Below are 57,302 nucleotides of genomic sequence, written 5' to 3'. Positions count from 1 at the left end.
CAGCGTACCGGTTCCCCCCCTGTCCCGGGCAAAAGGTGGGGACTCCCGGTGAACGACCACGCTCCGTAAGATGCTGACCGGGGTTCGCAGTGGCGAACCAAGGGATGGGGAGAAGTGATGGACGCAGCGCAGCAGGAAGCCACGGCAAGAGCCAGAGAGCTTCAGCGCAGTTGGTACGGAGAGCCGCTGGGGGCGCTCTTCCGTCGGCTGATCGACGATCTCGGGCTCAACCAGGCCCGTCTGGCCGCCGTGCTCGGGCTCTCCGCGCCCATGCTGTCCCAGCTGATGAGCGGCCAGCGGGCCAAGATCGGCAACCCGGCCGTGGTCCAGCGCGTCCAGGCCCTCCAGGAGCTCGCCGTGCAGGTCGCCGACGGCAGCGTCAGCGCCGCCGAGGCCACCGACCGCATGGACGAGATCAAGAAGTCCCAGGGCGGCTCGGTCCTCACCGCCACCAGCGGCCAGTCCGCCAACGGCTCGGGCGCCCCCACCGTGCGCCGCGTGGTCCGCGAGATCCAGTCGCTGTTGCGCTCCGTGGCCGCGGCCGGGGACATCATCGACGCCGCCGACTCCCTCGCCCCGGCCCACCCGGAGCTGGCAGAGTTCCTCCGGGTGTACGGAGCCGGGCGCACCGCGGACGCGGTCGCCCACTACGAGTCGCACCAGAACTGACACGGCACACGCACGACTGACGACGGACGACGGACGGGGAGCGGCGCAGCGCGATGGGTGAGGTCTTCGCCGGCAGGTACGAGCTGATCGACCCGATCGGGCGGGGTGGGGCCGGCGCGGTCTGGCGCGCCTGGGACCACCGCCGCCGCCGCTACGTGGCGGCCAAGGTCCTCCAGCAGAGCGACGCGCACACCCTGCTGCGCTTCGTCCGCGAGCAGGCGCTGCGGATCGACCATCCGCACGTCCTCGCCCCGGCCAGCTGGGCCGCCGACGACGACAAGGTCCTCTTCACGATGGACCTGATCGCCGGCGGTTCGCTCGCCCACGTCATCGGCGACTACGGCCCGCTGCCGCCCCGCTTCGTGTGCACCCTCCTCGACCAGCTGCTCTCGGGCCTGGCGACGGTGCACGCGGAGGGCGTCGTCCACCGGGACATCAAGCCGGCCAACATCCTGATGGAGGTCACCGGCGCGGGCCGCCCGCACCTGCGCCTGTCGGACTTCGGCATCTCGATGCGCAAGGGCGAACCCCGGCTCACCGAGACCAACTACGTCGTGGGCACGCCCGGTTACTTCGCGCCCGAGCAACTCCTCGGCGCCGAGCCCGACTTCACCGCGGACCTGTACGCGGTCGGGCTCGTCGGGCTCTATCTGCTGCACGGCACCCGGCCGGACTCGCAGGCCCTCGTGGAGCACTTCCTGGCCCATGGCACCCCGCCGGCCCCGCAGAGCGTGCCGGAGCCGCTGTGGCAGGTCCTGGCCGGGCTGCTGCAGCCCGATCCGCAGGCCCGCTTCCGGACGGCCACGGGCGCGCGGAAGGCGCTGAGCGCCGCCGTGGAGATGCTGCCCGAGCCGGCGGCCGGCGAGGAGCCGGTGGAGATCTTCGACCAGCTCGGCCCGCTGCCGGCCGGCTTCGGGCCCGAGGGCCCGGTGGCCCGCCCGGTCCAGGACGCCCCGCCGCCGGTCCAGGACGCCGTGCGGACCCCGCCGGTCCCGGCCGCCGCGCCCGGCGCCGTGCCGCCCGGGGCCGTACCGCCCGCGCCGGTCCCGCAGCCCGCCCCGGGGACGTACGGGCAGCCGTACCCGCAGCCCCACCAGCCGGTGCCCGCGGCCTCCGTGACGGGCAGCTTCCACCTGCCCCCGCCGGCGCCCCACCCCGCCCCGCTCACCGCGCCGAACCCGTACACCGCCGCTCCGCCCGCCCAGGCGCCCACGCAGGCGCAGGCGGTCCCCGTACGGCGTCCGGGACCGCCCCCGAAGGTGGCGGTCCCGGTGCTGCTGCTCGCGCTGGTGTCGCTGGCGGTCGGCTTCTGGGCCCTGACCCAGGTGTAGGTCAGCGGGCCGCCCTGCGGGCCAGCAGCGTCCAGGCGCCGAGGCCGACGAGCAGGACGGTGCCGAGGCCGAGGCCGCCCGCCGCGACGACGGCCATCGTCGAGTCGCCGGCGGCCTCCGCGCCCGTCGCGCCGTTCGCCGCCGCCTCCCGGTCCCCGTCGGTCACCCGGAAGATGCCCGGGTCCCCGGCGTAGTCGGGGCCGGGCTGCTTCGTCCCGGTCACGTCGACCCGCAGGATCAGCGGCAGCGGCTGGTCCCCGTACTCCTCGGCGATCTCCGGGTGGAGCGTGGCGGTCAGGTAGTACCAGCCGGCGAACCGCATGCCGCTCGTGCCGGTCTCGTACGCGGAGCGGTTCTTGTGGTCGACCGGCCGCTGCGGGTCGAGGGCGGTCCTGGCCGGGTCGCCGCTGTAGCTCACCGTCTGGAGGTCGACGAAGCCGCGCGCCGGGTTGGCGAGGCCGAGCGCGAGCGCGTTGCCGACCGACTCGTCGCCCGCGTCGCTGCTGCCCAGCTCGGCGGTGGTGAAGAGCTGCTGGCCCCAGTCGACCGGCACCCGCCAGTAGAGGGTCTGGCCGGGCCTGATGTCCGCCCGCCACTCGCCCTTGTCCAGGGAGACGGCGTCGTGGAAGCCGTTCCCGCCCTGCCGCTTCTTCTGCTCGGCGGCGACCGGCGCGGGCGTCCCCGAGGGCCAGGACTCGGGCAGCTTGTCCGGCCCGTTCTTCGTCAGCAGCGGCTCGGTGACGTGCTGCAGCTCCAGCTCCCAGTCGTCCGGGGTGGAGGTGGTGTCCGACTCCCGCTCGACGACCACGTAGTACGTGCCGGCCTCCTGGCAGCCGGAGGCGTCCGGGTCGACGATCCGGCGCGCGTAGGCGGCCAGCGGCCGCACGTACTCGCCGGACCCGAAGTCGACGTCCTGGTAGCCGCACTCGATGCCGGTGCCGTCCTGGACGGAGATCCGGAAGCCGTCGCCGTACGCGGCCTTCCCGCCCGGCTTGGGCACGGCGACCGCGGAGACGTACGTGTTCTTCGACGTGTCCAGGTCGAGCCGGTAGTAGAGCTTGCCGTCCTTCTTCAGGGTGTCCCGGTAGGTCGCGCCCGGCGCCAGCGGCTTGGCGTCGGCGCTGGAGGCGGCGCCCGCGATGCGCTGCGCCGAGGGGTCGAAGGAGTACGCGGGCAGGGGGGCCGCCTCGGCCGCCCAGGCGGCCGGCGCGGCGACCGCACCGACCGCGGCCGCGGCCGTCAGGAGCGCCGCGGCCTTCCGCGTCCGGGCCGCGGCCCTCCCCCGACGCCCGGACCGGAGCCCGGCCCCGTTCCCGGTCGTGGCCCCCGCCTGCGTGCTCACGCGCTTCTCCTCGTCGTGTCCGTCACCGCGCCCTGCCCCGTCCCGGCCGGACGCCGAGGACGACCCCCGCGAGCAGGAGGAGCGCTCCGCCGCCGACCGCCAGGGCCGTCGTGCCGGACCATCCTGCCCCGCCGGCGGCTCCGGTGTCCGCACCGGGGCCGGATTCACCCCGCTGCGCGGCCTCCTCGGAGGTCAGCACGCGCGCGTGGTGCTCGGGTCCGGCCTTCGCCTCCCCCACGACCCGTACGCGCAGCACGAAGCCGATCTCGGGATCGCGGGCGATCCGGGCCGCGTCGGCGCCGAGGGTGACGGCGATGTAGTGGCTGCCCGGGAGGTGGACGGCGGTCACGTTCCGGTTCGGCTCGTAGCGGTTCGTCCAGGCGACCGGGACGGTGCCCATGCGCAGCCGGGCCGGCTTCCCGGTGTAGAGGGTCTGGGAGTCGAAGACGCCGGTGCCGCGGCCGACCGGCTCGCGGGCCGGGGTGTACACCTCGGTCCCGCCGTACGAGTGGACCGGGCCGACGAGGCCGGTGACGGTCGGCTCGTTGCCGAACTCGACGTCGTAGCGCAGCTGCTGGCCCCAGCCGACCGGCACCTTGTACCAGCGGGTCTGGGCGGGCAGCAGCCGGTCGCGGTAGATCCCGGTGCCGATTTCCCTCGCGTCGTTGAAGCCGGTGCCGCCCCGGACGTCCCGCGGCTCTCCCGCGGGCAGTACGGCCTTGGGCCCGCCGGCGCCGTACTCGGACTCGGACTGCGCCGGCACGGTCCCGGCCGGCAGCGGCTTCTCGACGGAGAGCAGCAGCTCGACGGGCCAGCGGGCGGCGTCCGAGCCGGGCTTGCTCGCGCGCTCGACGGTCAGCCAGTAGCGGCCGGGCCGGTCGCAGGCGGAGTACCGCTTCTGGGTGGGGATCCGGGCCACGGCCGAGGTGAGCGGCACGGCGCCCTCGTCCTGGTGGAAGATCTCGCTGCGGGTGTCGCAGGAGCCTTCGTCGCCGATCGAGGAGATCCAGACGACGGCGGTGGTCAGCTTGTCGACGGTGTCGACGGCGGCGCCGGGCTGGGGGACGGCCGTGGCCGCGAAGTGGGCGGTGGAGTCGGCGTCGAGCTCGGTCGCGTAGTAGCGGGTCTCGCCGGGGCCGATGGTGTCGAGGTACTGCCCCGGGGCGAGTCCGGGGGCGCCGGTCCGCGCGGGCGTGCCGCGCACGGGCGTGCCGCGGAGCCGGTAGCCGTCGGCGGAGAGCCGGGCGGCGCGCTGGAGCTGGCGGGCGAGCGCGTCGGCGTCGGGGGCATCGTAGTAGCGGCCGTTGCCGGCCTCCGCGACGCACTCCAGCTCCGCGCGGGCCCTGCCGGCCACCTGGAAGCCGACGGTGTCGATCCGCAGCCCGACGCCCTGGCGGGCGAGCTCGGCGGCGACCTCGCAGGGTTTCGGGGTGCCGCAGGTGTCCTCGCCGTCGGAGACCAGCAGGATCGTGCGGGTGGCCGGGGCGCCCGGGGAGGGCCGTGGCAGGTCCTCGGCGGCCTTGCGGAGGGAGAGCCCGATGGGCGTGTCCCCCTTGGGCGCGAGCGCCGCCACGGCGGCCTTCAGCCCGGCGCGGTCGAGCGGGGCGACCGGGCGGGCCAGGCGGGTGTCGTCGCAGCCGCTCGCCTTGTCGGCGCCGTAGACGCGCAGTCCGGTGGGGTGGCCGTCGGGAAGGCCGTCGACCACGGTCCCGATCGCGTCCCGGGCCGCCGCCATCCGCGTCCGTCCTCCGGTTCCGGCGCCGCCCACCGGGTCGGCCATGGAGCCGGAGGAGTCGAGCACCATCACCAGGGCCCCGCCGGGCGCGGTCCCGGTGCCTTCCTCGGCCGCCGCCCCCGGCGCCGGGCCGAGCAGCAGCGCGAGTACGCCGGCCAGCGCGCCTCCCGCCGCGGCCCTTCGTCGTCCTGTGGTCACGCCGTCCCCCGGTCGTCCTTGTTCGCGAGCACTCAACTTTGCCACTGCAAGCTAGTGATTTGCTCGGGTGAATTCAAGGACTTTGTGTCACGACCCGGGAACAGCAGGTAGGACCACGGGCCCGGGAGACGCGAAGATCCCGGCCGCGCGAGGCGCGGCCGGGATCTTCGGACTTCGGATGGGGTGGGTCTCAGACACCGGAGCCGGACGGGACCGAGTCGGTCGCCTCCGTCCACAGGTCCTGCTCGGCGCGATCCGCCTGGATCTGGCGGTACACGAGGAGCCCGCCGATGGCGGCCAGTGCGACCAGGAGCAGCTTCTTCACCGCGCGACCTCGTCTTTCGTTGACGTAGGAGACTTCTGACGCCCACTCTACACATCGACCGATACCGATCGGTGACCTGTGCGAGCGCCAAACCTCACACGCCGGGATCCCCCCGGACCGACGAATCGCCGGGGCACGGCGCGCCCCCGCGGCCCGGGCCACGGACCAGGACGGCGGAAGCCCCGCTACCGCTCGTGACGCCTGCGGTCGCGATGCCGCGGGATGGCGGAGATCCTGTCAGGGGAGCGCGGTCGGCCTCGCATGGACCGCGCGGAACAGGAAGGTGACGGCCATGGCGGCGATGCCGAACGGGACACGTCAAGGACACCGGGGGCCGGACAGCGGCGACAGACTCAGCGGCCCGACCGTGTTCGCCGGGGCCGTGATGCTGCTCAGCGGCCCGCTGAGCATCCTCATGGGGGCCGCCGGCATCGCCCGGGACAACATCTTCGTCGTGTCCCAGTACGTCTATCGCTTCGACCTGACCGCCTGGGGCTGGATCCACATCGTGGTCGGGCTGGTGCTCGTCGTCGCCGGCATGGGAGTCGTGAGCAACCAGAGCTGGGGTCGCGGAGCGGGCGTGGCGGCGGCGGGCATCAGCCTGATCACCCAGTTCATGTTCATCCCGTACTACCCGGCATGGGCGATCACCGTGATGGTGCTCGACCTCGCGATCATCTTCGCGCTGACGAGGTTCCACCTCGGAACCGACGGCGGCCACTGACCCGAAACCCACCGCCCGGACTCACCCGTCCGGCCGGCACAAGCCGTATACGCCGAAGACCCCCGACCGTGACGGTCGGGGGTCTTCGTGTTTGTGGGGCTAACAGGATTTGAACCTGTGGCCTCATCCTTATCAGGGATGCGCTCTAACCAACTGAGCTATAGCCCCGTCGCGCTTCGCGGTTTGTTTCCCCGCCGCGCTGACTCCTGAACATTAGCGCACGTGGGGGCCAGTCCCAAAATCGGTTCGTGGACCGGCCCCCTCGCGAACTACTCGTCCTCGGCCAGCGTCAGCTCGACGCCGCCGACGAAGCCGGCGGACAGGTTGTAGATGAACGCGCCGAGGGTCGCCAGGGCCGTCATCAGGACCACGTCGATCACCGCGATCACCGAGGTGAACATGAGGACCCGCGGCAGCGAGAGGAAGGACTGCAGGTCGAAGCCGTTGGACTCGTTCGAGCCCGTGGCCTCGCTGATCGTCCCGCCGACCGTCGAGAAGACGCCCATGGCGTCCATGACCATCCACAGCACCGCCGCCGCGACGACCGTGCAGATGCCCAGCGCGATGGAGAGCAGGAAGCTCACCTTCATCACCGACCACGGGTCGGCCTTCGCCACCCGCAGCCGCGCCTTGCGGGTCCGGGGCGTGGTCCGCGCCCCGGTCCGCGGCCGGCGCACGGCACCCGTGGTGCCGCCGCGCGCCTGACCGCCCTGCGTCGGGGCGCCGTAGGCCTGCGGCGGGTGGTACGGGCCCTGCTGCTGCCCGCCCTGCCGCTCGCCGGGCAGCGGCCCGCTGTAGGCCTCGTAGGGGGGCTGCTGCCCCCGTCCGTCCGTCACCGCACCCCCCTGGGAGTCCGTGGCCGAGCCACGGGCGCCGTACGCACCGGCACCTGCAGAAGCTCCGGCAGCCGCCGAACCGGCGCCCGTGGCTCCACTCACGCTCTACTCCTCGTGATCCCCGGTCGCAGGCTCCGTGCCCTCGACCGATCCCTCGGCCTCGACTGCCTCGACGGCACCCTCGGCGTCGACGACGTCCTCGCCGTCCTCGTCCTCGCTGCCGGCCTCGGCGTTGCGTGCGATGCCGACGACGGCATCGCGCTTGCCCAGGTTGATCAGCTGGACGCCCATGGTGTCACGGCCGGTCTCCCTGACTTCGTTGACTCGCGTACGAATCACACCGCCGGAGAGCGTGATGGCGAGGATCTCGTCGGTCTCCTCGACCACCAGCGCGCCCACGAGCGAACCGCGGTCCTCCACGATCTTGGCGGCCTTGATGCCGAGGCCGCCGCGGCCCTGGACGCGGTACTCGTCGACGGGGGTGCGCTTCGCGTACCCGCCGTCCGTCGCGGTGAAGACGAACGTACCGGGCCGGACGACATTCATCGAGAGCAGTTCGTCGTCCTCGCGGAAACTCATGCCCTTGACGCCCGAAGTGGCGCGTCCCATCGGACGCAGCGCGTCGTCCGTGGCGGTGAAGCGGATCGACTGCGCCTTCTTGGAGATCAGCAGCAGGTCGTCCTCGGAGGAGGCCAGCTCGGCGCCGATCAGCTCGTCGGCGACGCCTTCGGCGCCGTTGTCCCGCTCACGCAGATTGATCGCGATGACACCGCCGGAGCGCGGCGAGTCGTAGTCCTTCAGCGCGGTCTTCTTCACCAGGCCCGAGCGGGTGGCGAGGACCAGGTACGGCGCGGCCTCGTAGTCGCGGATCGCCAGGATCTGGGCGATCTGCTCGTCCGGCTGGAAGGCCAGCAGGTTGGCCACGTGCTGGCCGCGGGCGTCCCGGCCGGCGTCCGGCAGCTCGTACGCCTTGGCCCGGTAGACCCGGCCCTTGTTCGTGAAGAAGAGCAGCCAGTGGTGGGTGGTGGAGACGAAGAAGTGGTCGACGATGTCGTCCTGCTTCAGCTTCGTCCCGCGCACGCCCTTGCCGCCGCGCTTCTGCGAGCGGTAGTCCTCGGTCTTCGTCCGCTTGACGTAGCCGCCGCGCGAGATCGTGACGACGATGTCCTCCTCGGCGATGAGGTCCTCGATGGACATGTCACCGTCGAAGGGCACCAGCTTGGAGCGCCGGTCGTCGCCGAACTTCTCGACGATCGCGGTCAGCTCCTCGCTGACGATGCCCCGCTGCTTCTCGGGCGAGGCGAGGATCGCGTTGTACTCGTTGATCTTCGCCTGGAGCTCGTCGTGCTCGGCGATGATCTTCTGGCGCTCCAGGGCGGCGAGCCGGCGGAGCTGCATCTCCAGGATCGCGTTGGCCTGGATCTCGTCGATCTGGAGGAGGGTCATCAGGCCCTCGCGGGCGACCTCGACCGTGTCGCTGCGCCGGATGAGGGCGATGACCTCGTCGATCGCGTCGAGCGCCTTGAGGAGGCCGCGCAGGATGTGGGCCCGCTCCTCGGCCTTGCGCAGCCGGAACTTCGTCCGGCGGACGATGACCTCGATCTGGTGCGTCACCCAGTGGCGGATGAACGCGTCCAGCGAGAGGGTGCGCGGCACGCCGTCGACGAGCGCCAGCATGTTGGCGCCGAAGTTCGTCTGGAGGTCGGTGTGCTTGTACAGGTTGTTGAGGACGACCTTGGCGACCGCGTCCCGCTTGAGCACGATGACCAGGCGCTGGCCGGTCCGGGACGAGGTCTCGTCGCGGACGTCGGCGATGCCGCCGATCTTGCCGTCCTTCACCAGGTCGGCGATCTTCTGCGCGAGGTTGTCCGGGTTGACCTGGTAGGGCAGCTCGGTGACCACCAGGCACTGGCGGTTCTGGATCTCCTCGACCTCGACGACCGCGCGCATCGTGATGGAGCCGCGACCGGTGCGGTACGCCTCCTCGATGCCCTTGCGGCCGACGACGAGCGCGCCGGTGGGGAAGTCGGGGCCCTTGATCCGCTCGATGAGCGCGTCGAGGAGCTCCTCGTGGCCGGCCTCGGGGTGGGCCAGGTACCACAGGGCGCCCTCGGCGACCTCGCGGAGGTTGTGCGGCGGGATGTTGGTCGCCATGCCGACCGCGATGCCGGCGGAACCGTTGACCAGCAGGTTCGGGAAGCGCGCCGGGAGGACCGTCGGCTCCTGGTTGCGGCCGTCGTAGTTGTCCTGGAAGTCGACGGTCTCCTCGTCGATGTCCCGGACCATCTCCATCGACAGCGGCGCCATCTTGCACTCGGTGTAGCGCATGGCGGCGGCCGGGTCGTTGCCCGGGGAGCCGAAGTTGCCGTTGGAGTCGACGAGCGGCATCCGCATCGACCAGGGCTGGGCGAGGCGGACGAGCGCGTCGTAGATCGAGGTGTCGCCGTGCGGGTGGTACGTACCCATGACGTCGCCGACGACGCGGGCGCACTTGTAGAAGCCCTTCTCGGGCCGGTAGCCGCCGTCGTACATCGCGTACAGCACGCGCCGGTGGACGGGCTTGAGGCCGTCCCGTACGTCGGGCAGCGCGCGGGACACGATGACGGACATCGCGTAGTCGAGGTACGAGCGCTGCATCTCGGTCTCGAGCCCGACGGGCTCGATGCGCAGCACCGGCTCTTCTTCTTCGGTGGTCACGGGGGGGTTCTCGTCGGCCATTGCTGGTCGTCAGTCCTTTCGTACGGTCAGCTGAGACCGACTCAGATGTCGAGGAAGCGAACGTCCTTGGCGTTGCGCTGGATGAAGGAGCGCCGCGCCTCGACGTCCTCGCCCATCAGCACCGAGAACAGGTCGTCGGCCTGCGCGGCGTCGTCCAGGGTGACCTGGCCGAGGACCCGGTGCTCGACGTCCATGGTGGTGACGCGCAGCTCCTCGGCGTTCATCTCGCCGAGACCCTTGAAGCGCTGGATCGAGTCGTCCTTGATCCGCTTGCCGTTCTGCTTGCCCAGCTCGACCAGGGCGTCGCGCTCGCGGTCCGAGTACGCGTACTCGAAGTCCTCCCGGCCCCACTTGATCTTGTAGAGCGGCGGGCGGGAGAGGTACACGTGCCCGTGCTCGATCAGCGGCCGCATGAAGCGGAAGAGGAAGGTGAGCAGCAGGGTGTTGATGTGCTGGCCGTCGACGTCGGCGTCCGCCATCAGAATGATCTTGTGATAGCGGAGCTTCTCGATGTCGAAGTCCTCGTGCACACCGGTACCGAAGGCGGAGATCAGCGCCTGGACCTCGGTGTTCTGGAGGATCTTGTCGACGCGGGCCTTCTCGACGTTCAGGATCTTGCCGCGGATCGGCAGGATGGCCTGGTACATCGGGTTCCGGCCGGACTTGGCGGAGCCGCCGGCGGAGTCACCCTCGACGATGAAGATCTCGCACTTGGTGGGGTCGTTCGACTGGCAGTCGGAGAGCTTGCCCGGGAGGGAGGCCGACTCCAGGAGGCCCTTGCGGCGGGTGAGGTCGCGGGCCTTGCGGGCGGCCACGCGCGCGGTCGCGGCGTTGATGCCCTTGCGGACGATGTCCGCGGCCTCGTTCGGGTTGCGGTCGAACCAGTCCGTCAGGTGCTCGTGGACGACCTTCTGGACGAAGGTCTTCGCCTCGGTGTTGCCGAGCTTCGTCTTGGTCTGGCCTTCGAACTGCGGCTCGCCGATCTTGATCGAGATGATCGCGGTCAGACCCTCGCGGATGTCGTCGCCCGTGAGGTTGTCGTCCTTCTCGCGGAGCAGCTTCTTCTCGCGCGCGTACTTGTTGACGAGCGTCGTCAGCGCGGCGCGGAAGCCCTCCTCGTGGGTACCGCCCTCGTGGGTGTGGATCGTGTTCGCGAAGGAGTACACGCCCTCGCTGTACGAGGAGTTCCACTGCATCGCGATCTCGGCGGAGAGCAGGCGCTCCTTGTCCTCGGCCTCGATGTCGATGACGGTCGGGTTGATCAGCTCGCCCTTGCGCGAGTTGAGGTACTTCACGAAGTCGACGATGCCGCCCTCGTAGTGGTACGTCACCGTGCGGGCGGCCGGCTCGGCGGCGGCCTCGGCGTCCGGGTCGTCGGCGCCGACCGTGGCCTTGGCGGACTCGCGCTCGTCGGTGAGCGTGATCGTCAGGCCCTTGTTGAGGAAGGCCATCTCCTGGAAGCGGCGGGAGAGCGTCTCGAAGGAGTACTCGACCGTCTCGAAGATGTCCGGGTCGGACCAGAACGTGACCGAGGTGCCGGTCTCGGAGGTCTCCTCGTGCTGCGCGAGGGGCGCGGTCGGGGCACCCATCTTGTAGTCCTGCGTCCAGCGGTGGCCGTCGGTCTTGATCTCGACGGAGACCTTCGTGGACAGGGCGTTCACGACGGAGACGCCGACGCCGTGCAGACCGCCGGAGACGGCGTAGCCGCCGCCGCCGAACTTTCCGCCCGCGTGGAGGACCGTCAGCACGACCTCGACGGCCGGCTTGCCCTCGGACTCGACGATGCCGACGGGGATGCCGCGGCCGTTGTCGACGACGCGGACGCCGCCGTCGGCGAGGATCGTCACGTCGATGGTGTCCGCGTGACCGGCCAGCGCTTCGTCGACCGAGTTGTCGACGACCTCCTGCACCATGTGGTGCAGGCCGCGCTCTCCGGTCGAGCCGATGTACATGCCGGGGCGCTTGCGCACCGCATCCAGGCCTTCGAGGACCTGGATGTTGCTGGCGGTGTACTGAGTGTTCTCGTTGGGGTTGCCGGAATCGGCCACGAAGCGCCCTTTCTGGCACAGCACAGGCCGTGCTCCGGGCATAGGGGAGCCGGCTGCGTCGTTCGACAGTTCCGCAGTGTGGCGGGATTGTCTTCCAGTCTACCGGTACCGCCGACACTCATGGGGGTTTGCCGGTACCTGAATGCGCATGTGCCGCCCTCCGCGCCCCCGAGACGACTCCCCATATCCGGACAGGGGCTCCAGAGCCCTCTGACGGCCACCTAGCGCTTCGAGTGGTGACGGGTCGTGGCGCCCGGCCGTGGGCAGGTGTCCCGCCCCGTTGCGGGCATGCGTTCCGCCGGGGCCGGGGGTCCCCCCGGACGGAGTCCGGGGGAGGGTGGGCACGACGCCCCGCGCACGGCGCCCGACTGCTTGGACCCGCACCCCGAGGACCGTCCCCGTACTACCCGTACGTATCCCCGGGCCCCACGGAGCCAGGCGCCCGCAACGGCCCGTACCCCCGCCGCGGCCCGCTCCCAGGCCCCAGCACCTTGATCAGCCGCACGGTCCCGTGCCCGAGGTCCTCGTTGAGCCGGGCGACCAGCGTGGGCGCCAGCAGCCGCAGCTGCGTCGCCCACGCGGTGGAGTCGCACTGCACGGTCAGCACGCGCGCGTCCGGTTCCTCCTCGTACCGCACCGGTACGCAGTGCTTCGCGAGGTCCTCCCCGACGATCTGCGGCCACCGCCCCATCACGCCGCCGACGGCCGCCGGCGTCTCCCAGCCCCGCTCGGCGAGCAGCCGGTTGATCGCGGCGCCGAGCGCCATCGGGTCGCGCCCGTCGGCACGCGCACCGGAGCGCAGCCCGCCCCCGCGCCTGGCCTGCTTCTTCTGCTGCGCGGCCGCCCCACGCGCGCGTGCCTGCTCCTTGGCGGCGCGCAGCGCGACCCGGGCCAGGTCCACACCCGAGGGCTCGGGGGCCGCGGGCTTGTCCACAGCCTGTGGGGAAGTTTCGTCGGCGGCGCTCATACCCGCTCCACCGTCCCTCCGGTCACCGCGTACCGCGTCCCCTTGAGGACGTCCGGCACGTCGTCGTCGACCGCCGCCGTCACCAGGACCTGCTCGCCGTCGGCCACCAGCTCCGCGAGCCGCTCGCGCCGGCGCGCGTCCAGCTCGGCGAAGACGTCGTCGAGGACGAGGACCGGCTCGTTGCCCTCGGAGCGCAGCAGGTCGTACGAGGCGAGGCGCAGCGCCAGCGCGTACGACCAGGACTCGCCGTGGCTCGCGTACCCCTTGGCGGGCAGGTCGCCGAGGCGCAGCAGCAGCTCGTCGCGGTGCGGGCCGACGAGGGTGACCCCGCGCTCGATCTCCTGCTTGCGGGCCTCGGCGAGGGCGGCGATCAGCTGCTCGTACAGCTCCTCGCGGGTCAGTCCGGTGCCGGGCGCGGAGGGCCGGTACTCCAGCAGAATCGGTCCGCCTCCGGGCGCGAGCTGCTCGTACGCCTTGTCCGCGAGCGGCTGGAGGGTGTGGACGAGGTCGAGCCGCTGGGCGAGCAGCTCGGCGCCGGCCCGGGCCAGGTGCTGGTCCCAGACGTCGAGCGTGGAGAGGTCCATGCCGCGGCCGCCGTGCCGGCGGGCCATGGCGGCGGACTTCAGCAGGGTGTTCCGCTGCTTGAGCACGCGCTCGTAGTCGGAGCGCACGCCCGCCATGCGCGGCGCGCGCGCCGTGATCAGCTCGTCGAGGAAGCGCCGGCGCTCCCCGGGGTCGCCCTTGACCAGCGAGAGGTCCTCGGGCGCGAAGAGCACGGTCCGCACGATGCCGAGCACGTCACGGGGGCGGACCTGCGAGGACCTGTTGACGCGGGCGCGGTTGGCGCGGCCGGGGTTGAGTTCGAGCTCGACCAGCTGGGAGCGCTCGCCCTGGGTGACGGCGGCCCGGATGACGGCCCGGTCGGCGCCCATCCGCACCAGCGGGGCGTCGGAGGCGACCCGGTGGCTGCCGAGGGTGGCGAGATAGCCGACGGCCTCGACGAGGTTGGTCTTGCCCTGGCCGTTCGCCCCCACGAACGCGGTGACGCCCGGGTCGAGGGGTACCTCGGCCCGGGCGTACGAGCGGAAGTCGGCCAGCGAGAGATGCGTGACGTGCATGGTGGGCGCCGGCCTTCCCCCGGTCGCTGTGCACCGGGTGGTGCACAGCCTGTGGATTGCTACTTCTTCTCGACCGCGTGGCCGCCGAACTGGTTGCGCAGCGCGGCGATCATCTTCATCTGCGGCGAGTCGTCCTGGCGGGACGCGAACCGCGCGAACAGCGACGCGGTGATCGCCGGCAGCGGTACGGCGTTGTCGATGGCGGCCTCGACGGTCCACCGGCCCTCGCCGGAGTCCGACGCGTAGCCGCGCAGCTGGTCCAGGTGCTCGTCCTCGTCGAGGGCGTTGACCGCGAGGTCGAGCAGCCAGGAACGGATGACCGTGCCCTCCTGCCAGGAGCGGAAGATCTCGCGGACGTTCTCCACCGAGTCGACCTTCTCCAGGAGCTCCCAGCCCTCGGCGTAGGCCTGCATCATGGCGTACTCGATGCCGTTGTGGACCATCTTCGCGAAGTGGCCCGCGCCGACCTTGCCGGCGTGCACGGAGCCGTACTCGCCCGCGGGCTTGAGGGCGTCGAAGATCGGCTGGACCTTGGCGACGTCCTCGTCGGAGCCGCCGTACATCAGGGCGTAGCCGTTCTCCAGGCCCCACACGCCGCCGGAGACACCGCAGTCGACGAAGCCGATGCCCTTGGCGGCGAGCTCCTCGGCGTGCTTCTCGTCGTCGGTCCAGCGGGAGTTCCCGCCGTCGACCACGACGTCGCCGGGGGAGAGCAGCTCCGCCAGCTCGTCGATGGTGGACTGGGTCGCCGCACCGGCGGGGACCATGACCCACACGACGCGCGGCCCCTTGAGCTTGCCCACAAGCTCTTCGAGGCTGGGGACATCGGCGAGGTCCGGGTTGCGGTCGTATCCGATGACGGTGTGGCCTGCGCGGCGGATGCGCTCGCGCATGTTGCCGCCCATCTTGCCGAGACCGATGAGACCGAGCTCCATCAGAGTGTTCCTTAAGCGTCGTGTGCGGTTCCTACCCGGGTCCGAGCCTACGCCCGGACCCGGCCGCACACCTGTGGGGTCAGCCGCTCAGTCGAACCCCCTCCGACACCCGGCGAAGAGGCGTCAGCCGCTCAGCCGCACCGGCATGATCAGGTACTTGTAGGCCTCGTCGGCCTCCGCGTCCACGGCCGGGCGGCCGCTGAGCAGCGCCGGCTTGGTGGAGGTGGTGAAGGAGAGCTGGGCGACGGGGGAGTCGATCGCGCTCAGGCCGTCCAGGAGGAAGGTCGGGTTGAAGGCGATCGAGATGTCGTCGCCGTCGAGCTGCGCGTCGACCCGCTCCACAGCCTGTGCGTCGTCGCTGGAGCCGGCCTCCAGGATGAGGACGCCCTGCTCGAAGCTGAGGCGGACCGGGGTGTTGCGCTCGGCGACCAGGGCCACGCGCTTGACGGCCTCCACGAAGGGGGCGGTCTCGATCACCGCGACCGAGTTGAACTCGGTGGGGAAGAGCGTGCGGTACTTCGGGAGGTCGCCCTCCAGGAGGCGGGTGGTGGTGCGGCGGCCCGCGCCCTCGAAGCCGATCAGGCCCTCGCCCTTGCCGGAGCCGGAGAGCGCCAGGGTGACGGTGTCGCCGCTGGTGAGCGCCTTGGCGGTGTCCAGGAGCGTCTTCGCGGGCACCAGGGCCACGGCGGAGGCGTCCGGGGACTCCGGCTTCCACAGGAACTCGCGGACCGCGAAGCGGTAGCGGTCGGTGGAGGCCAGGGTGACCGTGTCGCCCTCGATCTCGATGCGCACACCGGTGAGGACGGGCAGCGTGTCGTCACGGCCGGCGGCGATGGCCACCTGGGCGGCGGCGGCCGCGAAGACCTCGCCGGGCACGGTGCCGGTCGCGGTGGGCATCTCCGGCAGCGCCGGGTACTCCTCCACAGGAAGGGTGTGGAGGGTGAAGCGGGAGGAGCCGCAGACCACGGTCGCCCGTACACCGTCTGTGGAGATCTCCACCGGACGGTTGGGGAGGGCGCGGCAGATGTCGGCGAGAAGACGGCCGGAGACGAGGACGGTGCCGTCCTCCTCGACCTCCGCCTCGACGGAGACGCGGGCGGAGACCTCGTAGTCGAAGCTCGAGAAGCTCAGCGCGCCGTCCTCGGCCTTCAGCAGAAGGCCCGCGAGTACGGGAGCCGGCGGACGGGCCGGAAGGCTGCGGGCCACCCACGCCACCGCCTCCGCGAGTACATCGCGCTCCACCCGGATCTTCACCGGAACCGCCTCCTGCTTGTTGCTGGCTCTTCGTCGACTGCGGGATCCAGTCTGACGTACGCCGCCGACACTCGGTGCGGCTCGGGGTCAAGTCGCGACGAGAGCGCGTCGGGGCTCCGGCGCCGAGTTGTGCACAGCCCCCGCTTCAAAGCGATTCCCGGGCTAACTATGAGTGGCAGTAGTAGTAGGTCCTGTGGAAACCGTGGATAACGTCGTCCATGCAGGTCAGAGCCTGTTTTTTGTCCACTGCCCCTGTGGGTGGAACCAGTGGAAAACCACGGTTCTCTGTGGACGCCGGAAAGTTCTGCACACCCCATGCACAGGCAAGGGGGAGTTCTCCCCAGTGCTGTCCCCAGCTTTCCCCAGGTTCCCCACAGCCCAAACGTCTCCCTTGGTGTGACGCCTTTCACTCCGGCCGGTGAGAGGGGGTGTTGTGTTGCCGAACAGTGGACAGCGGTGTGGAGAAGCTGTGGGCAACCGGCCTGCCCCTGTGGGTAGCCAGTGGACAACTCTCCGGAGCCCCTGTGGACGAAAGATTCATCCACAGGCTGTGGAAATCGTTTGCCAACAAATCCACACCCCTCTGAGCTGGAGTGATGAACTGTCACCCGCTCTGCCTGTGGACACAATCCGGATAACTCGACAGTCCCCACCCTGTGGACGGGAGATCATCCCCCAATCTGTGGAGAACCCGCCACCGGAACGGAGTAATCGAACAGGGCCGTCCGGGCCAGCGCCCCGTCCTGGCGTCCGCTCGCCACCGTCGGACCCCCTCCACAACGCCGAAGGGCGCCCCGGGAGGTGTCCCGGAGCGCCCTTGGAGGCCGTGCGGAGAGGCCTGTCAGCCGTGTGCGGAGAGGCCGGTCAGCCGTTCTTGATGCGGTTGGTCAGCTCGGTGACCTGGTTGTAGATGGAGCGCCGCTCCGCCATCAGGGCGCGGATCTTCCGGTCCGCGTGCATGACGGTCGTGTGGTCGCGGCCGCCGAACTGCGCGCCGATCTTCGGCAGCGACAGGTCGGTGAGCTCCCGGCAGAGGTACATGGCGATCTGGCGGGCCGTCACCAGGACCCGGCTGCGCGAGGACCCGCAGAGGTCCTCCACCGTCAGCCCGAAGTAGTCGGCCGTGGCCGCCATGATGGCCGGCGCCGTGATCTCCGGCGAGGAGTCCTCGCCGCCCGGGATCAGGTCCTTGAGGACGATCTCGGTGAGGCCCAGGTCCACCGGCTGCCGGTTGAGGCTCGCGAAGGCCGTCACCCGGATCAGCGCGCCCTCCAGCTCACGGATGTTCCGCGAGATCCGCGAGGCGATGAACTCCAGCACCTCCGGCGGGGCGTTCAGCTGCTCCTGCACCGCCTTCTTGCGGAGGATCGCGATGCGCGTCTCCAGCTCCGGCGGCTGCACGTCGGTGGTGAGTCCCCACTCGAAACGGTTCCGCAGCCGGTCCTCCAGGGTCACCAGCTGCTTGGGCGGCCGGTCGGAGGAGAGCACGATCTGCTTGTTGGCGTTGTGCAGGGTGTTGAAGGTGTGGAAGAACTCCTCCTGCGTCGACTCTTTGCTCGCGAGGAACTGGATGTCGTCGACCAGCAGGATGTCCACGTCGCGGTAGCGCTTGCGGAAGGCGTCGCCCTTGCCGTCGCGGATCGAGTTGATGAACTCGTTGGTGAACTCCTCCGAGCTCACGTACCGCACGCGCGTGCCCGGGTAGAGGCTCCGCGCGTAGTGCCCGATGGCGTGCAGCAGGTGGGTCTTGCCGAGCCCCGACTCGCCGTAGATGAAGAGCGGGTTGTACGCCTTCGCCGGCGCCTCGGCCACCGCGACCGCGGCCGCGTGCGCGAAGCGGTTCGAGGAACCGATGACGAAGGTGTCGAAGAGGTACTTGGGGTTCAGGCGCGCGTGCGGCTCGCCGGGCCCGCCGGAGCCCGCGCCGGTGCCGCCGAGCGAGCCCTGGCCGATGCCGGGCCCCACGCCCTGGCCGCCGGGACCCGGGCCGGGGCGCGGTCCCGCCCCCGGCGGCTCGGGCAGCTCGGAGCGCTCGGGCCGCTGCGGCTGCTCGTAGCCGCGGGAGGACTCGTCGTAGCGCGGCCGTCCGGACGGGTCGGGGGACGCGGGGCCGGTGTACGGGGCGCGCTCGGGGAATCCGCCGAGGCGCGGCTGCTGCCAGGAGAGGTCCTCCTGGGAGCGCGGCCAGGCGCCCGGCTCGGGGCGCGGCGGCTGCTGGTAGTCCGGGTAGGCCGGGCGCGCGGTGGGCAGCCCGTCGTCGGGGAGCGCGCGGTGACCGTAGCCGTCGTACTTCTCGTACGGCTCCGGCTGCGGGCGCTCGCCGTAGTGCGGCGGCTGCGGGGCGTGGCCCGGGGAGGGCGCCGGGGGCTGCTCGCCGACGGAGTCGTCGACGGTGATCGCGATCCGGATCGGCCGGCCGCACTCACGGCTGAGGGTGTCGCTGATCAGAGGGGCCAGCCGGCCCTCCAGGACGCGCTTGCCCCATTCGTTGGGGACGGCGAGCAGCGCCGTGTCGGCGACCAGGGCGAGCGGCTGGCAGCGCTCGATCCACTGTTTGTCCTTGGGCTCGATGCCCTGCTGTCCTTCTCCGAGCAGCTGATCGAGCACGCGTGGCCACACTGCGGCAAGATCAGCAGGTACGTCAGCCACAGGGCACGCTTTCTCGCAGGTCCCACGAATGTGTGGTTCTCGGGACGATAAGAACAGAACGGAAGAGATAGTCGAGTCCAGCCACGGTAGTCGCGGCGGATGAGGTCGTTCAAGTTGTTGTCCACAGCCTGTGCACAAGCGGGCCCATCGACGGGTCGGTTTGACCGGATGGCGTAACCGCGCGTACCGTAACCAGGTCGAGTTGTCGATGGCTGCTGCCGCCTGCCTCCGATGGGCAAAGACCACCTTGTGTGGTCGCGTAGCGGTGCACTCGAGCGTATGCGAGCTACTCGTGGGCGCACGGTGACAGCCAGGCGATGTCCCGCCACCACCCGAATCATTTCTGGAGCCCCCGAGTGAGCAAGCGCACCTTCCAGCCGAACAACCGTCGTCGCGCGAAGACCCACGGCTTCCGCCTGCGCATGCGTACCCGTGCCGGCCGCGCCATCCTGGCGAACCGCCGTGCCAAGGGTCGCGCGAGCCTGTCCGCCTGATCCACCTAAACAGGTCATGACGTGCTGCCTACCGAGAATCGGCTGAGGCGGCGCGAGGACTTCGCAACCGCGGTACGTCGAGGACGCCGGGCCGGTCGCCCGCTCCTCGTCGTCCACCTACGAAGCGGTGCAACGGACCCGCACGCGCCTGGGGAGAGCGCTCCCCCGACGCGTGCGGGTTTCGTCGTGAGCAAGGCCGTGGGCGGTGCGGTCGTCCGCAACCAGGTGAAGCGTCGTCTGCGCCATCTCGTCCGCGACCGGCTCTCCGCGCTGCCCCCCGGTAGCCTGGTGGTCGTACGGGCGTTGCCCGGAGCCGGTGACGCCGACCACGCCCACCTGGCCCGCGACCTGGACGCCGCCCTCCAGCGGCTGCTGGGAGGGGGTACGCGATGAAGTACCCGTTCCTCGCCCTCATCAAGCTGTACCAGTGGACGATCAGCCCGCTTCTGGGCGACGTCTGCCGGTACTACCCGTCGTGTTCCCACTACGGATTCACGGCCATAGACCGGCATGGCGCGATCAAGGGCATCGCCCTGACCGCCTGGCGCATCCTGCGGTGCAATCCCTGGTCGCCCGGCGGAGTGGACCATGTCCCCCCGCGGAAGCGTCCGCGCTGGCACGAGATGCTCAGGAACGCGCTGCGCGGCGACAAGGGCGGGATCTCCGCCGAGACGAGCCCGGCCGCAGAGACCTCGCCCAATGCTCAAGGAGCCTGATTAGTGGACACGATTGCCAGTCTGTTCAGCTTCATCACCTGGCCCGTTTCCTGGGTCATCGTCCAGTTCCACAAGCTGTACGGGGCCATCTTCGGCCCCGACACGGGCTGGGCCTGGGGCCTGTCGATCGTGTCCCTCGTGGTGCTGATCCGTATCGCGCTGATCCCGCTCTTCGTGAAGCAGATCAAGGCGACCCGGAACATGCAGGCGCTCCAGCCGAAGATGAAGGCGATCCAGGAGCGCTACAAGAGCGACAAGCAGCGTCAGTCCGAAGAGATGATGAAGCTGTACAAGGAGACGGGCACCAACCCGCTCTCCTCGTGCCTTCCCATCCTCGCCCAGTCGCCGTTCTTCTTCGCCCTGTACCACGTGCTGTCCAACATCGCGTCGGGCAAGGAGATCGGTGTCCTCAACCAGGACCTGGTCAACAGCGCCCGTGAGGCGCACATCTTCGGCGCCCCGATCGCCTCGAAGTTCATGGACTCCCCCGAGGCCGTCGCGGCCCTCGGTGCCTCGCTGACCGATGTCCGCATCGTCACCGCGATCATGATCGTCCTGATGTCGGCCTCGCAGTTCTTCACCCAGCGCCAGCTGATGATGAAGAACGTCGACCTCTCGGTGAAGACCCCGTACATGCAGCAGCAGAAGATGCTCATGTACATCTTCCCGGTGATCTTCGCCGTCATGGGCATCAACTTCCCCGTCGGTGTCCTCGTCTACTGGCTGACCACCAACGTGTGGACCATGGGCCAGCAGATGTACGTGATCAACCAGAACCCGACCCCGGGCAGCAAGGCGCAGGACTCCTACCTTCAGCGTCTGCTGAAGAGCGTCACGCACCACGGTGAGATCCGCAGCCGTCGCCACAAGGCCGTCGTCAAGGCGATCGTCGCCAAGGGCTCGGACCGCAACGAGAACGAGCGCCGCTTCATCGGCGGTCTCGCCAAGGCCGGCTTCGCCGCGCAGGCCGACGGCACCGTGGTGAAGAGCGACGCCGCCGTCGCCGAGGCCGAGGGCACCGCCGCCCCCAAGCGCCAGCAGCCCAAGCGCCAGACCAAGGCCCAGCGCCAGTCCGGCGGCCAGCAGGCCAAGGGCGACGAGACCGTCGAGGAGACGGCCGAGGAGACCGAGGGCGAGGCCGCCCAGGACTCCGAGCCGAAGACCTCGCTGGAGAAGAAGCCCGAGACGCCCGCCAAGGGCGGCGCGCAGGGTGGCGGCCGTAGCCGCGCCAGCTCCGGCGGCTCCCGCCAGCGCAAGGGCCAGCAGCGGCCCAAGCACCCGTCCTCCAAGAAGTAGAAGCGTCCACGTAGCTAGAAGGAGTCCATCCGTGACGGAAGGCACCACCTCCGCCGCCGCCGAGGGTGGCGACACCCTGACCCGCCTTGAGCAGGAGGGTGAGATCGCGGCCGACTACCTTGAGGGTCTGCTCGACATCGCCGACCTCGACGGCGACATCGACATGGACGTCGAGGCGGACCGGGCCGCGGTCTCGATCATCAGCGACTCCGGCAGCCGCGACCTGCAGAAGCTCGTGGGCCGCGACGGCGAGGTGCTGGAGGCGCTCCAGGAGCTGACCCGCCTCGCGGTGCACCGGGAGACCGGTGACCGCAGCCGTCTGATGCTCGACATCGCCGGCTTCCGGGCGCAGAAGCGCACGGAGCTGGCCCAGATCGGCGCCAAGGCCGCGGACGAGGTCAAGGCCTCCGGCGAGCCGGTCAAGCTGGACCCGATGACCCCGTTCGAGCGCAAGGTCGTGCACGACGCGGTCGCCGCCGCCGGTCTGCGCAGCGAGTCCGAGGGCGAGGAGCCGCAGCGCTTCGTCGTCGTTCTCCCTGCCTGACCTCTCTCCTCGCGTCGGCCCCGTCTGTTCGTAGACGGGGCCGATCTTTGTCAGCCTGATAGTTCAGCCACTCAGCCACCACAGTGCGCTCGCACGGTACGCGTGCGGTACGGAAGGACGGTTCCCGTGACGGAGGCAGCGGAGCTCCCCGAGGCGCCGGAGCAGGCACGGAAGGTCTTCGGCGAGTACTTCCCCGAAGCCGTGCGGTACGCCGAGCTGCTCGCGGACGCCGGTGTGAAGCGCGGGCTCATCGGCCCGCGCGAGGTCCCGCGACTGTGGGAGCGCCATCTGCTGAACTGCGCCGTCCTCTCCGAGGTCGTCCCCGAGGGCGTCACGGTCTGCGACGTCGGCTCCGGCGCCGGTCTGCCCGGCATCCCGCTGGCCCTGGTCCGGCCCGATCTGAAGATCACGCTCCTGGAGCCGCTCCTGCGGCGGACCAACTTCCTCACGGAGGTCGTGGAGCTGCTCGGCCTCGACCACGTGACCGTCGTGCGCGGCCGCGCCGAGGAGATGCTCGGCAAGGTCCCGCAGGTCCACGTCGTGACCGCCCGTGCCGTGGCCCCCCTCGACCGGCTCGCCGGCTGGGGCGTGCCGCTGCTCCGCCCCTACGGCGAGATGCTGCTGCTGAAGGGCGACACCGCGCAGGAGGAGCTCGACGGGGCCCGCGCCGCGCTCGCCAAGCTGGGCGTGGTGGAGACCTCGGTCCTCCAGGTGGGCGAGGGGATCGTCGATCCGATGTCCACCGTGGTCCGGGTCGAGGTCGGCGAGAGCCCCGGCGGTGTCCGCTTCGCGGCCAAGCGGGCCAAGGCGGCGCGGACCAGCAAGACCCGCCGACGCCGCTGAGCGTCGCTTTCATCCGCTTTCACGGAGTGTCGGACGGTCCCGGCACGGGCGCAGGGGCATCGTGTTTCACGTGAAACGTCGCTCACTGCTCCAGGGGATCATCGGCCGCGGGCGCGCCGCGGCCACCCCCCGGGACCGCAGACCCCGTGTGAAGCCACCCGCGAGGGTCACGGAGTTTTCCACAGAGGTGGATTCACCCACAGATCCACCGACCTCGCTGGTTCAGGACCCCGAAGGCATGGCAGGCTCTTCCCATCGCGAGCTTGATGCCGAGGAGAGTGAATCCTTGCGGTCCGACGCCAACATCGCGGGACCGATGACCGATCCGGTCCCCGGTCCCCGAACCGAATCGGCCGGGGAAGATGTTTCACGTGAAACGCTGCCCCTGGTGGATGACACCCCCATTGGCCGTGCTGCCCAGCTGGCCGTAGAAGCGCTGGGCCGTGCCGGGGAGGGCCTGCCCCGTCCCGAGCAGACCCGCATCATGGTGGTGGCCAACCAGAAGGGCGGCGTGGGCAAGACGACCACGACCGTCAACCTGGCCGCCTCCCTGGCCCTGCACGGCGCCCGCGTCCTGGTCGTCGACCTGGATCCGCAGGGCAACGCCTCCACGGCCCTGGGCATCGACCACCACGCCGATGTCCCCTCGATCTACGACGTCCTCGTCGACAGCAGGCCGCTCTCCGAGGTGGTCCAGCCGGTCCTGGACGTCGAGGGCCTCTTCTGCGCCCCGGCCACCATCGATCTCGCCGGTGCGGAGATCGAGCTGGTCTCCATGGTGGCGCGCGAGAGCCGGCTCCAGCGGGCGATCCAGGCGTACGAGCAGCCGCTGGACTACGTCCTCATCGACTGCCCGCCCTCCCTCGGACTGCTCTCCGTCAACGCCCTGGTGGCGGGGGCCGAGGTGCTCATCCCGATCCAGTGCGAGTACTACGCGCTGGAGGGCCTGGGACAGCTCCTCAAGAACGTCGACCTGGTCCGCGGACACCTCAACCCGACGCTGCACGTCTCGACGATCCTGCTGACCATGTACGACGGCCGCACCCGGCTCGCGTCGCAGGTCGCCGAGGAGGTCCGCAGCCACTTCGGGAAGGAGGTGCTCCGGACCAGCATCCCGCGGTCCGTCCGCATCTCCGAGGCCCCCAGCTACGGCCAGACCGTGATCACCTACGACCCCGGTTCCAGCGGAGCCCTGTCGTACATCGAAGCGGCGCGCGAGATCGCCTTCCGTGGCATCTCGGTCCACTACGAGCCCCACCAGCACGGCCGCGTGGGGCACCAGAACAACCAGCACAGCATGGCGGAGGAACTTCAGTGAGCGACCGACGTAGGGGACTGGGCCCGCGGGGGCTGGGCGCGCTGTTCGCCGGCACCCCCCAGGACCAGCAGGCGCCGGAGACCGGCGCCGTCTCCACGCTCCCCGGGAGCGGCGCGGCCCGCCTGTTCCCCCAGGGTGCCCCGCAGTCCGAGCCGGTGACCGCACCGGTGGAGCCCGAGCCGGCGCTGGTCGCCGGGGCGTACTTCACCGAGATCCCGCTCGACGCCATCACGCCCAACAAGCAGCAGCCGCGCACGGTCTTCGACGACGAGGCCCTCGCCGAGCTCGTCACCTCCATCAAGGAGGTCGGCCTGCTCCAGCCCGTGGTCGTCCGCGCGACCGACGCCGACGGCTATGAGCTGATCATGGGCGAGCGGCGCTGGCGCGCCTGCCGCGAGGCCGGTCTGGAGTCCATCCCCGCGATCGTCCGGGCCACCGACGACGAGAAGATGCTCCTGGACGCCCTCCTGGAGAACCTCCACCGGGCCCAGCTGAACCCGCTGGAGGAGGCCGCCGCCTACGAGCAGCTGCTCACGGACTTCGGCTGCACCCACGATCAGCTCGCCGACCGGATCGGACGCTCGCGCCCGCAGGTCTCCAACACGCTGCGCCTGCTCCGGCTCTCCCCGCCGGTCCAGCGCCGGGTCGCCGCCGGAGTGATCTCCGCCGGCCACGCCCGCGCCCTGCTCGGCGTGGAGGACCCGGAGGCGCAGGACCAGCTGGCCTTCAGGATCGTCTCCGAGGGCCTCTCGGTGCGCACGGTCGAGGAGATCGTGAAGCTCATGGGGCTGGAGGAGCCCGCCGTGGTGAAGGCGAAGAAGCCGCGGGCGGGTGCCCGGGTCTCGCCGGTCTTCTCCGATCTGGCGACCCGTCTCTCGGACCGCTTCGAGACCCGGGTGAAGGTCGACCTGGGTCAGCAGAAGGGCAAGATCGTCGTCGAGTTCGCCTCGGTGGAGGACCTCGACCGGATCCTCACGACGCTGGCCCCCGGTGAGAACAAGGTCATGGACCAGCTGAAGGCCGACCAGGAGTGGGAGCAGGGCGAGGAGTAGGCCCCCGCAAGCCCTCCAGGGCGGGGAGCGTTCCGGGTGTCACCGGGAGGCTCCCCGCCCTTCGTCTGTGTGCGGTGTCGCCGTGCGGGCCCGCTGGTTACGATTCCGAGAGCCGTATCCGTGCTCGGTGGCCGTGCGACGGCCAGGGAAGCGAGGGCAGTCGTGGGGCGTCGGCTCGTACCGCTCACGCTGGACAATCTTCCGCACCTGCCGAAGCGCTGTCGTTCCTGTGTGTTCTGGGAGCTCGACCCGGTGAGCGGCGAGGCGGCCGTGAAGGCGGGCCGCGCGGAGGCGGAGAAGGAGGCGTGGATCTCCGCCGTCCTGCTGGAGTGGGGCTCCTGCGGCCGGGTCGTCTACGTCGACGAGGTGCCGGTCGGGTACGTCCTGTACGCGCCTCCGGCCTATGTGCCGCGCTCGACCGCCTTTCCCACGAGCCCCGTGGCGGCGGATGCCGTCCAGCTGATGACGGCCTGGATCATGCCGGAGTACCAGGGGCAGGGGCTGGGCCGGGTGACGGTGCAGACGGTCGCCAAGGACGTGCTCCGGCGGGGCTTCAAGGCCATCGAGGCCTTCGGCGACGCCCGCTGGAAGGAGCCGGCCTGTGTGCTGCCGGCGGATCATCTGCTTGCGGTCGGCTTCAAGACCGTACGGCCGCACCCCGCCTTTCCCCGGCTCCGGCTGGAGCTGCGGACGACGCTCTCCTGGAAGGAGGACGTCGAGATGGCGCTGGACCGGCTGCTCGGCGCGGTACAGAAGGAGCCCGCGCTCCGACCGCTGTGAAATCCGGAACCGCGGAGGGAAACGAAAACGGCCCGCCCCTTCAGGGGGCGGGCCGTTTCACGTGAAACAGCGTGGGTCACTTCGCGTCGACGAAGGGCTCCAGGTCGCGCAGGATGGCCGCCTTCGGCTTGGCGCCGACGATGGTCTTCACGACCTCGCCGCCCTGGTAGACGTTGAGCGTCGGGATGGACATGACGCCGTACTTCGCGGCCGTGGCCGGGTTCTCGTCGATGTTGAGCTTCACGATCTCGATCTCGCCGTGCTCGGCCGCGATGGCCTCCAGCGACGGGGCGATCTGACGGCACGGGCCGCACCAGGCAGCCCAGAAGTCCACCAGGACGGGCTTCTCGCTCTTGAGGACGTCCTCTTCGAAGGAAGCGTCGGTCACGTTCTTCAGGGCGCCGGCCACGGCGGCCTCCTTAACTTCGCGGGGTGTGGGGTGAAGAGAGCTCGGGTCAGACCGCGGGGGTCTCGGCCAGCTTCTCGCTGTCGGAGAGAGCGGCCAGGAAGCGCTCGGCGTCGAGCGCGGCGGAGCAGCCGGTACCGGCAGCCGTGATGGCCTGACGGTAGGTGTGGTCGACGACGTCACCGGCGCCGAAGACGCCCGTGAGGTTGGTGCGGGTCGACGGGGCGGCGACCTTGAGGTAGCCCTCCTCGTCGAGGTCCAGCTGGCCCTTGAACAGCTCGGTCCGCGGGTCGTGGCCCACGGCGATGAAGAGACCGGTCGCGGCCAGCTCGCGGGTCTCGCCCGTCTGGGTGTCGCGCAGGGTCAGACCGGAGAGCTTCTGGTCGCCGTGGATCGCGGCCACCTCGCTGTTCCAGGCGAAGGAGATCTTCGGGTCGGCGAAGGCACGCTCCTGCATGGCCTTGGAGGCGCGCAGGGTGTCACGGCGGTGGACGATGGTGACCGAGCGGGCGAAGCGCGAGAGGAAGGTCGCCTCCTCCATCGCGGTGTCGCCGCCGCCGACGACGACGATGTCCTGGTCCTTGAAGAAGAAGCCGTCGCAGGTGGCGCACCAGGAGACACCGCGGCCGGAGAGCGTGTCCTCGTTCGGCAGGCCGAGCTTGCGGTGCTGCGAGCCGGTGGTGACGATGACGGCCTTGGCGCGGTGCACGGTGCCGGCGGTGTCGGTGACGGTCTTGATGTCACCGGTGAGGTCCACGGCGACGACGTCGTCCGGAACGAGCTCGGCGCCGAAGCGCTCGGCCTGCGCCCGCATGTTGTCCATGAGGTCCGGGCCCATGATGCCGTCACGGAAGCCGGGGAAGTTCTCGACCTCGGTGGTGTTCATCAGGGCGCCACCGGCGGTGACGGCACCTTCGAAGACCAGCGGGTTCAGCGACGCCCGGGCGGTGTAGAGCGCGGCGGTGTAACCCGCGGGCCCGGAGCCGATGATGATCACGTTACGGACGTCGCTCACGGGTTTCTTCCTCGTCTCTGCAGACTGCCTACTGCCTACGGGGGCGGTGTCTCGGTCTCTCTCCACCCCACCCAACGGATCCTAAGGGGCGAGCATTCCCGAGAGCGCCGCGCGGCGCGTGCGTGAGACGGACGGTGAGACGGGGAAGCGTTCAGGGCTTCGGGTAGGAGGCGGTCGTGAGCAGCTTCGCGGGGGTGTTCCCGGTGCAGGAGGCATCGACGACATACGCCTCCACCCGGCTGCTGTCCTCGGGGTCGGGGAGCACCAGGAGATAGGCGGAGGTGCCCTCGTACTCGCCGTGCTCGGACACGAGGACGGCGTCCGTGCGTCCGGTGCCCGCGCGGACGCACTCGGGAAGAGCTTCGTCGACGTTCCGCTGGGCGACGCCGGTGCTCTCCGTCGTCTCCGCCGAGAGCGACTCGGGCCGTTCTCCCTGAGGGGCCCGTACGGTGGGGCCGTCGCCGCCGAGGAGGCTCTCGACCCTGTCCTCGACCGATTCCCCGGAGAAGGTGCTCAGCGGCGCGCTCGCGGCGGTGTCGGCCGCGCTGCCGCCCTCGTCCGCGCCGTTCTGCGTGAGGGCATAGAGGCTGACGGCGCACACGGCGGCGACCAGCGTCCCGGCGAGACCCGCGAGGGCGGCGATCCGGCCGCGGTGACGGGTGCGTCCCCGCCCGGGGCCGGTGGCGGCCCGGGGAGCCGGAGGGCGCCCCTCGGCGGGACGGGCCGTTTCACGTGAAACAGCACGAACAGCCGGTTCCGGAGTCGTGCCCTCCGAGACCGTGGTTTCACGTGAAACACGCCGGGGCGAGTCGGGGGCGGTGGCGTCGAGGAGCGCTTCGGCGGCGAGAGCGGCGTCGATCCGGCCGGCGATCTCGGCGGGCATGCGCGGAGGGCCCGGAAGGGTGCCCAGGAGCCCCCGGATCTCCTCCAGGGAACTCCGGACGTCGGCACAGAGCGCGCAGCCGTCGAGATGCCTGCGGACGGTCGCGGAGCGGCTCGGGGAGAGCAGTCCCTCGGTCAGGTCAGAGATCTCCGAGACGTCCGGGTGCTGTGCTGTGTCGGCCTTGTCGGTCGTGGTCACGCGCGCCCACCTCCGCCCTTCACAGCAGTTGGATCAGTCGGTCCTGTTTCCGTCGGCCCCGACACCGGTGGGACGGATGTCCCCGGCGTCCGGTTCCTTCCCCCCTCGGGGGGCTCGTTACCCACCGTGTCGGCGCGCAGATGAGTGAGCATCGGCAGAAGTCGGGCCCGCCCGCGCGCACAACGGCTCTTCACGGTGCCGGTGGGGACGCCGAGGATACGTGCGGCCTCGGCGACGGGGTATCCCTGCATGTCGACGAGGACGAGGGCGGCGCGTTGATCGGGGGCGAGGGTGGCGAGTGCCGCGAGCAGCTGCCGGTGGAGGTCCTCGCGTTCGGCGGGGGCCTCGGCGGACTCGTGCGGTTCGAGGAGCTGCTCGAACCTGGCGGTGTCGTCTACGGGAGAGGTCCTGCGGGTGGCGCTCTTCCTGAGGCGGTCCAGGCAGGCGTTCACGGTGATGCGGTGGAGCCAGGTCGTGACGGCCGACTGGCCCCGGAAGGTGTGGGCGGCCCGGAAGGCCGAGAGGAGGGCGTCCTGGACGGCGTCCGCGGCCTCCTCGCGGTCCCCCAGGGTCCGGAGCGCCACCGCCCACAGTCGGTCGCGGTGGCGCCGTACGAGCTCACCGAAGGCGTCCGGGTCCCCGGCGACATGACGGGCCAGGAGTTCCCGGTCGTCTGCGGCGTCTATCGGACGGTCCAACGGTGAGCCCCCTCCCCTGTGGTCGTCAGCCCATGACCTTGACTTCGGTGACCTTGCCTCGGAAGTGCCCGGTCTCGCTGGCCGGCAGGTCCGTCAGCCAGACGAGAACGTATCGGGTCGTCACCGGCTTGGAGGGCTTCAGCGTGACCTGGGACCCGGAGTCCTTCGCCTGGGTGGCGAATCCGTCGAGCGAGGTGGGAGCCGACGAGGCACCCGGGGCGGCGGTGCGCAGCTCCACCGAGGTCTGCCCCAGGAAGGAGACGTCGACCGAGTCGACCTCCTGCTCCTGGCCCAGATCGAGGACCAGGCCCACGCCGTCCTTGAGGTTCCCGAACTTCGAATAGCCCCGGTACTCCATGGTCTGCCAGTACGTGGAGGGGTCGCCGTCATGCGCCTTCGGCACATCGGCGGGGCTCTCGCGTCCGTCATCGCTGAACGGGTCGAAGTCGTCCGCCGACTGGATCGTGACCGGCTTCGGCGGCGCGGGCTTCTCGTCGACCGTCGGCTGGACGACCGGCGTCTCGTCCTTGGGCTCCGGCTTGAGGAGCCGGTCGGCGATCTGCCAGCTGCCGAGGCCCAGGGCCGCGATGAGGAGGGCGCCCACGGCCCACTTCAGTGCCTTGCCCGTGCGGCTCTCCAGCGGTGCCGGCGGGGCCGGGACGGGCTGGGTGACCACGGGGCGCGGCTGGGGGCGCCCATAGGTGCCCTGCTGGTACGTGGTGCGCTGGTACTCGGCGGGGGCGGGGAACTCCGGCTCCGGCGGCTTGACGCGGGGCATCGCGGCGACGGCCTTGGCAAGCTCGTCCGGCGTGGTGCAGGGCGGCTCCTGACGGGACGCCGTGGCCCCGTCGTTGGCGAGGGCCCGCATGGCGATCTCGGAGAGGCCCCGGTGGACGCCGGCGCGGACCTGGTCCGGCGGAATCAGGCCGACGCCCTTGGGCAGGCCGGAGAGGCCGTAGGCGTCGCTCTCGTACGGCCAGCGTTGGGTGAGCGCCGCGTAGAGGAGGGCACCGATGGCCTCGGTGTCGGTGCGCTGGGGCCGGTCGGCGGTGATGCCGCGCAGGGCCGCGTTCACGGCGAGGCCGCGGATGCGGTACTGGCCCGTGGAGCTGCGCAGGACGGCGCTCGGCGTGAGGCGCAGGTGCGCCAGGCCCTCGCGGTGGGCGGCGGCCATGGCCTGGGAGAGCTGGGAGACGAGCTGGTAGGCCTCGTGGGCCTGCAGCGGACCGTCCGCCAGGAGCGCGGTCAGCTCGGTGGCGTCGGGAAGCCACTCGTGGACCACGTAGACGAGGTCGTTCTCCTCGACCGCGTCGAGGACCTGGACGAACCGGGGGTCGCCGAGGAGGGCCGCCGAGCGGGCGGCCGCCAGGACGGAGCGGGCCCGCGGGTGGTCGGCCGGCAGCAGGTGCACGCCGACGGCCCGCCGCAGCTTCTCGTCGACGGCGCGCCAGCTGCTGAAGCCGTCCAGACGGGTGACGCACTCCTCCAACCGGTAACGCCGGGCCAGTTTGTGACCGCTGTGCAACTCGGGTGGAGCGAGGGAGGGCTGTTCGCCGTTCTTCCGTTCGACCGCCTTCTGCTCGGGGGCCCCGGAGGGCTCCTCCGCCGTCTTCCGTTCTTCCGCCACCCCGTCGGTCGCGGCCGTGTCCGCCTGCGCGGTCAGCGGGTCGTCACCGCTGTTGTCGGCCACGTCGACGGCAGCCGTGCTACGTTCCGCCACCGTCGTTCCTGCCTCCCCATCCGTTGCGCCACATCCAACAGCCAAGCCAATTGTGCCCACAGTCGGACGCTATGCACGACACACGGGTCCCCCCGAAGGTTGTCCCGGGGGACGGAATCAGCGTCCGAGACGGCCCCGCACCATGCCGACGAGGGTGTTCAGTTCGGTGATCCGCATGCGGCGGGCGGCGACGAAGAAGACCCCGAGGAGCACCGCTCCGCCGACGACGAGCGCGACCAGCGAACCGAGGGCGCCTTCACCGAGCAGCTTCAGGAGGCCGAAGCCGACGGCCCCGGACAGGACCGCGGCAGGCAGCGAGGCCATGCAGAGGCGGGCGTAGGTCCGCATCACATGGGCGCCGTCCAGGTCGCCGCCGAGGCGGTTGCGCAGCCGGCGCCAGGCGATGCCGACGCCGACGGCGTAGGCGAGACCGTAGGAGGCGGCCATGCCGACCACGGCCCACTGGGCGGGGAGCAGGACGTAACAGAGGGCGGAGGCCGCCGCGTTGACGGCCGCGACGATGACCGTGTTGTAGAAGGGGGTGCGGGTGTCCTCGTAGGCGTAGAAGCCGCGGAGAACGACGTACTGCACGGAGTAGGGGATCAGGCCGAGGCCGAAGGCCATCAGGATGAAGCCCATCCCCTGGGCGGCCTCGACGCCGCTGGAGGCGTACAGCAGGGTGCACATCGGGACGCCGAGAGCCAGGAAGGCGAAGGAGACCGGGACGATGGCGACGGCGGAGTTGCGCAGGCCCTGGGAGATGTCGTCGCGGACGGCGCCGGGGTCGTCGTCGCTGGCGGCGCGGGAGATCCGGGGCAGCAGGGCGGCCATGACGGAGACCGTGATGATGGCCTGCGGCATGCCCCAGATCAGCTGCGCGTTGGAGTACGCGAGGAAGCCGGCGCCGTTCTTGCCGGACTCCTCGCCGGCCGCGGTGGCGAGCTGGGTGACGACCAGGACGCCCGCCTGGTTGGCGAGGACGAAGAGCACGGTCCACTTGGCGAGCTTGACGGTCTTGCCGAGGCCGTGGCCCTTCCAGTCGAACCGGGGCCGGAAGCGGAAGCCCGTCTCACGCAGGTACGGGATCATCGCCAGGGCCTGGACGACGAGGCCGAGCAGGGTGCCGATGCCGAGGAGGCGGATGCCCTCGTCGGGGATCGTCTGCACACCCATGTGGGACTCGGCGGAGGTGCCGTAGACCCAGATGAACAGGCCGAAGGTGACGATCATGACGATGTTGTTGAGGACCGGGGTCCACATCATCGCGCCGAACTTGCCGCGGGCGTTGAGGATCTGGCCCATCACCACGTGCACGCCCATGAAGAAGATGGTGGGCAGGCAGTAGCGGGCGAAGGTCACCGCGACGCTGTTGGCGGCCGCGTCGTCGGCGATGGTGTTCGACATCAGCCGGATCAGGACGGGCGCCGCGAAGACCGCGGCGACCACGATCAGGCCGAGCGCCACCATGACGAGCGTGAGCAGGCGGTTGGCGTAGGCCTCGCCGCCGTCCTCGTCGTTCTTCATCGAGCGGACCAGCTGCGGCACGAAGACCGAGTTGAGGCCGCCGCCGACGGTGAGGATGTAGATCATCGTCGGCAGGGTGTACGCGATGGTGAAGGTGTCGCCGAGCAGCGCGGCGCCGAGGGCGCCGGTGATGACCAGCGAGCGGACGAAGCCGGTGAGCCGGGAGACGAGGGTGCCGGCGGCCATCACGGCGCTCGACTTCAGCAGCCCGGAGGCACGGCCGCCCTTCTTCGGCGGGGCGGGCAGCGGGTCGGGCTCCGCGGCGGGGGCGGGCACCTGGCCCTGGCCCTGCTGGTCCCGGTAGAGGTGGGCGAAGGCGTCCTGCTCGGGCCGCTCGTCCTCGCTCGCCCGGGTCACCAGGTCGTCGACGCCGGTGAACTGCACCGTGCGGGCGTCGTCGCCGTACGGGAGGTGGCGGGACGGGCCGTCGGGCTCGGGCGCCGGAGTCTGGGCCCAGACCCGCGGGTCCGGGGCGTGCTGGGGCGTGGCCGGCTGCTGGTAGAGCGCCTGGGGGTCCTGGTAGGTGCCCGGCGGGGGCGGCGGGTGGGCGGCGCGGTCGTAGAGCGCCTCGCCCACCGGGTCCTGCGCGGACAGGTCACGCCCCTGGTACGGGTCGTGGGCGTAGGCGTCCTGGACGTAGGGGTCCTGGGCGTACGCGTTCTCCGAGGGCGTGCTCCCGGGGTACGCGGACGGGTCCTGCGGCTGCGCGCCGTAGGGCTCCTGCCCGTACGGGACCTGCGGCGGGTACCCGGGGTGCTGCCCCTGCGGGAGCGGCTGTCCGTCCGGCCCGACGGGGGGAACGGGCATGCCGCCGGACGGTGCGGCGCCGCCCGCACCCTGGCCGCGGTCAGCGTCGTACGGCGCGTTCATGGTTACCCCACCTCATCGTCCCCGGCCGACCGGCCACGACATCGCTCAACGGTCCACTTTCTCACCCGGGCCCGACGGGTCGCCGCTTTCGGAGCCGGTGTCCGGGTCCGGGTCACTCGGCTGCCCGGCTCCGCCCGCCGTGGCGCTCCCGGCCGGGGAGTCGCCCGGGGCCTCGGTCCCGCCCTCGGTCCCGACCTCTGCCTCGTCCTCGGCCGGGGTGTCGGCCTCGGCCTCGGCCTCGGCCTCGGCCTCGGCCTCGGCGGCGCGGGCGGCGAGGCGCTTGCGCTGGCTGTACATGCGGACGCCGGCGAGGACCAGGAGCAGCACACCGCCGGCGATGACCAGCATCACCGTCGGGGTCATCTCCGAGACCTTCACGGAGAAGGTCATCCGGGAGCCGTAGGGCGTGCCGTCCACCGTGTACAGCTGGGCGGTCATCGACACCTGGCCGTTGGCGTTGGCCGAGGCGGGGAACTTCACCGACTGGCTGTGGCCGGCGCGGACCGTGATGGGCAGGTCGGCCGAGGTGTCCCCGTCGACCTTCAGCCGGGTGCCGTTGCTGGAGGTCAGCCTCAGGACGAGCCCCTCCACGTCCTGGAGGAGCTTGTTCTGCACCGTGACGGGGATGGTGGCGCTGCGCCCCGAGAGGGTCAGGTCGGACTTGTCGACGAGCACCACGCTCTTGGTGAGGCGCTGGAGCACGTCCTCGACGTCGACCCGGTAGATCGCCGCCTCGCTCACCCGGCCGCGCCAGGAGGTGGACATCTCGCGGTTGATGGCGGTGACCACCGGCGGCACGACCCGTTCCGGCTTGCTGAGGATGACCTCGAAGTCGTCCAGCTCGTCACCCGTGGTCTTCATGTCCCGGAAGGCGTCCACCGGAAGCTCGCTGTCGCGGAGCTTCTTCGGGTACTGCGAGGCGCGCGGCACCCGCGTGGAGGCCTCGGGGTCGGGCTTGGCCGCCGCCGCGGCGACCAGGTCGAGCGGCTCCGTCCAGCGCTTGGCTCCGAGCCCGCGCACGGCGGCCGCCATCGCCTGGGCCTGGGAGACGCTCGGCTGCCGCTGCGGGGCGACGACGACGCTGCGCCGGTCCTGCGGCTGCTCCAGGGTGATGGCGAGGGTCTGCGCCAGGAACTCCTGGACGGCGAGCGTCGAGGTCTCGGCGCGGACCATGTCGCCCTGGAAGGCGGTCGACAGCTCCGCGTCGCTCACCACCGCCGTGGCGCCGCCGCCGATGGGGCGGGCCGCCGTGGGGGTGTAGGAGAGGTCGTCGTCCTGGATGCTGTCGCTGCGGGCGATCACCTTGCGGGCGCCGGCCGAGGTGGCGACCGCCATGATCGAGGGGTCGACGGCGCCCTCGACGGGCCAGGCGAAGTCGGTGGACGGCTGGACGTGGAGGATCGTCTCCACGGTCGACGCGGCCAGAGCCGTCGCCGACTGGAGATGGCCGAGGGAGCCGGGGACGGCCTTCCCGCGGTGGGCGAGGGAGGCGATGTCGGGGTCGGCGAAGGGCAGGGCGACGACCTTGCGTCCCTGCACAGCCTTCTCCAGCTCGCCGAGCCAGCGCTCGGCCAGCTTGCGGTTCGCCTCGGTGCCGGCGGTGTGTCCGGTGCCGTCCTTGACCCGGTAGCCCCTGGCCATGGCGTCGACGGACGCCAGCAGGTCCGGATCGATCACCCAGGTGACCGGGAGGTCCTTGCCCAGGGTGACCATCTGGTCGAGCCGGCCGCCGGGGCGCAGCTCCTCCACGAGCTCGTCGTCCTGGAAGACGGGGGTCTGCTGGTCGTCCGAGGCGGTGTCGGCCGAGATGTGGGCCGAGGAGATCAGCGGCCAGAGGTAGGTGAGCTGGGTCCGCTTGGCGGTCGGCTCGGGCTGGTACGGCAGGAAGGTCCGCTCGATGCCGAGGACGCGGTCCCACCGTGCGTCCGAGGTCTGCCCGCTGAGGGAGACGCCCAGCTGGTAGACGCCGCCCTCGTCGTCGAGGTCCAGCTCGGCGACGGGCACGGAGATCCGGAAGTCCTGGGAGACGCCGACGGCCAGGCGCGGAACCTTGATCTCGGGGGAGTCCAGTGCCTGGGGGTCGCTGTCGGAGCGGAAGCCCTTCCGGCCGGCGACCTGATCGATCTCGCTGCGGCTGTCCATCCGGGGACCGACCCGCAGGTTCACCGTCGCGTCGGTGATGGTCCGCTTGCCGCGGTTGGTCAGCGTGCCGGTGACCGTGACGGTGTCCCCTTCGACGGGGGCGCTCGGCGTCAGCGTGTCGATCGACACATCGACCGTACGGGAGACCGGGGTCTCCTCGGCGGCCTGGGCCGGTGAGGGGCTCTGGAGCAGACCGGCGAGAAGGGGTGCCCCGACGGCCACGGTGAGGGTGCGCCGCAGCCATCGGCGGGCAGGTGAGGGACCGGTTCCCTGGAAAGCTGCCGCCTCAGCCACGCGTTCGCCCGTCCTCGTCGTTGTCGGTGGTGCCCGTGATGCCAGTGGTTCCCGGTTGCTGTGTCCAGGCATGGTAACGAGGCACGGCGGGGCCGAGTGCCGGGGAGTCCTCCAGCCGATGACGCCGGAAGAGGCCCTTTTCACAAGAAGCTCACAGACGGGCTCCCGCCCGGACGGGGCAGGCGCGGGAAAACGAGGGCGCTGGGGCGGAGCGGGGCACGTACCCTTTTCTGTTGTGCCGAACGCCAACGAAGACACCTCGACCGAACTGAGCCAGGTGCAGCGTCGCGCCGTCAGCGAACTGCTGCGCGTGGCCCCTGTCGCCGACGACCTCGCCCGCCGCTTCCAGGAGGCCGGATTCCGCCTCGCCCTGGTCGGCGGCTCGGTACGGGACGCCCTCCTCGGCCGGCTCGGCAACGACCTGGACTTCACCACGGACGCCCGCCCCGAGGACGTCCTGAAGATCGTCCGGCCCTGGGCCGACGCCGTGTGGGAAGTCGGGATCGCCTTCGGCACCGTCGGCGCGCAGAAGGACGGCTACCAGATCGAGGTCACGACGTACCGTTCCGAGGCGTACGACCGCACCTCCCGCAAGCCCGAGGTCTCCTACGGCGACTCCATCGACCAGGACCTCGTCCGGCGTGACTTCACCGTCAACGCGATGGCCGTGGCGCTCCCCGAGAAGGAGTTCATCGACCCGTACGGCGGTCTGGAGGACCTCGCGGCCCGCGTGCTGCGCACCCCGGGCACGCCGGAGGAGTCCTTCTCGGACGACCCCCTGCGCATGATGCGGGCGGCCCGCTTCGCCGCCCAGCTCGACTTCGAGGTCGCCCCCGAGGTCGTCACCGCGATGACGGAGATGGCGGACCGCATCGAGATCGTCTCCGCCGAGCGCGTCCAGGGCGAACTGAACAAGCTGCTGCTCTCCGCCCACCCGCGGAAGGGCCTCGGCCTGCTCGTCGACACCGGCCTCTCCGCCCACGTCCTCCCGGAGCTGCCCGCGCTGCGCCTGGAGAGCGACGAGCACCACCGGCACAAGGACGTGTACGAGCACTCCCTGACCGTCCTCGACCAGGCGATCGACCTGGAGGAGGACGGCCCGGACCTGGTGCTCCGCCTCGCCGCGCTCCTCCACGACATCGGCAAGCCGCGCACCCGCCGCTTCGAGAAGGACGGCCGGGTCTCCTTCCACCACCACGAGGTGGTGGGCGCGAAGATGACCAAGAAGCGCATGACCGCGCTGAAGTACTCGAACGAGCTGGTCAAGGACGTGTCCCGGCTCGTGGAGCTGCATCTGCGCTTCCACGGCTACGGCACGGGCGAGTGGACCGACTCGGCCGTGCGCCGCTACGTCCGCGACGCCGGCCCGCTGCTCTCGCGCCTCCACAAGCTGACCCGCTCGGACTGCACCACGCGCAACAAGCGCAAGGCGTCCGCGCTCTCCCGCGCCTACGACGGCCTGGAGGACCGCATCGCCCAGCTCCAGGAGCAGGAGGAGCTGGACTCGATCCGGCCCGACCTCGACGGCAACCAGATCCAGGAGATCCTGGAGATCAAGCCGGGTCCCGCCGTCGGCCAGGCGTACAAGTTCCTGCTTGAGCTGCGCCTGGAGAACGGCCCGATGGAGTACGAGGATGCCGTCGCCGCGCTCAAGGAATGGTGGGCCGCGCGCGACTGACCCCGCGCCCGTGTTTCACGTGAAACACCCCGAGCGGTGTTTCACGTGAAACATCACCGTTCCTGTCCGGCCCCGCGCAGCAGCAGGGCGATGCCCGCGTATCCGGCGGCCACCAGCACGATCAGCAGGGGCGAGCGGCCGTCGGGCGGCAGCATCAGGGCGGCGACCCCGGCAGCCGCCACGAAGGCGACGTTGAAGAGCACGTCGTAGAGGGAGAAGACCCGGCCGCGGTAGGCGTCGTCCACGCTCGTCTGCACCACGGTGTCGGTCGCGATCTTCGCTCCCTGGGTGATGAGCCCCAGGACGAAGGCGGCGACGAGGAACGGCGTGGGCTCGAAGGACAGGGCGAGCGCCGGGACGAGGACGGCGGCTGCGGCAGAGCAGAGGACCATCCAGCCGAAGGGCCCGAACCGGCCCACCGCCCAGGGCGAGAGGACGGCGGCGGCGAAGAAGCCGGCGCCCGAGGCGGCGACGGCGATCCCCAGGAGCGCGAGCCCCTCGGACTCGGTGGTGGTCCAGGCGTACCGGCAGAGCATCAGCACGGTCACGAGCAGAGCGCCGTAGCAGAAGCGCATCAGCCCGACCGCGATGAGCGCCCGGGCGGCCCGTCGGCGTGCGGCGAGATGGCGCAGACCGGCGGTGAGGCCCCGGGCGGTGGAGGCGAGCGCCGCGGAGAGCCGGTCCGGCACCTGGTCGGGGTCGGGGCCGAGCAGCGTCCGGGCGATCCGCAGCGAGGCGAGGGCGGCGCAGAGGTACAGCACGGCACCGAAGGCGACCACGGCGGCGTCGGACTCGTCGGCCAGCAACCGGACACCGAAGGCGAGCCCGCCGCCGACGGTGGCGGCGAGGGTGCCGGCGGTGGGCGAGAGCGAGTTGGCCACGACCAGCCGTTCCTCGTCGACGACCCGGGGCAGGGCGGCCGAGAGCCCCGCGAGCACGAAGCGGTTGACGGCCGTGACCGAGAGGGCGGAGGCGTAGAAGAGCCAGTCGGGGACCGAGGCGAGGATCAGCAGGGCGGTTCCGCCGGCGAGAAGGGCGCGGAGCAGGTTTCCGTAGAGGAAGACCTGGCGGCGCTGCCAGCGGTCGAGGAGGACGCCGGCGAAGGGGCCGACGAGGGAGTACGGGAGCAGCAGCACGGCCATGGCGGAGGCGATGGCGGCGGGCGTCGCCTGCTTCTCGGGGGAGAAGACGACGTAGGTGGCCAGGGCGACCTGGTAGACGCCGTCGGCGCACTGGGAGAGCAGCCGGACGGTGAGCAGGCGCCGGAAGTCGCGCAGGCGCAGCAGTACGCGCAGATCACGTACGACGGACATGGCAGCAAGACTCACATACGGCGAGGGTCCCCGGGCAGTGCCGCGGGGACCCTCGTCAGGTGAAACGCTTCGGACCTCGGAAGGTCAGCGCTCGACCTCGCCCTTGATGAACTTCTCGACGTTGGCCAGGGCCTCGTCGTCGAAGTACTGCACCGGCGGGGACTTCATGAAGTAGCTCGACGCGGAGAGGATCGGGCCGCCGATGCCGCGGTCCTTGGCGATCTTCGCGGCGCGCAGGGCGTCGATGATGACACCCGCGGAGTTCGGGGAGTCCCAGACCTCGAGCTTGTACTCCAGGTTCAGCGGGACGTCGCCGAAGGCGCGGCCCTCGAGGCGGACGTACGCCCACTTGCGGTCGTCCAGCCAGGCCACGTAGTCCGACGGGCCGATGTGGACGTTCTTGTCGCCCAGCTCGCGGTCGGGGATCTGCGAGGTGACGGCCTGCGTCTTGGAGATCTTCTTGGACTCCAGGCGCTCGCGCTCGAGCATGTTCTTGAAGTCCATGTTGCCGCCGACGTTGAGCTGCATGGTGCGCTCGAGACGGACACCGCGGTCCTCGAAGAGCTTGGCCATCACGCGGTGCGTGATGGTGGCGCCCACCTGGGACTTGATGTCGTCGCCGACGATCGGGACACCGGCCTCGGTGAACTTGTCGGCCCACTCCTTGGTGCCGGCGATGAAGACCGGGAGGGCGTTGACGAAGGCGACCTTGGCGTCGATGGCGCACTGGGCGTAGAACTTCGCCGCTGCCTCGGAACCGACGGGCAGGTAGCAGACGAGGACGTCGACCTGGCGGTCCTTGAGGATCTGGACGACGTCGACCGGCGCCTCGGCGGACTCCTCGATGGTCTGGCGGTAGTACTTGCCGAGACCGTCGAGGGTGTGGCCGCGCTGGACGGTCACGCCGGAGGCGGGCACGTCGCAGATCTTGATGGTGTTGTTCTCGCTGGCGCCGATGGCGTCCGAGAGGTCGAGGCCGACCTTCTTCGCGTCGACGTCGAAGGCGGCGACGAACTCGACGTCACCGACGTGGTAGTCGCCGAACTGGACGTGCATCAGGCCGGGCACCTTGGTCGCCGGGTCGGCGTCCTTGTAGTACTCGACGCCCTGCACCAGCGAGGCGGCGCAGTTGCCCACGCCGACGATGGCTACGCGAACCGAACCCATTCCGGTTGCTCCCTGTTGTGATCGTGGAAGCCCTGCTGGCGCAGGGTTTCACTTGGCGGTGTCGTCGGACGGATCCGGCCGGGTACTGCCCCCGTGCCGGGGCAGGCCGCCCGTCTCTCCAGAATCGTTGTCGTGCGGAGCGTCGGTTTCGGGCCGCTGGTCGCGTCCCGCCCGCTCGCTCTCGATGAGCTCGTTCAGCCAGCGCACTTCGCGCTCCACGGACTCCATTCCGTGGCGCTGGAGCTCAAGCGTGTAGTCGTCGAGTCGCTCGCGCGTCCGGGCCAGCGAGGCGCGCATCTTCTCCAGGCGCTCCTCCAGCCGGCTGCGGCGGCCTTCGAGGACCCGCATCCGCACCTCGCGCTCGGTCTGGCCGAAAAACGCGAAGCGGGCGGCGAAGTGCTCGTCCTCCCAGGCGTCGGGGCCGGTGTGGGAGAGGAGCTCCTCGAAGTGCTCCTTCCCCTCGGGCGTCAACCGGTAGACGATCTTGGCCCGGCGTCCTGCGAGTGACGAGGCGAGGGCCTCCTCGGGGGCGCTGCCCGGCTCCTCGATCAACCAGCCGTTGGCGACCAGCGTCTTGAGGCAGGGATAGAGCGTCCCGTAGCTGAACGCCCGGAAGATGCCGAGCGAGGTGTTGAGGCGCTTGCGCAGCTCGTATCCGTGCATCGGGGCTTCGCGCAGCAGGCCGAGAACGGCGAACTCGAGAATGCCGGAGCGTCTGCTCATAGGTCGCCTCCTCCGCCCTGCGATCCGTGTCCGAAACACTTATGCCGTGCTGATGTATCGACTCGATACATCAGCACGATAGAACGGCCCGAGAGGTCCGACAAGTGGAGGTGTGGTGACCGGCGTCACATCGTCAATTCACAGCGTGCGACTTGCCTGATTTGGGGTGAACTCCGGCGCAAGGGGGGTTTTGGCCGTGCGTAGTCTGTGCGGCATGCACACCACCGGGAACCAGGAGCCGCGCTGGGGCGTCAGTGCAGCGGGTGACCGGCTGCGGTACGAAAGGGGCCTCCGATGGGCTCCGGTCGTACGCATTTCGGGGGGACCGGAACTCAACTGCCGCTTCCAGGCGTACGCGCCTGCCCGAGGAGTAGTCGTTCGATGAGCGAGCACCGTCGCAGGATGCCGTCGCAGGAGCCGCCGACGGGCGGCCGCGCGGCGGCACGACGCGCCGCCCAGCAGCCGGTCGGCCGCAGGTCGGCCCCGGCCCAGAACCCCGGTGGCGGGACGCCCCCGTACGGATCGCCGGCCCCTTACGGGTCGTCCGGCGCGTACGGGTCGTCCGGTTCCCACGGGGCCCCTTCCTCCCCCGGGGAGGAGGCACGTCCGTACGGAGGCCGCGCGGAGGCCCGGCGGGCCGCCCAGCGCGGTGGCCGCCGGCGCGCGCCCGAGGCCGGCCCCGGCGGACCGAACGGTCCCGGCGGCGGTGGCCGCCGGGGCGGAGGCGGCGGACGCGGCGGACGCGGCGGAGGCCCGGGCGGTCGTCCGCCGGGCAAGAAGCGGCTGATCGACTACCCGCGGCACGACAAGGACGGCTGGCGTCGCTGGATGCCGTCCTGGAAGCTCGTCACGGGCACCTTCCTGCTCTTCGTGGGCCTCCTCATGGGCGCCTCGGTCATCGCGTACTCGCAGGTGGTCGTCCCCAACGTGGCCGAAACCGCGACCTCCCAGAACAACATCTACTACTGGGACGACGGCACGCGGATGGTCGCCACCGGCGCCGGCGCGAACCGCCAGATCGTCGGCATCGACCAGATCCCGAAGGTCATGCAGGAGGCCGTGATCTCGGCCGAGAACAAGACCTTCCGGGACGACTGGGGCGTCGACCCCATGGGCATCGGCCGCGCCGTGTGGAACATGGCGAAGGGCGGCGAGACCCAGGGCGGCTCGACCATCACCCAGCAGTACGTGAAGAACGGCCTGCTCGACGACCAGACGCAGTCCCTCTCCCGGAAGGTGAAGGAACTCTTCATCTCCATCAAGGTCGGCAACACGGTCGAGAAGCCCGACATCCTGGCCGGCTACCTCAACACCGCCTACTACGGCCGCAACGCCTACGGCATCCAGGCCGCCTCCCGCGCGTACTTCGACAAGGACTCCCGGGACCTCAACGCCTCCGAGTCGGCGGTCCTCGCCTCCGTGCTGAAGGGCGCGACGTACTACGACCCGGCCGGCTACCCCGAGTACGACCCCAACGCCACCGCCGAGAAGAACCTGGCGCGCCTCACCGAGCGCTGGGCCTGGATCCTCGACGAGATGGTCAAGGACAACAAGATCTCGGCGGAGGAGCGGGCGAAGTACAAGACCCTGCCGAAGATCCAGAAGCGGAAGACGGACGCCCAGCTCAGCGGCCAGACCGGCTACCTGGTCGCCACCGCCAAGGCCAACTTCCGCAGCAAGTACGACATCAGCGAAGAGGCCCTGAACCTCGGCGGATACGAGATCCACACCACCTTCAACAAGAAGAAGGTGCAGGCGATGTCGGACTCGGTGAAGAAGGTCTACGACGAGTACATCGACGAGAAGGAGCGTCCGGAGGACGACACCCACGTCGAGTTCGGCGGCGCGTCCGTCGACGTCAAGACCGGTGCCATCGTCGCGATCTACGGCGGCCAGGACGCCACCAAGCACTACACCAACAACGCCGACACCACCGGTGCCCAGGTCGGTTCGACGTTCAAGCCCTTCGTGCTCGCCGCCGCGATGAAGGACGGCGTGCGCGACCCGGAGGGGCCCGCGCAGCAGGACGCCTCCTCGCGCACGCTGCTCGACCCCGACAAGAGCCGCTACTCCGGCAAGGACGACCTCAAGGTCCGCAAGTACGACGGCGAGATCTGGCACAACGAGGAGGGAGCGGAGTGGAAGCAGAACAACGAGGGCAACAAGAGCTACGGCAACATCAGCCTGCGCCGGGCGATGATCGTCTCCGCCAACTCCCCCTTCGTGCAGCTGGGCATGGACGTCGGCATCGACAAGGTCCGTGACGCGGCCGTCACCGCCGGTCTGCGCCCCGACTCCCTGGTCAAGGGCGAGGTCCCGTCCTTCTCGCTCGGCATCTCCAGCCCGAGCGCGATCCGGATGGCCGGCGCCTACTCCACCTTCGCCAACGAGGGCGTGCGCAACGAGCCGTACTCGGTCACCAAGGTGGTCAAGGGCGGCAAGGTCATCTTCAAGCACGAGGAGGCCTCCACGCAGGCCTTCTCCTCGGCCATCTCCTCCAACGTCACCGACGTGCTCCGCAGCGTCGTCGAGGACCCGGACGGCACCGGCAACAACGCGGCCATCCCCGGCCGCGACGTGGCCGGCAAGACCGGTACCACCGACGACAACATGTCGGCCTGGTTCGTCGGCTACACCCCGCAGCTCGCGACGGCGATCGACATGTACCGCTTCGACGACGACGAGACCAAGGAAGGCCGCGAGTTCCTGGAGATGTACGGCACGGGCGGCCAGAAGTCGATCCACGGTTCGTCGTTCCCGTCCCAGATCTGGAACGACTACATGACGGACGCCGTGGCCGACCTGCCCGTCGAGAAGTTCCCGAAGCCGGAGAAGCTCGCGGACGCCAAGGCGGTCTACGGCGGCGGCGCCACGCCCAAGCCGACCGAGACGCCGACGCCGACCGAGACGCCGACGCCGACCGAGACGGCCACCACCGCCCCGACGACGACTCCCCCGCCGACGCCCACCGACAGCGGCCGTCCGACGACCAAGGAGCCGAAGCCCGGCAAGACCACCTGCAGCATCTGGGACGGCTGGGACTGCAACGACACGGGCGGCGGCGACGGCGGAACGACCCAGCCGACGCCGACCGACTCCTCCAGTCCGACGCCGACGAACACGACGACGGACCCGGGCGGCCCCGGCAACGGCGGCGGCAACAACAACGGAGGCAGCGGCGGAGACCCGACCGACTCCTCCACCGGAAGCTTCTTCGACTGAGGCGACCGACCCGGCGGACCTGCCGGGAGGACCCGCCGGGCGACCGGCGCCACGAGGGCCGTCGCGCCCGCCCCGTACCCACGCGGTACGGGGCGGAGCGCGGCGGCCCTCCGCGTTGCCGTCCCGCGCACGGCCGGATTCCCAGGGGCGTACGGCAGGATGTCCCCCATGCCGAGCCTGAAGAAGACGAACGGCCCCCTCGACGACTCCCCTGTCGACGCCGCCCCCGTCGTCCCGCCCGTCGTCGCCCCCACCCGGCGCGACGAGGTGGCGGCCGCCGGCAGCGCGCTCATCGGCGGGCGGTACGGCCGCCGCGTCCTGCCCGGCAGCGGGCCCGCTGCCGGGCAGTTCACCCCGGTGCGGGTGATCGCGCTCGTGGCCATCGGCATGTTCGCCCTCGGCATGGTGCAGAAACTGCCCTGCTACAACTGGGCCTGGTTCCGCGGCACCACCTCCCAGTACACCCACGCCTGCTACTCGGACATCCCGCACCTCTTCGCCGGGCGCGGCTTCTCCGAGGGCCTCGTGCCCTACTTCGACCGGCTCACCGGCGACATACCGTTCCTGGAGTACCCCGTCCTGACGGGGCTGTTCATGGAGGTGGCGGCCTGGCTGACGCCCGGTGGCGACCTCCAGGCCCGCGGCCAGGCGTACTGGCTCGTCAACTCCGGTCTGCTGATGGTCTGCGTGGCCGTCCTCGCGGTCTGTGTGGCCCGGACGCACCGCAACCGTCCCTGGGACGGTCTGCTCGTCGCCCTGGCGCCCGCCGTGGCCCTCACCGCCACCATCAACTGGGACCTGCTCGCCGTGGCCCTCACCGCCGCCGCGATCATGATGTGGGCCCGTTCCCGGCCGCTCGCCGCCGGCATCCTGCTGGGCCTGGCCGTCGCCGCCAAGTTCTACCCGGTGCTGCTGCTGTGGCCGCTGCTGCTGCTCTGCGTGCGGGCCGGGCGGATGCGCGCCTTCGGCACCGCGCTGCTGGGCGCGGCGGGCTCCTGGCTGGTGGTGAACCTGCCGGTGATGCTCCTCGCGCCCGAGGGCTGGAAGCAGTTCTACCTCTTCAGCCGCGACCGGAACGTGGACTTCGGCTCGGTCTGGCTGCTCGTCAGCCAGCGCGCCGGGGAGACCATCCCGCCCGAGCGGGCCAACCTGTACGCGCTGCTGCTCCTGCTGCTCGCGGCGGGCGGGCTCGGCTGGCTGGCCTTCGCCGCGCCCCGGCGGCCCCGCCTCGCCCAGCTGGCGTTCCTGATGGTCGCCGCGTTCGTCCTCACCAACAAGGTCTACTCGCCGCAGTACGTCCTGTGGCTGGTGCCGCTCGCCGCGCTCGCCCGGCCGCGCTGGCGCGACTTCCTGATCTGGCAGTCCTGCGAGGTCCTGTACTACCTCGGGATCTGGATGTACCTCGCCTTCACCGGCAGCGGCAACAAGCAGGGACTGCCGCTGGACGGCTACCACTTCGCGATCGTGCTGCACCTGCTGGGCACGCTGTACCTGTGCGCCGTGGTCGTACGGGACGTCCTGGCGCCCGAGAAGGACCCGGTCCGCAGGGACGGCGCCGACGATCCCTCGGGCGGCGTCCTGGACGGCGCCGGGGACGTCTTCGTGGTGGGCAGGGCCGCCCGGCCGGCCCGCCACGCGGCCCCCGAGCCCGCCGAGGGGGAACTCCTCGTGACATGGGGAACCCCCGGGGCCGAGGGCTCCCGGGGGTGATCCGACGGCGCGCGGACGACCGGCTCAGCGCTCCACGAGCCGGTCGAACTGGGTCGTGGTGTGCCGCAGGTGGGCCACCAGCTCGTCGCCGACCTGCGGCTCCTGGGCGTCGGCCGGCACGAAGAGGATCGACACCTGCATGTGCGGCGGCTCGGCGAACCAGCGCTGCTTGCCCGCCCAGACGAACGGCGACAGGTTCCGGTTGACCGTGGCCAGACCGGCCCGGGCCACGCCCTTGGCGCGCGGCATCACGCCGTGCATCGCCTTCGGGGCCTCCAGGCCCACGCCGTGCGAGGTGCCGCCGGCGACGACGACCAGCCAGCCGTCCGAGGCCGCCTTCTGCTGGCGGTAGCCGAAGCGGTCGCCCTTGGCGACCCGGGTGACGTCCAGGACCGAACCGCGGTACTCGGTGGCCTCGTGGTCACCCAGCCAGAGCCGGGTGCCGATGCGGGCGCGGAAGCGGGTCTGCGGGAACTGCTGCTGCAGCCGGGCCTGCTCCTCGGCCCGCAGATGGCTCACGAACATGGTGTGCAGCGGCAGCCGGGCGGCGCGCAGCCGGTCCATCCAGGCGATGACCTCCTCGACGGCGTCCGTGCCGTCCGGGCGGTCGAGCGGCAGGTGCAGGGCGAAGCCCTCCAGGCGCACGTCCTCGATCGCGGCGGCGAGCCGCGCGAGCTCGTCCTCGCGGACGCCGTGCCGCTTCATCGAGCTCATGACCTCGATGACGACCCGGGCGCCGACCAGGGCGTGCACGCCATCGACGGAGGAGACGGAGCGGATCACCCGGTCGGGCAGCGGCACCGGCTCCTCGCCCCGCCGGAACGGGGTGAGGACCAGCAGGTCGCCGCCGAACCAGTCCTTGATCTTCGCGGCCTCGTACGTGGTCCCCACCGCGAGCATGTCGGCGCCGAAGCGGGCCGCCTCCTCGGCGAGCCGCTCGTGGCCGAAGCCGTAGCCGTTGCCCTTGCAGACCGGGATCAGGCCGGGGAACTGGTCGATCACGGACTTCTGGTGCGCCCGCCAGCGAGCGGTGTCGACGTAGAGGGAGAGCGCCATGGCCGGCCCGGAACCTTTCTGATGGCTGCGGTGGGGGGTTTCGCAGGTGTGTACGAGACTCGCGGAACTACTCGTGGAACTACGAGGTTACGCAAGCCCCGCGGGGAGCGTCAGCGGCGCGACACGCGTCAGCGGCGCGACATGTAGATGTCGAGCGCCTTGTGCAGGAGCTTGTTCAGCGGGAAGTCCCACTCGCCGACGTACTCCACGGCCTCGCCGCCCGTGCCGACCTTGAACTGGATCAGGCCGAAGAGGTGGTCGGTCTCGTCGAGCGAGTCGGAGATGCCGCGCAGGTCGTAGACGGTGGCGCCCATCGCGTAGGCGTCGCGGAGCATCCGCCACTGCATGGCGTTGGACGGCCGGACCTCGCGGCCGATGTTGTCGGAGGCGCCGTACGAGTACCAGACGTGGCCGCCGACGACGAGCATCGTCGCCGCGGAGAGGTTCACGCCGTTGTGGCGGGCGAAGTAGAGGCGCATCCGGTTGGGGTCCTCGTTGTTGAGGACCGTCCACATGCGCTGGAAGTACGAGAGCGGGCGCGGCCGGAACTTGTCGCGGACGGCGGTGATCTCGTACAGGCGCTGCCACTCGGCGAGGTCCTCGTAGCCGCCCTGGACGACCTCGACGCCGGCCTTCTCGGCCTTCTTGATGTTGCGGCGCCACAGCTGGTTGAAGCCCTTGAGGACGTCGTCGAGCGAGCGGTTGGCCAGCGGGACCTGGAAGACGTAGCGGGGCTGCACGTCGCCGAAGCCGGCGCCGCCGTCGTCGCCCTGCTGCCAGCCCATCTTCCGCAGCCGGTCGGCGACCTCGAAGGCCTGCGGCATGACCTCGGTGGCCTGCACGTCCTTGAGGCGCTTGACGTCCGGGTCCTGGATGCCGGACTTGATCGCGGCCGCGTCCCAGCGGCGGATGACGACCGGCGGGCCCATCTTCACGGAGAAGGCGCCCTGCTGCTTGAGGTGGGCCAGCATCGGCTGGAGCCACTCGTCGAGGTTGGGGGCGTGCCAGTTGATGACCGGGCCCTCGGGGAGGTAGGCCAGGTAGCGCTTGAGCTTGGGGAGCTGGCGGTACAGCACCAGGCCCACGCCGACGAGCTCGCCGTTCTTGTCGAACCAGCCGAGGTTCTCCGAGCGCCACTCGGTCTTCACGTCCGCCCACGCCGGGACCTGGCAGTGGCTCGCGCCGGGCAGGCTCTGGATGTACGCCAGATGCTGCTCTCGGCTGATGGTCCTCAGGGTCAGGCTCATGTCGGGGCGCTCCTCGGCAGGTGTGTCCCCATCGGTCAGGGGCTCCGGCTCTCGCGCCGAAGCCTACTGCGACCGGGGAGCGCCCCGAAGGGCCACGTGGGCCCTGACGTGCTCGGCGTCAGCTGATCACGCCACCGAAGAGCCCGCCGTGGGCCATCCCGAGGAAGAAGCCCACCGCCGAGGCGCCGAGTCCGACGATCAGGAAGAAGCGTTCGCGGGTGGTGACGGAGATGAACTGTCCGTAGGCCCCGGTCAGGATGCCGATCAGGCCCGACCACGAGCTGAGCAGGTGCAGGTTGTGGAACTGCGCCGTGACGAAGGACAGGATGCCCAGCACCAGCGTGACGGCGAGCAGCGTGTCCACGAGCGGGTGCGGCTTGCCGTCCGTCGCGAAGAGGGAGTGGCCGGGGTCGGGTCGCATTGCCTGTGCCATGGGGCACCTCCTGGCGTGCCGTGCGGAGGGCGGCGCATCCTAGCGCCGCCGACGTCCGATGTGTACAGATTGCGTCCCCTCCCCGCCGGATTTCAACCGCAAGGCGATGTGCGGGTACTCTGTACGGTCTGCGCCGGTGTCTGCCCTGGTCCTGCCAGTCTGGACGCCGTCGCTCACGCATCACGACCCTCCTGCCACGGAACGACCGTGGCCGCTGAGTCCAAAGGAGGTGGGTTCCACATGCGTCACTACGAGGTGATGGTCATCCTCGACCCCGATCTCGAGGAGCGCGCTGTCTCCCCGCTGATCGAGAACTTCCTCTCCGTCGTCCGTGAGGGCAACGGAAAGGTCGAGAAGGTCGACACCTGGGGCCGTCGTCGTCTCGCCTACGAGATCAAGAAGAAGCCCGAGGGCATCTACTCGGTCATCGACCTGCAGGCCGAGCCTGCGGTCGTCAAGGAGCTCGACCGCCAGATGAACCTGAACGAGTCGGTCCTCCGGACCAAGGTCCTCCGCCCCGAGACCCACTGAGCTTCCGCTCAGAGGTAATCGGGTCCGAGTAGCAGCAAGCAGCCAGAAGCAACGCCGAGAGGTTCACCCATGGCAGGCGAGACCGTCATCACGGTCGTCGGCAATCTCGTCGACGACCCCGAGCTGCGCTTCACCCCGTCCGGTGCGGCGGTCGCGAAGTTCCGCGTCGCGTCCACTCCCCGCACCTTCGACCGTCAGACCAACGAGTGGAAGGACGGCGAGAGCCTCTTCCTGACCTGCTCGGTCTGGCGTCAGGCGGCGGAGAACGTCGCCGAGTCCCTTCAGCGGGGCATGCGCGTCGTCGTGCAGGGCCGTCTGAAGCAGCGGTCCTACGAGGACAACCAGGGCGTCAAGCGCACGGTCTTCGAGCTGGATGTCGAGGAAGTCGGTCCCAGCCTGCGTAACGCCACGGCCAAGGTCACCAAGACCACCGGCCGCGGTGGCCAGGGTGGCGGCGGCGGCTTCGGCGGCGGCGGTGGCCAGCAGGGTGGCGGCGGCTGGGGTGGCAACTCCGGCGGCGGCCAGCAGCAGGGCGGCGGAGCTCCCTCCGACGACCCCTGGGCCTCCGGCGGCTCCTCCGGCGGCGGCCAGCAGGCCGGCGGCGGCGGTGGCGGCTGGGGTGGCAACTCCGGCGGCGGCTACTCGGACGAGCCTCCCTTCTAGGGCCTGGCCCCGGAAGCAGCTCGTACCCCACACTTCTTGATCACACAGGAGAAACACCATGGCGAAGCCGCCTGTGCGCAAGCCTAAGAAGAAGGTCTGCGCGTTCTGCAAGGACAAGACCGCGTACGTGGACTACAAGGACACGAACATGCTGCGGAAGTTCATTTCCGACCGCGGCAAGATCCGTGCCCGCCGCGTGACCGGCAACTGCACGCAGCACCAGCGTGACGTCGCCACGGCCGTCAAGAACAGCCGTGAGATGGCGCTGCTGCCCTACACGTCCACCGCGCGATAAGGGAAGGGTGACCGAAAAATGAAGATCATCCTCACCCAGGAAGTCTCCGGCCTCGGTACGGCCGGCGACGTCGTCGAGGTCAAGGACGGCTACGCTCGCAACTACCTGGTCCCGCGTGGTTTCGCGATCCGCTGGACCAAGGGTGGCGAGAAGGACGTGGCGCAGATCCGCCGCGCCCGCAAGATCCACGAGATCGCGACCATCGAGCAGGCCAACGAGATCAAGGCCAAGCTCGAGGGCACGAAGGTCCGTCTGGCCGTTCGCTCCGGCGACGCCGGCCGTCTCTTCGGCTCCGTGACCCCGGCCGACGTCGCCACGGCGATCAAGTCCGCCGGTGGCCCCGAGGTCGACAAGCGTCGCGTCGAGCTCGGTTCGCCGATCAAGACCCTGGGCTCGCACCAGGTGCTCGTGCGTCTGCACCCCGAGGTTGCCGCGAAGCTCGGCATCGAGGTCGTTGCCGCGTAACGCTGCGCTCAGCAGTAAGGATGGGCCGCTCCCCACTGGGGGGCGGCCCATCCGCCGTTTCACGTGAAACATGCGCTTGTGGCTCTTTGCGGTGTTTCACGTGAAACACCGCCCTCGGTCAGCGGGTGGCGCCCGTGACGATCCAGCGGCCGGAGCGCATCCGGTACCAGAGGGTGGCCAGCCGGACCGTCATCATCAGCGTCATCGCCCACCAGAGCGCGGTCAGCCCGCCGCCGAGCGCGGGCACGAGCAGGGCGACCGGTGCGAAGACGGCCAGGGTGAGCAGCATCGCCCAGGCGAGGTAGGGGCCGTCGCCCGCGCCCATGAGGACGCCGTCGAGGACGAAGACGACGCCGGAGATCGGCTGGGAGAGTGCCACGACGAGCAGGGCCGGCAGCAGGGTGGACTGGACGGCGGGGTCGCCGGTGAAGAGCGGGATGAAGAGCGGGCGGGTGAGGATCAGCAGCAATCCGAGGACCACTCCGGAGACGACGCCCCACTGGACCATCCGGCGGCAGACCTGGCGGGCGCCGTCGGCGTCGTCGGCGCCCAGGTAGCGGCCGATGATCGCCTGACCCGCGATGGCGATGGCGTCCAGGGCGAATGCCATCAGGTTCCACAGCGAGAGGATGATCTGGTGGGCCGCCACCTCGGTGTCGCCCAGGCGGGCGGCGACGGCGGTGGCGATCATCAGGGCGGCGCGCAGCGAGAGCGTACGGACCAGGAGCGGGACGCCCGCCTGGGCCGAGGCCCGGATGCCGGCGGCGTCGGGCCGGAGCGAGGCGCCGTGGCGCCGGGCGCCACGGACGACCACGACGAGGTACGCGGCGGCCATGCCGCACTGGGCGATGACGGTGCCCCAGGCGGAGCCCGCGATGCCGAGCCCGGCGCCGTAGACCAGTCCGAGGTTGAGGGCGCCGTTGACCGCGAAGCCGCCGATGGCCACGTAGAGCGGGGTGCGGGTGTCCTGGAGTCCGCGCAGGACACCGGTGGCGGCCAGGACGATCAGCATCGCGGGGATGCCCAGGAGGGAGATCCGCAGATACGTGGTGGCGTGGGGGGCCGCTGTGTCGGACGCGCCGAAGGCCTCGACCAGCCAGGGGGCCAGGGGGAGGGTGACCGCGATGAGGGCGAGGCCGAGGAGCAGGGCCAGCCAGATGCCGTCGATGCCCTGGCGGAGGGCGGAGGGCAGATCGCCCGCGCCGACCCGCCGGGCGACGGCGGCCGTGGTGGCGTAGGCGAGGAAGACGAAGACGCTGACGAAGGTGGAGAGCAGGGCGCCGGCGATGGCGAGGCCCGCGAGTTGGGGGGTTCCGAGGTGCCCCACGATGGCACTGTCCACCATGAGGAAGAGCGGCTCGGCGACGAGTGCGCCGAAGGCCGGCAGGGCGAGCGAGAGGATCTCGCGGTCGTGCCGGCGCAGCGTGGCCTTGGAGCTCGTGGGGGCCTGGGTCATGGGGCCAATCTAATCGTCCACAGGTAAGTGATGCAATGGATGTGTGATCCTTACTTTCAGGGGGATCGGGGCTTCGGGTGTGGGCTGTTTGTTCTGATCGTGGCCCTGGCGCAAAAGTTTTTCTCCCCCACAGCCCGTGGATGGAAAAGGTGCAGGTCAGAGCGTGATCGGGGAGGGTCTTATGAGTTTGTCCACATGGCTGTCCCCCGGTCCGTGCACAGGATCCGGCGGCTTATCCACAGCATTGGGGGCTTCACCCACAGAGCCTGTGGATAACCAGATTGGCTGACGCCTCTCGCGGGCCTACCGTGGACCGGCGCCCGACGCGCCAGAACCGGACGCAAAAGCCACTCTTTGACCAAGGCCGTGGCGTAAGAAGGAGTGGCACGGCGAGGTCCGCTGAGCGGACGGGAAGAGGTGGCGGGTGAGCGTTCCCGAGCCCATGGACGACCCTTGGGCAGACGGCGGACCGAGCGACCGCCTGCCCGTCCGCACCCGGGGCGAAGGGCGTGGCGAGGGCCGCGGCGAGGGCCGCGGGCGCGGCCGGGGCCGTGAGGAGCAGCACGAGCGCGGCAGCGACGGCCCCTGGGACGGCGGCCTCGTCGGCTTCGAGCGGGTTCCCCCGCAGGACCTCGACGCCGAGCAGTCGGTGCTCGGCGGCATGCTGCTCTCCAAGGACGCCATCGCCGACGTCGTGGAGATCATCAAGGGCCACGACTTCTACAAGCCCGCGCACGAGACCGTCTTCGGCGCGATCCTCGACCTCTACGCCAAGGGCGAGCCCGCCGACCCCATCACGGTCGGCGCCGAGCTCACCAAGCGCGGCGAGATCAACCGCGTCGGCGGCGCCTCCTATCTGCACACCCTCGTCCAGTCGGTGCCGACCGCGGCGAACGCCTCGTACTACGCGGAGATCGTCCACGAGCGGGCCGTGCTGCGCCGGCTCGTGGAGGCCGGTACGAAGATCACACAGATGGGCTACGCGGCCGACGGCGACGTCGACGAGATCGTGAACTCGGCCCAGGCGGAGATCTACAAGGTCACCGAGCAGCGGACCACCGAGGACTACCTGCCGCTCGGCGACATCATGGAGGGCGCGCTCGACGAGATCGAGGCGATCGGCTCCCGCAGCGGGGAGATGACCGGTGTGCCCACCGGCTTCAGCGACCTCGACTCGCTCACCAACGGCCTCCACCCCGGTCAGATGATCATCATCGCGGCCCGGCCCGCCATGGGTAAGTCGACCCTCGCCCTGGACTTCGCCCGGGCCGCCTCGATCAAGCACAACCTGCCCAGCGTCATCTTCTCCCTCGAAATGGGCCGCAACGAGATCGCGATGCGTCTGCTGTCCGCCGAGGCGCGGGTCGCCCTGCACCACATGCGCTCCGGCACGATGACCGACGAGGACTGGACCCGGCTCGCCCGCCGCATGCCCGACGTCTCCCAGGCGCCGCTCTACATCGACGACTCCCCGAACCTGTCGATGATGGAGATCCGCGCCAAGTGCCGTCGGCTCAAGCAGCGCAACGGCCTCAAGCTGGTCATCATCGACTACCTCCAGCTGATGCAGTCCGGCGGTTCCAAGCGGCAGGAGAGCCGTCAGCAGGAGGTCTCCGACATGTCGCGAAACCTCAAGCTCCTCGCCAAGGAGCTGGAGCTCCCGGTCATCGCGCTCTCCCAGCTGAACCGTGGCCCCGAGCAGCGCACCGACAAGAAGCCGATGGTCTCCGACCTCCGTGAGTCCGGCTCCATCGAGCAGGACGCCGACATGGTCATCCTGCTCCACCGCGAGGACGCCTACGAGAAGGAGTCCCCGCGCGCCGGCGAGGCCGACATCATCGTCGGCAAGCACCGTAACGGCCCCACGGCCACCATCACGGTGGCCTTCCAGGGCCACTACTCGCGCTTCGTGGACATGGCACAAACCTGATCGTGCCGCGGCGGGACGGCGGGGCATGATCGGGCGCATGATCTCAGCTTTCGAAGCCCTGCTGCCCACCACCGAGCGTTCCCTGCTGCACCGCGTGGCCCGCGCCCAGAGCGAGGGCCGCGCGCCGTCGTTCGTGGGGGCCGTCGCCCGCGGGGGAGCGATGGTCTGGAGCGGTTCCCGCAGCTGCGTCGACGGGCACGCCCCGGACGCCGACACGCAGTACCGGATCGGTTCGATCACCAAGGTGTTCACCGCCGTCCTCGTCCTCAGGCTGCGGGACGAGGGGCTGCTCGGGCTCGACGACCCGCTGGAGAAGCACCTGCCCGGCACCGGAGTCGGCGAGGCGACCATCGCCCAGCTGCTCGGCCACACCGCGGGGCTCGCGGCGGAGACGCCCTCGCCCTGGTGGGAGCGGACGCCCGGATCCTCGCGGCCCGAGCTCTCCGACGTGCTGGGGGAGACGCCCGTCCTCCACCCGGCGGGCCGCACCTTCCACTACTCCAACCCCGGCTACACCCTGCTCGGCGCGCTGGTCGAGGCGGTGCGCGGGGTCTCCTGGGAGGAGGCGCTGCGCACCGAGATCCTGGAGCCGCTGGGCATGGACCGGACGACGGGGGAGCCGGTCGCCCCGCACGCCGGGGGCTGGGCGGTGCACCCCTGGGCCGATGTGATGCTTCCGGAGCCTTCCGAGGACCTCGGGGTGATGGGCGCGGCCGGCCGGCTGTGGTCGACGGCCGCGGACCTCTGCCGGTTCGGCGTCTTCCTCGCCGAGGGCGACGAGCGGGTGCTGAGCGCCTCCTCCGTCGCCGAGATGCGGGTTCCCGTGGGTCCGCCGGCCCTCGGCGATCCGCTGATGGGCTACGGCCTCGGTCTCCAGGTGGCCCGGAAGGAGGGCGGCGCGCTCGTCGGGCACGGCGGTTCCCTGCCCGGCTTCGTCGCGGGCCTCTGGATCGACGTCGAGGAGGGCCTGGTGGGCGTGGCGCTCGCGAACGCCACGAGCGGTCCGCAGCCCGGGCTCGTCGCCACCGACCTCGTGCGGATCGTGGCGGAGGCCGAGCCGCGGTTGCCCGAGCCGTGGCGGCCGCTGCCCGAGGCCGAGGTCGACCAGGAGCTCCTGGCGCTGACCGGCCCCTGGTACTGGGGGACGTACTCCTACGCCCTGCGGCTCGGCGCCGAGCGCGGGCTCGTCCTGGAGCCCTTGCGCGGTTCCGGCCGCAGTGCCCGCTTCCGGGCGCTGCCCGAGGGAGGCTGGATCGGGCTCGACGGCTACTACGCGGGGGAGAGGCTCCGTGTGGTGCGGCGGCCCGACGGCGGCGTCAGCCACCTCGACCTCGGCTCCTTCGTCTTCACCCGGGAGCCGTACGAGCCCGGGGACGCGGTTCCGGGCGGTGTGGACGAGAAGGGGTGGCGGGGACTCTGAGCCGGTCCCGAGGCCACGGATGCCCTTGTTTCACGTGAAACAAGGGCATCCGCCGAAGGTCAGAGCGCGAGCTTGAAGCCCACGTGGCTCGCCTCGAAGCCGAGGCGCTCGTAGAAGCGGAGCGCGTCGGTGCGGGTGACGTCGGAGGTCAGCTGGACCAGTACGCACTCCAGGCGCCGGGACTCCTCGATGGCCCATTCGACGAGCCGGGTGCCCAGGCCGCTGCCGCGCTCGTCGGCGTGGATCCGTACGCCCTCGATCAGGGCGCGGGTGGCGCCGCGCCGGGAGAGCCCGGGGATGACCGTCAGCTGGAGCGTGCCGACGACCCGCCCGCCGCGCGCGGCCACGACGAGGTGCTGGTTCGGGTCCTCCGCGAGCCGGGTGAAGGCGGAGAGGTACGGTGCCGGGTCGTCCGGGGACTCCCGCTGGGCGCCGAGGGGGTCGTCGGCGAGCATCGCGACGATGGCCGGCACGTCCTCGGCGGTGGCGGGACGGATCTCAAGATCGCTCATGCCCGCAGCGTAAGGGCCGGGCCGATCGTCAGACGGTGGCGGTCTCGCCTTCGAGGACCTGGACCAGGGAGGCGAGCTCGGGGTTCTTCGCGGCCTCGTCCAGGGCCTCGCGCAGGGCCCGGTCGTTGGTGGGGCGCGCCTCCGCGAGGAGCTTCTGGCCGGACTCGGTGACATCGGTGTAGATGCCGCGCCGGTCGGTGGCGCAGAGGTAGCGGGTGAGCAGGCCCCGGTCCTCCAGGCGCGTGACGAGCCGGGTGGTGGCGCTCTGGCTGAGCACCACGGCGTCGGCGACCTGCTTCATCTGGAGGTGTCCACCGGGCCCGTCGTGCTGGCGGCTGAGGACGTCGAGGAGCGAGTACTCACGGGCGCTCAGACCGTGTCCGGACTCCAGGGCGCGCTCGATGTGGGACTCGATCCGGCCGTGCAGCAGGGAGAGGGCGCACCAGCGCTGGGCGAGTCCGGTGAGGGCGGGGTCCGTCGCGGTCATGGTCTCTCCTCGTGCTGCTCCTGGTCGGTCGAGCCGCTCGGGATCCAGGGTAGACGATGATCCGCAATAGTGCGCGTCTGCAAGTATCCTCGGTTCCCGAGTCCCGACTCTGAAGGCCGGCGCACCTCTGCGGCCGGCCTGCCTCCGAAGGTCAACCCGCCGCGACGGTCAGCGGGGCGAACCGGCGGGAGGCGTCACCCGGGAGGTCCGGGGCCGAACGGATCATCATCGCGTTCTCGGCGATCGGGGCCAGGCCGTTCCCCTTGAGCCAGCCGAGCAGCTCGGTGTGGCGGACGTCGACGTCGGTGCGGAGCGGTCGGTCCGTGGCTTCGGCCAGCGACGCGACGAGCGCCTGGGCGGTGGCGGTGTCACGGGCGATCAGCGGCCCGACGACATGGGTGTCCATGTTGGGCCAGGCGGCTGCGAAACCGGTGATCGCGCCGTCCTCGACCGCGACCCGCAGATGGTCGGCGAAGGCCGGGAGCCGGGTGATGAGGGGGGTGCGGTCCAGGCCGAAGATCTCGTGGTCGAGGCGGAGCACCTCCTGGAGGTCCTCCGCGGTGGCCGGACGGACCGCGACCCGAGGGGCGGGTACGGCGGCGGAGAAGCGCCCCTTCACCATCTCGGCACGGCCGATCTCGGTGAAGCCGAGCCCCTCGTAGAGCGGCTGCCCGTTCGGCGTGGCGTGCAGGGTGAGCGGGGTGTCCCCGGCCTGCTCCAGCACGTGGCGCATCAGCCGGCGCCCCACGCCCTGCCGGGCATGACGCCTGTCGACGAGCACCATGCCGATGGCCGCGAGGCCGGGGCCGTAGGAGGTGACCACACAGCAGGCGAGCAGTCCCTCGCCGTCCGGGGAGTCGATGCCGTACCCGGTGCCCGCGGTGAGGAGCAGCCCCCACTTGTGCTCCTCGCGGGGCCAGCCGCGGTTCTCGGAGAGATCGGCGCAGGCCAGGAGATCGGTGGGGTCGAGACGCCGGATGGGGAGCTGGGCGAGGGCGGTGGGGGAGATCGGCATGACGGCCAGGTTCTCCGACGGGGTGATCTGCCGTCCAGAGGTTTTCCGTCGGTGTTTCACGTGAAACACCCGCGCGCGCCGAAAGAGTGGAGCCTAGTCCGCAACCCCGCCCTTTGGCCCGAGAACGCCGCTTTCCGCCCGAAGTCCCTCCGCCGGCGGCCATGCTGCGAAGACGGAAGCCGGCTGCATGAGGCGAGGCACATGATGGATGGTCCGACCAGCATGACGGGCGGGACGGGGGCCCGAATATCAGAGCCCTCCCCGGATGCGGTGCTCGTCCGTCGCACCCTTGAGGAGATCGCCCCGGTCGCCGACAAGGTGACCTCGTACTTCTACG

50 protein-coding genes and 1 tRNA gene (1 of these 51 running past the window's edge) are annotated in these 57,302 nt (G+C 70.7%); 22 read left to right on the top strand and 29 right to left on the bottom strand.

Annotated elements, in window-relative coordinates:
* Nucleotides 1-117: 117 nt before the first annotated feature.
* Nucleotides 118-669, top strand: a complete 552-nt coding sequence (locus AB0E19_RS17950) for a DNA-binding protein (RefSeq protein ID WP_362180429.1) — start codon at nucleotides 118-120, stop codon at nucleotides 667-669.
* 53 nt (nucleotides 670-722) lie between these two features.
* Nucleotides 723-2,000: a serine/threonine-protein kinase gene (locus AB0E19_RS17945; RefSeq protein WP_362180426.1), complete on the top strand. Its 1,278-nt coding sequence runs from the start codon at nucleotides 723-725 to the stop codon at nucleotides 1,998-2,000.
* Nucleotide 2,001: 1 nt separating this feature from the next.
* Here the strand turns inward: AB0E19_RS17945 and AB0E19_RS17940 are convergent, their stop codons facing one another.
* The 3 genes from AB0E19_RS17940 to AB0E19_RS17930 form a co-directional block, all read right to left on the bottom strand.
* Complete coding sequence (locus AB0E19_RS17940) at nucleotides 2,002-3,342, bottom strand: hypothetical protein (RefSeq protein WP_362180423.1); 1,341 nt, start codon at nucleotides 3,340-3,342, stop codon at nucleotides 2,002-2,004.
* A gap of 22 nt (nucleotides 3,343-3,364) precedes the next feature.
* The gene (locus tag AB0E19_RS17935) at nucleotides 3,365-5,275 is read right to left on the bottom strand and encodes a VWA domain-containing protein (protein ID WP_362180415.1); all 1,911 of its coding nucleotides are present in this window, start codon (nucleotides 5,273-5,275) and stop codon (nucleotides 3,365-3,367) included.
* Between the two features lie 190 nt (nucleotides 5,276-5,465).
* A complete protein-coding gene (locus AB0E19_RS17930; protein WP_208809277.1) occupies nucleotides 5,466-5,600 on the bottom strand; it encodes a DLW-39 family protein in 135 nt (44 codons plus the stop codon).
* Between the two features lie 292 nt (nucleotides 5,601-5,892).
* Between AB0E19_RS17930 and AB0E19_RS17925 the strand changes: the two genes are divergently transcribed.
* Nucleotides 5,893-6,324, top strand: a complete 432-nt coding sequence (locus AB0E19_RS17925; protein ID WP_362180412.1) for a hypothetical protein — start codon at nucleotides 5,893-5,895, stop codon at nucleotides 6,322-6,324.
* A 94-nt stretch (nucleotides 6,325-6,418) separates the two neighbouring features.
* Here AB0E19_RS17925 and AB0E19_RS17920 read toward each other — a convergent pair.
* The 9 genes from AB0E19_RS17920 to dnaA all read right to left on the bottom strand — a co-directional run bounded on the left by AB0E19_RS17920 (nucleotide 6,419) and on the right by dnaA (nucleotide 18,849).
* A tRNA-Ile gene (locus tag AB0E19_RS17920) sits at nucleotides 6,419-6,492 on the bottom strand.
* A 101-nt stretch (nucleotides 6,493-6,593) separates the two neighbouring features.
* A complete protein-coding gene (locus AB0E19_RS17915) occupies nucleotides 6,594-7,160 on the bottom strand; it encodes a DUF3566 domain-containing protein (protein ID WP_362180409.1) in 567 nt (188 codons plus the stop codon).
* 105 nt (nucleotides 7,161-7,265) lie between these two features.
* Entirely contained in the window at nucleotides 7,266-9,878 is a 2,613-nt protein-coding gene (gene gyrA, locus AB0E19_RS17910; protein ID WP_362180406.1) for a DNA gyrase subunit A, read from the bottom strand.
* A gap of 41 nt (nucleotides 9,879-9,919) precedes the next feature.
* A complete protein-coding gene (gyrB, locus tag AB0E19_RS17905; protein WP_362180403.1) occupies nucleotides 9,920-11,950 on the bottom strand; it encodes a DNA topoisomerase (ATP-hydrolyzing) subunit B in 2,031 nt (676 codons plus the stop codon).
* Between the two features lie 379 nt (nucleotides 11,951-12,329).
* On the bottom strand, nucleotides 12,330-12,893 hold the full coding sequence (locus tag AB0E19_RS17900; RefSeq protein WP_359527801.1) for a DciA family protein: 564 nt from the start codon (nucleotides 12,891-12,893) through the stop codon (nucleotides 12,330-12,332).
* On the bottom strand, nucleotides 12,890-14,011 hold the full coding sequence (gene recF / locus AB0E19_RS17895) for a DNA replication/repair protein RecF (RefSeq protein ID WP_362180399.1): 1,122 nt from the start codon (nucleotides 14,009-14,011) through the stop codon (nucleotides 12,890-12,892). The genes AB0E19_RS17900 and recF overlap by 4 nt, the downstream gene beginning before the upstream one ends.
* A gap of 59 nt (nucleotides 14,012-14,070) precedes the next feature.
* Nucleotides 14,071-14,946: a phosphogluconate dehydrogenase (NAD(+)-dependent, decarboxylating) gene (gene gnd / locus AB0E19_RS17890; RefSeq protein WP_362180396.1), complete on the bottom strand. Its 876-nt coding sequence runs from the start codon at nucleotides 14,944-14,946 to the stop codon at nucleotides 14,071-14,073.
* Nucleotides 14,947-15,069: 123 nt separating this feature from the next.
* Nucleotides 15,070-16,200, bottom strand: coding sequence for a DNA polymerase III subunit beta (dnaN, locus tag AB0E19_RS17885; protein ID WP_189953483.1), 1,131 nt, complete (start codon nucleotides 16,198-16,200; stop codon nucleotides 15,070-15,072).
* Nucleotides 16,201-17,064: 864 nt separating this feature from the next.
* Nucleotides 17,065-18,849 carry a chromosomal replication initiator protein DnaA gene (gene dnaA, locus AB0E19_RS17880; RefSeq protein WP_362180391.1) on the bottom strand — a complete coding sequence of 595 codons (1,785 nt, stop codon included), beginning with the start codon at nucleotides 18,847-18,849 and terminating at the stop codon, nucleotides 17,065-17,067.
* Between the two features lie 356 nt (nucleotides 18,850-19,205).
* Between dnaA and rpmH the strand changes: the two genes are divergently transcribed.
* The 9 genes from rpmH (at nucleotide 19,206) to AB0E19_RS17835 (ending at nucleotide 25,892) form a co-directional block, all read left to right on the top strand.
* Complete coding sequence (rpmH, locus tag AB0E19_RS17875) at nucleotides 19,206-19,343, top strand: 50S ribosomal protein L34 (protein ID WP_015659252.1); 138 nt, start codon at nucleotides 19,206-19,208, stop codon at nucleotides 19,341-19,343.
* A 21-nt stretch (nucleotides 19,344-19,364) separates the two neighbouring features.
* Nucleotides 19,365-19,736 (top strand): ribonuclease P protein component, encoded by a 372-nt coding sequence (rnpA, locus tag AB0E19_RS17870; protein WP_043222725.1) that lies wholly within the window; start codon nucleotides 19,365-19,367, stop codon nucleotides 19,734-19,736.
* Entirely contained in the window at nucleotides 19,733-20,059 is a 327-nt protein-coding gene (gene yidD / locus AB0E19_RS17865; protein ID WP_030493766.1) for a membrane protein insertion efficiency factor YidD, read from the top strand. The genes rnpA and yidD overlap by 4 nt, the downstream gene beginning before the upstream one ends.
* A gap of 3 nt (nucleotides 20,060-20,062) precedes the next feature.
* Nucleotides 20,063-21,355, top strand: coding sequence for a membrane protein insertase YidC (gene yidC / locus AB0E19_RS17860; protein WP_362180385.1), 1,293 nt, complete (start codon nucleotides 20,063-20,065; stop codon nucleotides 21,353-21,355).
* Between the two features lie 31 nt (nucleotides 21,356-21,386).
* Nucleotides 21,387-21,899 (top strand): R3H domain-containing nucleic acid-binding protein, encoded by a 513-nt coding sequence (locus AB0E19_RS17855; protein ID WP_360604210.1) that lies wholly within the window; start codon nucleotides 21,387-21,389, stop codon nucleotides 21,897-21,899.
* A gap of 126 nt (nucleotides 21,900-22,025) precedes the next feature.
* Nucleotides 22,026-22,742 carry a 16S rRNA (guanine(527)-N(7))-methyltransferase RsmG gene (gene rsmG, locus AB0E19_RS17850; protein WP_169092859.1) on the top strand — a complete coding sequence of 239 codons (717 nt, stop codon included), beginning with the start codon at nucleotides 22,026-22,028 and terminating at the stop codon, nucleotides 22,740-22,742.
* Nucleotides 22,743-22,980: 238 nt separating this feature from the next.
* Entirely contained in the window at nucleotides 22,981-24,060 is a 1,080-nt protein-coding gene (locus AB0E19_RS17845) for a ParA family protein (protein WP_362180381.1), read from the top strand.
* Complete coding sequence (locus AB0E19_RS17840; RefSeq protein ID WP_362180378.1) at nucleotides 24,057-25,112, top strand: ParB/RepB/Spo0J family partition protein; 1,056 nt, start codon at nucleotides 24,057-24,059, stop codon at nucleotides 25,110-25,112. The genes AB0E19_RS17845 and AB0E19_RS17840 overlap by 4 nt, the downstream gene beginning before the upstream one ends.
* Before the next feature lie 162 nt (nucleotides 25,113-25,274).
* Nucleotides 25,275-25,892: a GNAT family N-acetyltransferase gene (locus AB0E19_RS17835; protein WP_362180375.1), complete on the top strand. Its 618-nt coding sequence runs from the start codon at nucleotides 25,275-25,277 to the stop codon at nucleotides 25,890-25,892.
* Between the two features lie 76 nt (nucleotides 25,893-25,968).
* Here AB0E19_RS17835 and trxA read toward each other — a convergent pair whose 3' ends face one another.
* From trxA to AB0E19_RS17800, 7 genes are all read right to left on the bottom strand, one after another.
* Nucleotides 25,969-26,301 carry a thioredoxin gene (trxA, locus tag AB0E19_RS17830; RefSeq protein ID WP_362180372.1) on the bottom strand — a complete coding sequence of 111 codons (333 nt, stop codon included), beginning with the start codon at nucleotides 26,299-26,301 and terminating at the stop codon, nucleotides 25,969-25,971.
* 46 nt (nucleotides 26,302-26,347) lie between these two features.
* Entirely contained in the window at nucleotides 26,348-27,313 is a 966-nt protein-coding gene (gene trxB / locus AB0E19_RS17825) for a thioredoxin-disulfide reductase (protein ID WP_362180369.1), read from the bottom strand.
* Nucleotides 27,314-27,464: 151 nt separating this feature from the next.
* Entirely contained in the window at nucleotides 27,465-28,394 is a 930-nt protein-coding gene (locus AB0E19_RS17820) for a hypothetical protein (protein WP_362180366.1), read from the bottom strand.
* Nucleotides 28,391-29,092 carry an RNA polymerase sigma factor SigM gene (sigM, locus tag AB0E19_RS17815; RefSeq protein WP_362180363.1) on the bottom strand — a complete coding sequence of 234 codons (702 nt, stop codon included), beginning with the start codon at nucleotides 29,090-29,092 and terminating at the stop codon, nucleotides 28,391-28,393. Before sigM ends, AB0E19_RS17820 begins: the two co-directional genes overlap by 4 nt.
* A gap of 25 nt (nucleotides 29,093-29,117) precedes the next feature.
* The gene (locus AB0E19_RS17810) at nucleotides 29,118-30,812 is read right to left on the bottom strand and encodes a protein kinase family protein (RefSeq protein WP_362180360.1); all 1,695 of its coding nucleotides are present in this window, start codon (nucleotides 30,810-30,812) and stop codon (nucleotides 29,118-29,120) included.
* A gap of 117 nt (nucleotides 30,813-30,929) precedes the next feature.
* A complete protein-coding gene (murJ, locus tag AB0E19_RS17805) occupies nucleotides 30,930-33,206 on the bottom strand; it encodes a murein biosynthesis integral membrane protein MurJ (RefSeq protein ID WP_362180357.1) in 2,277 nt (758 codons plus the stop codon).
* A 45-nt stretch (nucleotides 33,207-33,251) separates the two neighbouring features.
* The gene (locus AB0E19_RS17800; RefSeq protein WP_362180354.1) at nucleotides 33,252-35,642 is read right to left on the bottom strand and encodes a DUF6049 family protein; all 2,391 of its coding nucleotides are present in this window, start codon (nucleotides 35,640-35,642) and stop codon (nucleotides 33,252-33,254) included.
* Between the two features lie 235 nt (nucleotides 35,643-35,877).
* Between AB0E19_RS17800 and AB0E19_RS17795 the strand changes: the two genes are divergently transcribed.
* Nucleotides 35,878-37,320 (top strand): CCA tRNA nucleotidyltransferase, encoded by a 1,443-nt coding sequence (locus AB0E19_RS17795; RefSeq protein ID WP_362180350.1) that lies wholly within the window; start codon nucleotides 35,878-35,880, stop codon nucleotides 37,318-37,320.
* Nucleotides 37,321-37,373: 53 nt separating this feature from the next.
* Here the strand turns inward: AB0E19_RS17795 and AB0E19_RS17790 are convergent, their stop codons facing one another.
* From AB0E19_RS17790 to AB0E19_RS17780, 3 genes are all read right to left on the bottom strand, one after another.
* Nucleotides 37,374-38,633, bottom strand: coding sequence for an MFS transporter (locus tag AB0E19_RS17790; protein WP_362180347.1), 1,260 nt, complete (start codon nucleotides 38,631-38,633; stop codon nucleotides 37,374-37,376).
* A gap of 84 nt (nucleotides 38,634-38,717) precedes the next feature.
* Nucleotides 38,718-39,800 (bottom strand): inositol-3-phosphate synthase, encoded by a 1,083-nt coding sequence (locus AB0E19_RS17785; protein WP_362180344.1) that lies wholly within the window; start codon nucleotides 39,798-39,800, stop codon nucleotides 38,718-38,720.
* A 48-nt stretch (nucleotides 39,801-39,848) separates the two neighbouring features.
* Nucleotides 39,849-40,523 (bottom strand): PadR family transcriptional regulator, encoded by a 675-nt coding sequence (locus AB0E19_RS17780; protein WP_169094060.1) that lies wholly within the window; start codon nucleotides 40,521-40,523, stop codon nucleotides 39,849-39,851.
* A gap of 381 nt (nucleotides 40,524-40,904) precedes the next feature.
* Here AB0E19_RS17780 and AB0E19_RS17775 point away from each other — a divergent pair, with 381 nt between their 5' ends.
* Nucleotides 40,905-43,745 (top strand): transglycosylase domain-containing protein, encoded by a 2,841-nt coding sequence (locus AB0E19_RS17775; RefSeq protein WP_362180340.1) that lies wholly within the window; start codon nucleotides 40,905-40,907, stop codon nucleotides 43,743-43,745.
* A gap of 159 nt (nucleotides 43,746-43,904) precedes the next feature.
* The gene (locus AB0E19_RS17770; protein ID WP_362180337.1) at nucleotides 43,905-45,455 is read left to right on the top strand and encodes a glycosyltransferase 87 family protein; all 1,551 of its coding nucleotides are present in this window, start codon (nucleotides 43,905-43,907) and stop codon (nucleotides 45,453-45,455) included.
* A 24-nt stretch (nucleotides 45,456-45,479) separates the two neighbouring features.
* On the opposite strand, the gene AB0E19_RS17765 is transcribed toward AB0E19_RS17770, so the two are convergent.
* The 3 genes from AB0E19_RS17765 to AB0E19_RS17755 all read right to left on the bottom strand — a co-directional run bounded on the left by AB0E19_RS17765 (nucleotide 45,480) and on the right by AB0E19_RS17755 (nucleotide 48,191).
* Entirely contained in the window at nucleotides 45,480-46,511 is a 1,032-nt protein-coding gene (locus AB0E19_RS17765; protein ID WP_362180334.1) for an alanine racemase, read from the bottom strand.
* Nucleotides 46,512-46,639: 128 nt separating this feature from the next.
* Nucleotides 46,640-47,758, bottom strand: a complete 1,119-nt coding sequence (locus AB0E19_RS17760) for a peptidoglycan bridge formation glycyltransferase FemA/FemB family protein (RefSeq protein ID WP_360604245.1) — start codon at nucleotides 47,756-47,758, stop codon at nucleotides 46,640-46,642.
* 118 nt (nucleotides 47,759-47,876) lie between these two features.
* Nucleotides 47,877-48,191, bottom strand: a complete 315-nt coding sequence (locus AB0E19_RS17755) for a hypothetical protein (protein WP_362180330.1) — start codon at nucleotides 48,189-48,191, stop codon at nucleotides 47,877-47,879.
* 240 nt (nucleotides 48,192-48,431) lie between these two features.
* Here AB0E19_RS17755 and rpsF point away from each other — a divergent pair, with 240 nt between their 5' ends.
* The 4 genes from rpsF to rplI all read left to right on the top strand — a co-directional run bounded on the left by rpsF (nucleotide 48,432) and on the right by rplI (nucleotide 50,145).
* Nucleotides 48,432-48,722: a 30S ribosomal protein S6 gene (gene rpsF, locus AB0E19_RS17750; protein ID WP_004950685.1), complete on the top strand. Its 291-nt coding sequence runs from the start codon at nucleotides 48,432-48,434 to the stop codon at nucleotides 48,720-48,722.
* Between the two features lie 69 nt (nucleotides 48,723-48,791).
* Nucleotides 48,792-49,385, top strand: a complete 594-nt coding sequence (locus AB0E19_RS17745) for a single-stranded DNA-binding protein (protein WP_362180327.1) — start codon at nucleotides 48,792-48,794, stop codon at nucleotides 49,383-49,385.
* 58 nt (nucleotides 49,386-49,443) lie between these two features.
* Nucleotides 49,444-49,680: a 30S ribosomal protein S18 gene (gene rpsR, locus AB0E19_RS17740; protein WP_005315025.1), complete on the top strand. Its 237-nt coding sequence runs from the start codon at nucleotides 49,444-49,446 to the stop codon at nucleotides 49,678-49,680.
* Nucleotides 49,681-49,698: 18 nt separating this feature from the next.
* Nucleotides 49,699-50,145 (top strand): 50S ribosomal protein L9, encoded by a 447-nt coding sequence (gene rplI / locus AB0E19_RS17735; protein ID WP_360604251.1) that lies wholly within the window; start codon nucleotides 49,699-49,701, stop codon nucleotides 50,143-50,145.
* Between the two features lie 118 nt (nucleotides 50,146-50,263).
* Here rplI and AB0E19_RS17730 read toward each other — a convergent pair whose 3' ends face one another.
* Complete coding sequence (locus tag AB0E19_RS17730; protein WP_362180323.1) at nucleotides 50,264-51,601, bottom strand: MATE family efflux transporter; 1,338 nt, start codon at nucleotides 51,599-51,601, stop codon at nucleotides 50,264-50,266.
* Nucleotides 51,602-52,025: 424 nt separating this feature from the next.
* On the opposite strand from AB0E19_RS17730, the gene dnaB reads away from it, so the two are divergent.
* Both dnaB and AB0E19_RS17720 read left to right on the top strand, forming a co-directional pair.
* On the top strand, nucleotides 52,026-53,531 hold the full coding sequence (gene dnaB / locus AB0E19_RS17725; RefSeq protein ID WP_169094051.1) for a replicative DNA helicase: 1,506 nt from the start codon (nucleotides 52,026-52,028) through the stop codon (nucleotides 53,529-53,531).
* Between the two features lie 37 nt (nucleotides 53,532-53,568).
* The gene (locus AB0E19_RS17720) at nucleotides 53,569-54,951 is read left to right on the top strand and encodes a serine hydrolase domain-containing protein (protein WP_362180319.1); all 1,383 of its coding nucleotides are present in this window, start codon (nucleotides 53,569-53,571) and stop codon (nucleotides 54,949-54,951) included.
* A 59-nt stretch (nucleotides 54,952-55,010) separates the two neighbouring features.
* Here AB0E19_RS17720 and AB0E19_RS17715 read toward each other — a convergent pair whose 3' ends face one another.
* From AB0E19_RS17715 to AB0E19_RS17705, 3 genes are all read right to left on the bottom strand, one after another.
* A complete protein-coding gene (locus AB0E19_RS17715) occupies nucleotides 55,011-55,463 on the bottom strand; it encodes a GNAT family N-acetyltransferase (protein ID WP_362180316.1) in 453 nt (150 codons plus the stop codon).
* A gap of 28 nt (nucleotides 55,464-55,491) precedes the next feature.
* Nucleotides 55,492-55,950: a MarR family transcriptional regulator gene (locus tag AB0E19_RS17710; protein ID WP_362180313.1), complete on the bottom strand. Its 459-nt coding sequence runs from the start codon at nucleotides 55,948-55,950 to the stop codon at nucleotides 55,492-55,494.
* Nucleotides 55,951-56,101: 151 nt separating this feature from the next.
* On the bottom strand, nucleotides 56,102-56,965 hold the full coding sequence (locus AB0E19_RS17705; protein WP_362180309.1) for a GNAT family N-acetyltransferase: 864 nt from the start codon (nucleotides 56,963-56,965) through the stop codon (nucleotides 56,102-56,104).
* 204 nt (nucleotides 56,966-57,169) lie between these two features.
* Here AB0E19_RS17705 and AB0E19_RS17700 point away from each other — a divergent pair, with 204 nt between their 5' ends.
* On the top strand, nucleotides 57,170-57,302 hold the start of the coding sequence (locus AB0E19_RS17700) for a globin domain-containing protein (protein WP_362180692.1). Its footprint extends 1,097 nt past the window's final position; only the first 133 of its 1,230 coding nucleotides appear in the window; its start codon is at nucleotides 57,170-57,172; its stop codon lies beyond the right edge, outside the window.

Source organism: Streptomyces sp. NPDC047974 (assembly GCF_040653375.1).
In the GTDB taxonomy this organism is placed as follows: domain Bacteria; phylum Actinomycetota; class Actinomycetes; order Streptomycetales; family Streptomycetaceae; genus Streptomyces.
This window is presented reverse-complemented; position numbering and strand designations above follow the sequence as displayed.

Coding starts and splice junctions, on each gene's coding strand:
- AB0E19_RS17900 (WP_359527801.1), bottom strand. CDS start 12,893: ATGAGCGCCGCCGACGAAACTTCCCCACAGGCTGTGGACAAGCCCGCG.
- AB0E19_RS17715 (WP_362180316.1), bottom strand. CDS start 55,463: ATGAGCGATCTTGAGATCCGTCCCGCCACCGCCGAGGACGTGCCGGCC.
- AB0E19_RS17925 (WP_362180412.1), top strand. CDS start 5,893: ATGGCGGCGATGCCGAACGGGACACGTCAAGGACACCGGGGGCCGGAC.
- AB0E19_RS17775 (WP_362180340.1), top strand. CDS start 40,905: ATGAGCGAGCACCGTCGCAGGATGCCGTCGCAGGAGCCGCCGACGGGC.
- AB0E19_RS17845 (WP_362180381.1), top strand. CDS start 22,981: ATGGCAGGCTCTTCCCATCGCGAGCTTGATGCCGAGGAGAGTGAATCC.
- AB0E19_RS17745 (WP_362180327.1), top strand. CDS start 48,792: ATGGCAGGCGAGACCGTCATCACGGTCGTCGGCAATCTCGTCGACGAC.
- rpsF (WP_004950685.1), top strand. CDS start 48,432: ATGCGTCACTACGAGGTGATGGTCATCCTCGACCCCGATCTCGAGGAG.
- gyrA (WP_362180406.1), bottom strand. CDS start 9,878: ATGGCCGACGAGAACCCCCCCGTGACCACCGAAGAAGAAGAGCCGGTG.
- gnd (WP_362180396.1), bottom strand. CDS start 14,946: ATGGAGCTCGGTCTCATCGGTCTCGGCAAGATGGGCGGCAACATGCGC.
- AB0E19_RS17755 (WP_362180330.1), bottom strand. CDS start 48,191: ATGGCACAGGCAATGCGACCCGACCCCGGCCACTCCCTCTTCGCGACG.
- AB0E19_RS17720 (WP_362180319.1), top strand. CDS start 53,569: ATGATCTCAGCTTTCGAAGCCCTGCTGCCCACCACCGAGCGTTCCCTG.
- AB0E19_RS17950 (WP_362180429.1), top strand. CDS start 118: ATGGACGCAGCGCAGCAGGAAGCCACGGCAAGAGCCAGAGAGCTTCAG.
- yidD (WP_030493766.1), top strand. CDS start 19,733: ATGAAGTACCCGTTCCTCGCCCTCATCAAGCTGTACCAGTGGACGATC.
- AB0E19_RS17765 (WP_362180334.1), bottom strand. CDS start 46,511: ATGGCGCTCTCCCTCTACGTCGACACCGCTCGCTGGCGGGCGCACCAG.
- murJ (WP_362180357.1), bottom strand. CDS start 33,206: ATGAACGCGCCGTACGACGCTGACCGCGGCCAGGGTGCGGGCGGCGCC.
- AB0E19_RS17710 (WP_362180313.1), bottom strand. CDS start 55,950: ATGACCGCGACGGACCCCGCCCTCACCGGACTCGCCCAGCGCTGGTGC.
- rpsR (WP_005315025.1), top strand. CDS start 49,444: ATGGCGAAGCCGCCTGTGCGCAAGCCTAAGAAGAAGGTCTGCGCGTTC.
- AB0E19_RS17730 (WP_362180323.1), bottom strand. CDS start 51,601: ATGACCCAGGCCCCCACGAGCTCCAAGGCCACGCTGCGCCGGCACGAC.
- AB0E19_RS17790 (WP_362180347.1), bottom strand. CDS start 38,633: ATGTCCGTCGTACGTGATCTGCGCGTACTGCTGCGCCTGCGCGACTTC.
- rplI (WP_360604251.1), top strand. CDS start 49,699: ATGAAGATCATCCTCACCCAGGAAGTCTCCGGCCTCGGTACGGCCGGC.
- AB0E19_RS17770 (WP_362180337.1), top strand. CDS start 43,905: ATGTCCCCCATGCCGAGCCTGAAGAAGACGAACGGCCCCCTCGACGAC.
- AB0E19_RS17760 (WP_360604245.1), bottom strand. CDS start 47,758: ATGAGCCTGACCCTGAGGACCATCAGCCGAGAGCAGCATCTGGCGTAC.
- AB0E19_RS17945 (WP_362180426.1), top strand. CDS start 723: ATGGGTGAGGTCTTCGCCGGCAGGTACGAGCTGATCGACCCGATCGGG.
- AB0E19_RS17780 (WP_169094060.1), bottom strand. CDS start 40,523: ATGAGCAGACGCTCCGGCATTCTCGAGTTCGCCGTTCTCGGCCTGCTG.
- AB0E19_RS17705 (WP_362180309.1), bottom strand. CDS start 56,965: ATGCCGATCTCCCCCACCGCCCTCGCCCAGCTCCCCATCCGGCGTCTC.
- AB0E19_RS17785 (WP_362180344.1), bottom strand. CDS start 39,800: ATGGGTTCGGTTCGCGTAGCCATCGTCGGCGTGGGCAACTGCGCCGCC.
- recF (WP_362180399.1), bottom strand. CDS start 14,011: ATGCACGTCACGCATCTCTCGCTGGCCGACTTCCGCTCGTACGCCCGG.